Here is a 57671-nt window from a genome sequence, read left to right on the forward strand (position 1 = left end):
TTGCTCTAAGGTTTTTTAGCAAAAAACCTCCAACGATAAATACAGACGCGAGATAACCAATGTATTCTGCCATAATCTTGATTTTAAATAGTTTACAATAAATGTAGCAAAAGCTAATTATAAAATCAAGGTTTTGTTTTGGAAATCAGTATTTTAAAAGAATTGTTTTTGGGATCTTGGGGTTTCAAAAAAACTCCAAGCCACAATTCGACTATTTTTTTGTCCTTGCGACATTTCGATTGTTTGGACAGAAACGGCGTTTATTTTTTTCAATATTTTGTAGATTGAAGAAAGATTTTCTTTTTTAGAAACTAAAGTGGTAAACCATAAAACTTGCGAAGGATATTTAGCGCTTTCATAAATCATTTGCGTGATGAATCCGATTTCGCCACCGTTGCACCACAATTCGGCATTTTGTCCGCCAAAATTTAAAACGGGATTTGTATTTCTTTTTTCTTTCGGATTAAGATTGGAAACTTTTCGGGAAGTACTTTTATTCGCTTCCTCAGCAGATGCATGAAAAGGCGGATTACACATCGTGAATGTAAAACGGTCTTCGGGCGTGATAATATTTTTAAAAATAAATCGAGGTTCAGTCTGTTGTTGCAAACTGATAGAATCGATTAATTCTGGATTGGCCTCTATAATTTTACTGCAATTTTCAATTGCTTTTTGGTCAATATCTGTTCCGACAAAACTCCAGTTATAAATCGAATTTCCTAATATCGGATAGATTAAATTGGAACCCGTCCCGATATCCAATCCTAAAACATGCGAAGTTTCTGGAATTTGATTATTGTTGCTTTCGGCCAACAGATCGGCGATATAATGAATATAATCGGCACGCCCTGGAATTGGCGGGCAAAGATAATTTTTAGGAATATCCCAGTTTTGAATGCCGTAATAGGTTTTCAGTAAAGCCTTGTTTAATGTTTTTACAGCAGACGGATTACTAAAATCAATAGTTTCGATTCCGTATTTATTTATAGAAATAATAGCTTTCAATTCTGAGCAATTTGAAATCAGTTTTTCAAAATCATATCGGTTTCGATGAAGATTTCTTGGGTGTAAATTACTTTTTTCGGAATTGTTTTCTGCTTTCATTTTCTTTGGTTTCGATTGCAAAGATAGGTATTCCTTTTTAGAAAGATTTTGTGAGATTTTGCATTAAAGAAATTGTTCAAATCCATGATACTTCCGGTTGGGAAATAATGTTTTTATTTATATTTTGTTTCAAGTAAGCAATACACAAAAAAACAAATCAAGCAAAGCGTTGTTAGTAGAATTACTATTATAGATTTACATATTCTTCAATACTTTTTTTTGAAGAAATATTTAATATAATATCGCGCCCTAGTTTCTCCTCTACAATTAGACCTTTTTTCAATAACTCATTAATGTCCTTTCTAGCAGTCAACCTAACAATTTCGTGTCGATTTGAATAGGATGCAATATTTACATTTGGATCAGATTTGATATATAAATAAGAAATTAAATCAGCTTGTCTTTTATTTAGACCTTTTGATATTAACTTATAAGCTATTAGATTGGCCCTATCGCTTTCTTCTTTTTTCTTATCCCTATAATTAATTAAATTTTCAAATGCAACTCTTAAGTTTCGAATTGAATAGTTAATAAAATAAGTTAAATCATTACCATCGTATTCAGTCATTAAAAAAGCTTTGTCATATTGAGTTCTAGAATTTAAAATAGCTCTAGAAATAGATATGTTTTTGATTAAAGAATAATCTTTTTTAAGTAAATACCAATAGAATAGTGCTCTTGCAGTTCTACCATTTCCATCCATAAATGGGTGAATATACCCAAACATAAAATGTATAATTGATGCCTTAACGATGGGATGGATGAATGGTTTTTCAGAATTAGCAAAATTGCATAAATCTTGCATGAATTTTTCTATGTTTTTGGACTCTGGCGGCATGTGTGCAATTTCGCCATCTACGTGATCAGTAACAAATACAGAACTTTTTCTAAAACTTCCTGAACAATATTCAGCAGAAGTTTTAGCAGTCATAATTTTATGTATCTCTATTATAAAATTAAAATCTAATGATCTAGTATTTTCTTCTGTTATGAATTGTATACTTCGAAGATTATTAAAAATCATTTGTTCAGATTCATTCCTTGGTTTACGCTCAGATTTTAGCATTTCGAAAGCTACCTTTGTAGTAGTTGCTGCTCCTTCGACTTGCGAACTAGCAATTGCTTCTTCAAGAATAGAGCCTTTTAAATATTCAGCCTTATCATTTTGAGTAATTGGTGTTTTATATAATCCCCCAATTAGTTTTAAATCAAACTCATGTAAATTTTGTTGAATGTTTTCGGTTATGTAGTAATAAAAATCCTTTTCTCCGAAATTAATGCTTTTGTAGTTTATTGAACGATGGAATTTAAGTAAACTCCAAGATTTTACAGTATCCTCAGGATAAGGTAAATTTTTTCGATATTTTAATATATCCCAATATACATACCTGTCGTCAGAAACTCGTAGAAAATTCTCAAATTTTTTATCAATATAATCTTGAAAAACTTCCTTAAATTTGATTTCTATAGGTGGTTGTTCTAATTTCATAGTGTATAAATATGGTAACTTTTATATCAAAGTTACTATATTTTAATATGTGTGCAAATTTTCCCAAACAATATTTATTGGATTAGAATAAGCTTTATTTTCGATTTGTAAAATTTTACAGATAAGAAAATAGATTAATCAAAACACTCCATTAAAAGCAAATCGCCTTCAAGATGTGTAATGGTTACAATGCCATCTTTTTCGACAGAATTACTGCTTCCGGTTCTGTAACCCATTGTTAGTGTATCGTTGTTTAATTCGTACTTTAAATTGGCAGAAGAAATTCCGTTTACAACACCAATTGGAATAAGTGAAATTGGTGTTTTAGCGGTGTACCATTTCTCAAATTTTGTTGGAAGTAAAAATATTTTTGAATGATCGTCGAGAATTACAATTTTGAGTGAATTTCTGTAACGAACAATCTGTGTAAGGTTTGTAATTGTATGGTCGGCACGTTTTCCGGTTGCCCAAACAACATTTACGGCAGGAATTTTTCTTTCGATAAGATAATCAAAAGCCTTTTCCAGATCTGTTTTATCTTGATCTGGCGTATGAACGATTTCGATTGGAAATTGCGAAGTTTTATAAATTTCAGGATCAAAACCGCGATCAAAATCACCCAAAAGCACATCGACTTTTATGCCTAATTCAATCACTCTTTCAATAGCCGAATCTAACACGATAACCAGTGGCGACCATTCTAATAATTGTCCTAATAATTCGGGATCGCAGGCTGCGCCATTTGCAATTATTAAAGCGGGTTCTTGATCGTCGCGAACTATATGGTGTGATGACATAAGCGTTTTTTTGAATGTGGTGTAAAGGTACGGGTTAGAATTTTAGATTTATGATTTTAGATTTTAGATTTTTTTTAAATCGTAGTAAAAATCTACAATCTACAATCTAAAATCTACAATCAGAAATCAAGAAGTCTTCTGTGATAATTTATCTGTCCTAAATGATATGCTAAATGTGTTGAAAGATGAATTAAGAAAAAGCCTGTTGTCATTTCTTTTTCAAAAACAATCTGCGGATAAATCTGTTCTAAATCTTTTTCAGTTAAGGAATCTAAACTTTTATTGATCACTTCAATCGTGTCTTCGATTTTAGAAATCAATTCTGCTTTCGGAATATCTTTTAATGAAAACTCTAACGGACGATTTCGCACATAGCCTGTTTTGCCTATTTCTGCGCCAATGTAAGTATTAAGATTGCCAATTAAATGCAAACATAAGTTTCCAGCTGAATTGGAAATGTTTTTATCTATTACCCAAATTTGTTTTTCGAATTCGTAAGATTCGATCTCAAATTTTAGTTTGTTAAGATCTCTATTAAAAAGAATTTTTAGTGATTCTATAACCATTTTAATTTCTGTTTTTTATCGGTATCCAGATTTCTTCTTCAGAAGTTGGGTCGTCTTTTTTGTATTTATGATCCATTACGGCAAAATGCGGTCTGTCATCTACTGTGTATTCCGAATTTGGGAGCCATTCTGCAAAAATGTAATGATATGTTTTATGAGCTTCTGTTGCTGGGCCTAAATGAAGAAAAACGGCATATAAACCATCTGGAACAATTAAAGTTTTCATTCCTTCTGGAATAGTTTGATAGTCTGAAACTTCTACTGCGGCCCATTTCTGGAAACTGTCATTAGGATCAAAATTATCAAAATGGTTTTCTGCATACACTTCTAAAGAATATAAATTGGCATCAATAGCATTTTTTATTTCTTTTCGATTGGGCATAAAACCACTCCATAATTGAAACGTTTTATTCTCGATAAATGACATTTCGATAGAATGTCCAACGAGTTTTTTCTCGGTTAAGTTTTTAATGATGGGTAGCATAATTACTCAATTTTGTATTTCTGTGTACTGGTTTCGCTTAGAGAGAAATACCCAAGCGGATAATTATTTTTGTCTGTTGTATTGATGATGTTTCCTTTTACGGTTGCTGGTGGCGATTGAAACGGACCTCCAACATTACTTCCCGCTATACTTACCAAGATGTTCATGTAATTATAATATTGCTTAGAAATCCCGTAATGCGTTACCTCGACTTCATCTCCTGCTTTTAAATCTTCATCAATGGCGCTGCTGAAAATTTCATTTCCTTGATAAAATTTATCTTCAGAAACATAATAATTTGAAGTTACTTTATTCGAATAAACATATTTAAATAAATAAAAATTGTCTTCCTCTGCAGGATCTGTAAAATAAGCTTTTATTTCTATATCTTCTCCTGTAAAACCGCTGTTATTTTTTTGTTCGATTCGATTAATTGGCGCTACCGATTTTAAAACTTCAGATGCTGTATAAGTGTTTCCTTTGTCAATAACGGTTAGAGTATATTCTTCATTAATTTCAGGTCTGAAATTAGGGCAGATATAACGCCCTGTATTATTAAATTCAATAAAATTAAATTTCTGATTTTTGCTATTTGTCACATAAACCACAGCGTTTGATACCGCGGGAATTACATCCTCAAAATAGCCTGTTGTCGAGGTTAATCTGATAACTTGTTGTTTTCCAGTCGTGCCCTTTTCCCAAGTTATAGCGGCTTCGATCACCAGTTTTGGAGGAGCGGTATCTAAGTCAACATCAACTACTTCTTCGCAACTAGTGAAAAACAATGATGTAAAAAATACGATTAAAAAAACTAATTTTCTCATAAGCTTATTTTTAGTTTTTGAACTGATTTTTTTAGAATTTGAAATTATAACTTACTGCAGGAACAATTCCGAAAATGGATAATCTCACTGCTTCATTTGCCCCCGTATCAACATTTTGCCTAAAGTTGATTGAAGCGGCATTCATTCGATTATAAAGATTGTAAATACTGAAAACCCATTCGCCTTTCCAGTTTCTATTTTTGTTGTTGCGCGGCGTTAGTGTTGCAGAAATATCCAAATGATTATAAGAAGGAAGTCGATTTTCGTTTCGTAAACCATAACTTGGAACTATAATGCCTAGATATTGGTACTGCCCGTTCGGATATGTTACGGGTTGTCCTGACTGCAATGCAAAGTTAGCACCAAATGACCATTTTTCGTTTAAATTGTATGCAGATGTAATCGCTAAATTATGCGTTTTGTCATAAGCAGATGCGTACCATTTGCCATCGTTAATGCCAATTTCTTCTGGAGTTCTTCCTGGAGTCTGTTGTTCTGATCTTGAGAGCGTGTACGAAATCCAGCCATTAAATCGGCCTTTGTTTTTCTTTATCATCAGTTCTAAACCATATGAGCGCATCTGACCATTTAAAATAACCTGTTCTATGGCATTGTTGGCAATTAAATCGGCTCCGTCAATATAATCCAGTCTGTTTTGTATTTTTTTGTAATAGGTTTCTACTTCTAGCGAATAAGCGTCATTATAAATATTTCTAAAATAACCTAGCGCCACCTGATCTGCAAGTTGAGGTTTAATGTAATTATCGCTCGGCATCCAAACATCTAGCGGAGTAGGAGATGAGGTATTAGAAATTAATTGAAGATATTGCGCCATTCTATTGTAACTCGCTTTTAGAGCTTGTTCTTCGTTTAATTGGTACGAAATAGAAAAACGGGGTTCAAGATTGTTGTAACTCGTAATGACTTTGTTTTTGCCAAAATATTGTGTTGAAGTTGGCGTGCCTTTTTCGTAAATCTGCATGTCGGTATTAAAAACTACGGCTTCATTGTTATCGTAGTAATTAATAGTGGAAGCGCCTAATCTGTAAAATAAGCTGTAACGCAATCCGTAAGCGACAGTAAGTCTTTTAGAAATTTGACTTTCGGCATCTAAATAAATAGAAGGCTCAAAAGCATATTTTCTGTCTAATTGATCTGGATTAATACCAGAATCTTCCCCAGTTGGTTTTATGGTTCCTGGATTAAAGTTGTAATAAATTCCATTAACGCCATAATTCAGTTTTAATTTGTCTGAAAGATAATGTTTGAAATCGTATTTGATGTTATAGTTTTTGATTCCTGAATCCCAATTGAAACCAACAAAATCAAGATCCAATCCGTAATAGTAATCACTGTAAATTAAGGATAGATTGGAGAATAATTTATCAGAATACAGATGATTCCATCTCAGATTTAAAGTTGAATTTCCATAAGTATTGGTAAAACTTTTATTTAATCTGAAAACGTCTCGTCCAAAATATCCAGATAAATACAAACTGTTATTATCGTTGAGTTTATAGTTTAATTTGGTATTTAAATCATAAAAATAAGCAGCATTGTCTTTGTTGTCTTCAGAAAGTTTAAGAAAAAGATGCGCATAAGAAGCCCTTCCGCCAATCAAAAAAGAACCTTTGTCTTTTACAATTGGACCTTCTGCCAGTAAACGGCTCGAAATTAATCCGATTCCGCCATTCATATGAAAATCTTTACTGCTCCCGTCTTTTTGATAAATTTCTAAAACAGAAGAAGCTCTTCCGCCATAGCGTGCAGGAATTCCGCCTTTATACAGTTTTAAATCTTTAATAGCATCTGGATTAAAAACCGAAAAGAATCCGAAAACGTGAGACGAATTAAAAATAGTCGCTTCATCTAAAAGAATAAGGTTTTGGTCTGCACCGCCTCCGCGGACATTAAATCCGGAAGCTCCTTCACCTGCATTGGTAACGCCAGGAAGTAATAAAATAGATTTCAAAACGTCCACTTCTCCTAAAACAACAGGCATTTTTTTTATGGTCGAAATGGAGAGTTTGTTCACGCTCATTTCTGGCGATTTGATATTGGCTTTGCTTTTGTTTTCCGTAATGATGACTTCCTGCAGTTCTTCGCCACCTTCTTTGATCGAGAAATTGCTTTTTATATTCTGATCTAAAACAATATTTTTTTGAATGGTTTGATAGCCCACGTAGCTAATTTCGATTTCATATTCGCCTTTGGGTACAGAAAGAGAATAAAAGCCGTATTCGTTGGTTATGGTTCCAATTTTTAAAGCTGGAATAAAGATATTAACTCCAATTAAAGTTTCGTTGTTTTTACTGTCGCTAATAGTTCCGCTTAAAGTAAATTTTTCCTGCGCAAATGAGGTGAAGATCGTTAAAATGAAAAGAAGAAATGTACAGGTATTTTTTGTAATCATTATATTGATTTTGATTTACATAGATAATGAATTCTTACTAAATATTCTTACGGAACTTTTGTTAAACATAAGTTAAGATAAAAAAAGGACAACCTTTGTGGGTTGTCCTTTTTGTTTATTTCGAAATACAGATGTATTCTGAATTATTTGATTTTAGCAACAATAGCGTTGAAAGTTTCACTAGGACGCATTGCTTTGCTTATTAACTCAGGAGTTGGTTGGTAGTAACCTCCAATGTTCTGAGCTTTTCCTTGAGCACCAATTAATTCTGCATCGATTTTAGCTTCGTTAGCTTCAAATTCAGCAACAATTGGAGTAAAGATAGCTTGCAATTCAGCATCTTTAGTTTGAGCAGCCAAAGCTTGAGCCCAATAGAATGCTAAATAGAAGTGAGAACCACGGTTGTCAATTTGACCCACTTTACGAGCTGGAGATTTATCGTTAGCTAAGAATTTATCGTTAGCTTGATCTAAAGTTTCAGATAAAACAATAGCTTTAGAGTTGTCTAAAGTTTGTCCTAAATGCTCTAAAGAAGCACCAAGAGCTAAAAATTCTCCTAATGAATCCCAACGTAAGTATCCTTCTTCTGTAAATTGCTCAACGTGTTTAGGAGCAGAACCTCCAGCACCCGTTTCAAACAATCCACCACCGTTCATTAACGGAACGATAGAAAGCATTTTAGCAGAAGTTCCTAATTCTAAGATTGGGAATAAATCTGTTAAGTAGTCACGTAAAACGTTTCCTGTTACAGAGATAGTATCTAAACCTTTGATGATTCTGTCTAAAGTAAATTCTGTAGCAGCAATTGGGTTTAAAATACGAATATCTAAGTTTGTAGTATCGTAGTCTTTAAGGTATTTTTGAACTTTTACGATCAATTCTCTATCGTGTGCTCTATTTTCGTCTAACCAGAAAACAGCAGGAGTACTAGATAAACGAGCTCTGTTTACAGCCAATTTAACCCAGTCTTGAATAGGAGCGTCTTTTGCTTGACACATTCTAAAAATGTCATTAGCTTCAACATTTTGCTCCATTAAAACATTTCCGTTTGCATCAACCACACGTACAACACCGTCACCTTTAATTTGGAAAGTTTTGTCGTGAGATCCGTATTCTTCAGCTTTTTGAGCCATTAATCCAACGTTAGGAACACTTCCCATTGTTTTCGGGTCAAAAGCACCATGTTTTTTACAGAAATCGATAGTTGCAGTATAAACTCCAGCATAAGATCTGTCTGGAATAACCGCAAATGTATCTTGTGCTTTACCTTCTTTGTTCCACATTTGTCCAGAAGTACGGATCATTGCTGGCATAGAAGCATCAACAATTACGTCTGAAGGAACGTGTAAGTTTGTAATTCCTTTATCAGAATTCACCATTGCTAAAGCTGGTCCGTTTGCGATTGCCTGATCGATAGCAGCTTCAACTTCTGCTTGCTCAGGTCTTCCAGCGATTTTAGCGTAGATATCGCCTAAACCATTTCTAGTGTCAACGTTTAATTCAGCAAATAAAGAAGCGTATTTTTCGAAAACATCTGCAAAATATACTTCAACGATAGCGCCAAAGATAATTGGATCAGAAACTTTCATCATTGTAGCTTTTAAGTGTACAGAAAGTAACACTCCTGCAGCTTTAGCTTCAGCGATAACATCAGCAGCAAAAGCTTTTAATTTGCTTACGCTTAAAACAGAGCTGTCAATAATTTCTCCAGCTTTTAATGGCGTACTTGCTTTAAGAACAGTTGCAGTTCCGTCTTTAGCAACAAATTCGATTTTTACATCATTAGCTTCATTTACAGTCAATGATTTTTCACTTCCGTAAAAATCACCGCCTGACATAGAAGCCACTTTAGTTTTTGAGTCAGCAGACCAAGCACCCATAGAGTGCGGGTTTGCTTTTGCAAAGTTTTTAACTGCTCTTGGAGCTCTACGGTCAGAGTTTCCTTCACGTAAAACTGGGTTTACGGCAGAACCTAAAACTTTTGCATATTTAGCTTTAATTTCCTTTTCAGCATCGTTTTGTGGATCTTCTGGGAAATTTGGTACGTTATATCCGTGCGATTGTAATTCAGCAATAGCCGCTTTTAATTGTGGTACAGATGCTGAAATGTTTGGTAATTTGATAATGTTAGCTTCTGGCTGAGTTGCTAATTGACCTAATTCTGCCAATGCATCTCCAGTTTTTTGAGCATCTGTCAAAGAATCTGGGAAATTTGATAAAATTCTTCCTGCCAGCGAAATATCTCTGGTTTCGATTTCAATTCCAGCTGTTGCTGTAAAAGCTTGAACAATTGGTAACAAAGAGTAAGTTGCCAATAACGGCGCCTCATCAGTTAAGGTGTAAAAAATTTTTGATTTATTCATTTTCTTTTTTTTTTATAATCGTATCGTCAGGAGTTAACGATGTAAAAGATATATTCGGCTCAAAATGAGCGGAGCAAATATAATAAAATCACAACGAAAACGGTTGAGTTTTGATGAGAAAAGACGAAATTAACAGATTGTTATTTCGAGCTCATTAAATTGCTAAATCGATGATTTTGGTATTAAAAAATTACGGTTTTGTTAGTGGTAGAAATAGAACATAAAAAAAACTCGTTTCAAGCAATATGAAACGAGTTTTTTATAACAGATTGATAAATGATTATCTTCTTTTATCTTTAATCTTAGCTTTTTTACCAGTAAGTTGTCTGAAGTAGAAAATTCTAGCTCTACGTACAGCACCTTTCTTGTTGATTTCGATTTTTTGTAAAGCTGGTAAGTTTACTGGGAAGATACGCTCAACTCCAATAGCTCCAGACATTTTACGAATAGTAAAAGTTTCTGTGTTACCAGAACCTCTTCTTTGAATAACAACTCCTTTAAAAAACTGAGTTCTAGTTTTTTCACCCTCTTTAATTTCGTAGAAAACTGTAATAGTATCTCCAGCTCCAAATACAGGGAAATCTTTTCTAGCAACGAATTCGTCTTGAACGAATTTTAATAAATCTGCCATGATAATTTTTTATTATTGTTTTTAATAGAGTAACATTCACGGATCTCGCCAGAGGTTAGTCTAATTCGGGTGCAAATGTAAAAAATAATTATAAATTATGAATTATAAATTGTAAATTATTTTAACTGTTTGATAAAATGTGTTTTATGGTTCTAATTTATGGTTTTTGTTGTTATTAATGTTTGAACATGAGAATTGTATTTTTGCTATGTTATTTAGGGTGAAATCTTACATTTGTATAGGTTTTGATTAAAATACGATGAATAAAAATTATATGAAAGAATATATCGATTTTTCTAATGAATTTAGAAAATCGAATGGTTCTAAAGAAAGTGTTGAGAAAATGTATGACCTTTTGTATGAGCTAGAAAGCATTGAGAAAAACAAACAGGAAAGTTTAGTTCTTTCAAATGTTTATATTCTTTTGGGTTTTCATAGATCAGCTTTTGAAACTTTTAAAGAAGCTGCAGATTCAAAAAACACAAAGGATACTTCTAAACTGTATGTTTTGGAGCAGAAAGCGAAATCGCATGAAAACAATTTTATTATAAAGGATCTTAGGAAACTTAGAGGGAAAAAAGAAAAAGTGCAATTAGTTCTGAATGATTTCTCACAGTCAAAAAAAGACGAAAAGAAATTTAAAATTAAAAACAAAAATATTGTTGTATTTAATAAGGTTCTTGAAAAAGGTAAATTTTCGATTTACTTACCAAATAATCATATTGAAGCGTATTTTGATAAAATAGTTGAGCACATTAATTGGCTTTCAAATTGTAAAAACGAATTAATTGATTTTTATAACAAAGAACAATATGATTCGCAAATTAGAGCAGATCTTGATTGGTATGATACTTTAGAATTATATCGAGTTTTAATAATTATTAATGATGATGGTACTTTCACATCTGTTACTGCTGGAGATGATTTTTACCGAGATCATTTGCTGGACATAGAACTATCTGGCAATCAAATTACATCTATGAATTATAGCGGATAGATTTTAGTCTCAGTCACAGTTTTCGGTCTCAGTCACTAAAAACTGAACACTAAAAACTGAACACTGAACACTGATTACTATTTATCTTCCAACAAATCTGGTCGTCTATTTTTAGTATGTTCATACGCCATGTCTTCTCGCCATTTGTCGATTTTGGCTGCGTGTCCGCTGGTTAAAACTTCTGGAACTTTCCATCCTTTATAATCTGCAGGTCTTGTATATATTGGTCCTGAAAGCAAATTGTCCTGAAAACTATCTGTTAAGGCTGAAGTTTCGTCACTTAAAACACCAGGAATTAATCGAATTAAAGCATCAGATAAAACTATGGCGCCCAATTCTCCTCCAGATAAAACATAATCGCCAATTGAGATTTCTTTTGTAATAAAATGATCTCTAACTCTTTGGTCTACACCTTTGTAATGTCCGCATAAAATGATAATGTTTTCATACATTGACATCTTATTTGCCATTTTTTGGTCTAAAGTCTCGCCATCGGGTGACATATATATTACTTCGTCGTATTCTCGCTGACTTTTCAAATGCGTAATACAATCATCAATAGGCTGAATTGTCATTACCATTCCCGCACCTCCACCAAAAGGATAATCATCTACACTTTTTTGTCTATTTGTACTGTAATCACGAAGATTGTGAAAATGCACTTCGACCAAACCTTTATCAATGGCGCGTTTCATAATTGAGGCCTCAAACGGACTTCTTAATAATTCAGGTAAAAGTGTAATAATGTCAATTCGCATCTTTATTTGATAGTTTTCTTGCTGGCAAAGATACAAATATTGCAGAGAGTCTTTTGGTAATAATTATATAACATAATTTTTGAATTGTATAAAATTTAAAGTAATAACTTTATTTATTATTACAATGTTGATTATCAGATAATAATATCCAAATGCCGAACATAAATTTAAACTTAGTTATGAAAAAAACAATACTAATTCCCGCTGTATTTGCGCTCTTTATGTCGTGCGCAAGTACCAATACGGCAAGTGTAGCCGTGGGAGAAGAAAAATCGAAAGTCCTCAAGATCCTAGGTAATCCGGTAAGAACCTTAGATAATAATCGAAATGGAGAAATACTAGTCTATGCAGATCAGGTTTTTTCTGAAGACGGAACAACGTCATTGGCCGGATCAAATTATTGGCGTTACAATTATATTTATATAAATACGGTTGGTAAAGTAACGGCAACACGACAAGAGAAACAGAATTATCCGCCTCAAGCAATTGATTCTGTAAAAATGGAAGGACTAAACTTATTGACTTCTAAGTAATTTTTTGGACTATATTTTTATACAATTCGTATTTTTAGATTTATTTAGAAATACGAATTGTTTATTTAATGACTTCACCCAAAATAAAAATCCTTGCCATATCTGGAAGTACGAGAAGTAATTCCAGTAATTTCAAAATTCTGAAATACATTTCAAATTATTTAAAACCTAATTTCGAAATAGAAATTTTCGAAGATTTAGAAAGCCTTCCTCATTTTAATCCCGATTTAGATACTGATAATCCTCCGCAAGAAATCACTTCATTTAGAAACAAAATAAGATATGCTGATGGCATTATTATTTGCACGCCCGAATACGTGTTTAGTCTTCCGGGAAGTTTAAAAAATGCTTTAGAATGGTGTGTTTCAACCACGATTTTTTCAAACAAAAATACAGGTCTTATTACAGCTTCTGCCTCTGGAGAAATGGGACATCAGCAGCTTTTGCTGGTAATGAAAACGCTTGAAGCTAAATTTGATGATGCAACACAGCTTTTAATTCAGGGAGTTCGCGGAAAAGTTAGCGCTGAAGGCGAAATCACATCAGAACAAACCGCAGAAGCACTTCAAAATTTTGCAGAAAACGTTAAGAATCAATTTTTGTAATATATTTACTTTCTGAAATTTATATCATAAAATGATTAGCAGAAGAAATTTTATCGTAACCACAGGTCTTGCTACAACCGCTGTTTTGGCTTCACCATCATTTGCATTTTCTATGAATAAAAAAGAAATAGGCTTACAACTGTATACGCTTCGTGAAGAACTTCCGAAAGATGTAAAAGGAACTTTAGAAAAAGTTGCCCAAGCAGGTTATACCAACGTCGAAACATACGGTTTTTCGACAAAAGATCAGTTTTGGGGATTAACGCCAAAAGAACTTAAAAAAATTTTAGATGATAATGGATTGAAAGCCGTTAGCGGACATTACAATTTAGGAAGTTTTTTGTACGATGGAAACACCGAGGAATTAATTGCGTCAATTGAAGCTGCTAAAATTCTAAAAAGCGAATTTCTCACTGTTCCATGGGTTGACGAACCTTTCAGAAGAAATATTGAAGATTATAAAAAGATAGCCGCTCGTGTAAATGAAGCCGCAAAAATGTGTAAAAGTGCAGGTTTAAAACTGGCCTATCATAATCATGATTTTGAATTTCAAAAGCACGATGGCGTAACGGGTTATGAAATTTTATTAAAGGAAACCGACAAAGATTTGGTCTTTTTTGAATTGGATTTGTATTGGGTAATTCATTCTGGAAATGATCCTTTAAAATTATTTAGAGAAAATCCTAGTCGCTTTAAAATGTGGCACGTAAAAGATAAAGATAAAGACAAAATAAATAATGATCTAAATACCGAAATTGGTTCTGGAACAATCGATTTTAAACCTATTTTTAAAGAAGCAAAACAATCGGGAATGGTTCATTTTTTTGTAGAACAGGAGAATAATTTTGCTACAAGTTCTTTTGAATCGATTAAAACGAGTTGTGATTTTATTTCGAAAAATTTAATCTAATTCATGTTTATGAAGAGACTTCTTTTATTGGTATTTGTAATTCTTTGTTCATGTCAATCTGATAAAAAGGAAAAAGAAAGTTTGTTGCCACAAACTTTACAGCAAATATTACCGCCTGAGCCTTATTTTGTAGATATTAAAGTTAATGATGTTAAGCTTGCTGAGCCAGTTTTTGGCGATTGGCTGTATTCTCGTAAAGAAAAAGGGCAGACTTTTGAGCAGTTTATTAAAACAAAACATGTTGTTCCATCCAAAGAAGAAAATATTATTTATCTGCAACCTATAGGAACATTTAATTCGTTGCAGGTCAAACAAATTGAATTGGTTCGTCAATATTTACAAATATTTTTTCAGCTGGAAACCAAAGTTTTAAAAGATGTTTCAAATGATATTATTCCGAATAATGCTAGAAGAATTGGAGATGTTGGGCAGGAGCAATTTTTAGCAGGCTATATTTTAACCGATGTGTTAAAAAAAGAAAAGCCCGATAAAGGAGTTGCTTTAATGGCGATAACAGAAAAAGATTTGTACCCAAAGCCAGAATGGAATTACGTTTTTGGATTAGCATCTTATAGAGATAAAATTGCGGTAAGTTCGATGTACAGAATGCAAAAAGAAGCAGACTTTAATTTGAGTTTAGATCGATTATTGAAGATTTGTTCGCACGAAATAGGGCATATGTTCGGTTTGCATCATTGCATTGAAGCGAATTGTGTTATGAATGGAACAAATAGCATGGTAGAAACAGATAGACATTCCCTTAGATTGTGTTCTCTTTGTCAAAGAAAACTAAATTCGGGATTTAAATACGATAATAAAAAAAGGTTACTTGAGTTAGAAAAGTACTTCAAGGAGAATAAATTAAATGAAGGTTTAGAATTGATGGAAAAAGACCTTAAAAGCATTCAACAAAAATAAAAAGATCATGAGTTTAGGAACAAGCAAAGAATTTATAAAAGGAGACGAAATCGAGTGGGAAGTAGTCGGAGAAGGAATAAAACGCAAAATTTTAGCTTTTGACGAAAGAGTGATGCTGGTAAATGTGCATTTTGAGAAAGGTGGAATTGGTGTTTTACACGAACATTATCATACACAAGTTACTTACATAGCAAGTGGAAAATTCGATGTTACTATAAACGGTGTGACAGAAACGTTAAAGGAAGGCGATAGTTTTTACATTCCGCCTCATGCAATTCATGGAGTTGTGTGTTTGGAAACAGGAATGCTAACGGATGTTTTTGGCCCTGCGAGAGAAGATTTTTTAAAATCATAACAGGTTTAAAATCAGTTAATTTTTAGCTTTAAAATCCTGATCTAATCTTAAATTTAAAAATTTTATAACTTTTTTAAAGATTCAATTAAGATTAGATCGGTATTTTTGCAGCATGAATTTATCTAAAACAAATGTACTTTTTATGGCAGTTTGCACTGGTCTTATAGTTGCAAATCTTTATTACTGCCAGCCTTTGATTGTTTTAATTGCCAACGAATTTAAAATTCCTGAAGCCAGCGCTGGAACGATAACCTATTTAACTCAAGCAGGTTATGCGATCGGACTGTTTTTTATGGTGCCGCTTGGCGATAAAATAGAACGAAAAAGGCAAATTTTAATGACGACTTTTGCTACTGTAATTGCTTTATTAATTGCAGCAACAGCCAAAAGTTTTCTTGTTTTGCAAATTGCTTCATTGCTAATTGGAATCACGTCGATTGTACCACAGCTTATTCTTCCTCTTGCCGCTTCTTTAAGCGCGCCCGAAGAACGAGGGAAAGTGGTTGGAACTATTATGAGCGGACTTTTAGTTGGGATTTTGCTTTCGCGAACATTAAGCGGATTTATTGGCCAAGTTTTAGGCTGGAGATCGATGTTTTATATCGCTGCCGGAATTTGTCTTTTGATCTTTTTTGTCATTCAAAGTAAATTTCCGCAGAATAAACCACAGTTTCAAGGAACTTATGGTCAATTAATCCAATCTTTGTTTACGCTAATCAAAACACAACCTGTTTTGCGCGAAGCAACGGCAATTAATGTTTTTAGTTTTGCTCAGTTTGGAGCATTCTGGACTACAATGGTTTTATTGCTTTCTGGCGAACCTTTTAATTTTAATAGCGCTACAATTGGTTTGTTCGGAATTGTTGGAGCTTCTGGAGCTTTGGCTGCGCCTTTGGTTGGGAAATTGGGAGATAAAGGAAACTCTAGAATTGCAGTAGGTTATGGCTGTTTATTAGTTTTAATAAGCTTTATGGTTTTCTATTTTGCTATTGAAAGTGTAATCGGAATTGCAATTGGAATTGTGTTTATTGATATCGGAATTCAAGGCGTTCACATTTCAAACCAAACACGAGTTTATTCATTATTGCCAGAAGCTAGAAACAGATTAAATACGGTGTTTATGTCGCTTACTTTTCTAGGTACCGCTGCAGGATCTGCTTATGGTTTAATGCTATGGAAATGGGGCGGATGGCACGCTGTAGCTATTGGATGTATGATTTTATCTACTTTGTCATTAATAGTCTATGGACTTACTTATAAATCAAAATCTAAAAAGGCAAAAGCGCAAATTGATTAAAAAATTAATTTGTAAATTTGCGTTCAAATTAAAAATAACAACATGGAAAACGGAATATACGCTAAATTTAATACTAGCAAAGGTTCAATTTTAGTAAAATTGACGCACGATTTGACACCGGGAACTGTAGGTAACTTTGTTGCTCTTGCAGAAGGAAATATGGAAAATAAAGTGAAGCCTCAAGGACAAAAATTCTATGACGGATTAACTTTTCATAGAGTAATTGCAGATTTCATGATTCAAGGTGGTTGTCCAAAAGGAACTGGAACTGGAGATCCAGGTTATAAATTTGATGATGAATTTCACCCAAGTTTAAAACACGATCGCCCAGGAGTTTTATCTATGGCAAATTCAGGACCTGGAAGTAATGGTTCTCAATTTTTCATTACTCACGTTGCAACTCCTTGGTTAGATAATAAACATACTGTTTTTGGAAACGTTGTTGAAGGACAAGATGTTGTTGATGCTGTTGCTCAAGGAGACAATTTAGAGTCAGTTGAGATTATCAGAGTTGGAGAAGAAGCTCAAAAATGGAATGCAATTGAAGCTTTCATTGGTTTAAAAGGTGCTCGTCTAAAAAGAGAAGCAGCTTTAAAAGCAGAATCTGAAGCAAAAATGGAACAATTAGCTGCTGGTTTTGATAGAACAGAAAGCGGTTTACGTTATAAAATGATTCAAAAAGGAGAAGGAAAAAGAGCTGAAGCAGGAAAAACAGTTTCTGTTCACTACGAAGGATCTCTAGAAAACGGAAAAGTATTTGATTCTTCTTACCCACGCAAAAAACCAATCGAATTCAAATTAGGAATTGGACAAGTTATTGAAGGATGGGACGAAGGTATTGCTTTATTGCAAGTTGGAGACAAAGCTCGTTTTGTTATTCCTTCTGATTTAGGATACGGACCAGCTGGTGCTGGAGGAGTTATTCCGCCAAACGCAACTTTGATTTTCGACGTTGAATTAATGGACGTAAAATAAGACTTTAAAAGCAATTTAGTATTGTGTCTAGTCCTGAAAAAGTGATACAGGATTAATAAAAAATAAAAATACAATTTTAGACAGTAGTAAACTCATGTTTACTGCTGTTTTTTGTTTTATAAGTTCTCATTTTAATTAAATTTTGACTGTGCATCTGATTTGGAGTAAGCATATAGTTTGAATAATGAGGTCTGATTTCATTATAAATGTTAATAGCTTCTTTTACAAGTTTTTTCATGATCTCTACTTTTTGACTGTATTTGTCAATGGTAAACTCCTGTTTTAAAATTCCATTAACCCTTTCTGCAACTGCATTTTCATATGGGTCTGAATTTTGTGTCATACTACATGTGATCTGGTTTTTATTAAGTTGTTTTTGGTATTCTTTAGCACAATATTGAATACCTCTGTCGGAATGATGTATTAGTGGCAAATTTTTGTTGTTTCTATTACAAAGAGCCATTTTTAAAGCCTTCAGAATGCTTTCTGTATTCATGTTATCAGCAACATTATAGCCCATGATCTTTTTAGAATAAGCATCTGTGACTAAACTCAAATAACAGGGATTATCTCTTTTTCCTATATATGTGATATCAGACACCCAAACTTGTTCTGGTCTGCTAATTTCTAAATCTAAAAGCTGATTTTGATATTTCCTAAATCTATGATGTGAGTTAGTTGTTACATGATACTTTCGTTTTGGCTGTATCAATAAATGATTGGCTCTAAGTATATCAAAGAATTTATCTCTTCCTATTTTCATTAATTGAAGCTTATCCAGCAAAAGATAATATAGTTTTCGAGCACCTATTCTGGGCATTATCTCTCTGATAGCATCTACCATCAAAATGACTTGCCTGGCTTTGTTTTCTTTGGATGCTCTTCTTTTGATTTTTCGATAATAAACCTGTCTGTCTATCCCGAACAAATAACAGGTAAATGCTATTGTTTTTTGTTCTTTTGCTCTGAAGTTGTCGATTGTTCGGGTGGAGAGTTTTTTCGTATATCGATATGATATTCTTTCTCCGCTAAATCAATCATCATATCAAACAAGATCGCTTTTTTGTCTGCCACATATGCTTGCTTCTCCAAAAAAGCCTTTTGCTTTTCTAATAACCTGACTTGAGCTTCAAGCTCCATGATTTTCTGTTCTGCTGTCTTTGGCATATTTAAAAGGGATTGGTTCTCCCAATCAAAGTTACCAAATTTACGTAACCATACTACAACAGTTTTTCTGCATTGGATGCCATATTTCTTTGTGGCCTGAGTGGCTGTGAGCTGTCCTTGTTCTATTGCTTGGACAATTTGTAATTTAAAAGACATAGAATAGTCTTTTTGAGTTCGCTTCACATAATTTGAGCTTTCTTCCATAACGATTTTTTTTATGTATCGCTATTTCAGGACGGGACATTGTTTTAAATAATAATCCCATGCGCCGTAGCGTATGGGATTTTTTTATATTTACTTGAATAAAAAAAAGCAAAACCAAGAAATGAAAAAAACGATTTTAAGTTTAATGGCCATAATGTTGTTTGCAGCGGCATGTGGTACTAAAAAAACGGCTGTTGCAGAAACTGCCCCTGTTGAAAAGGAAGTTAAAGCAGAAGAATTAACTCCAGAATTAGCAGAAGGCAAAAGTATTTACGAGAACAGTTGTGCGAGATGTCATAAACTCTATGAACCAAAAGAGTATACAAAAACAGAATGGACGCCTATTTTGGTAAAAATGGGTAAAAAAGCAAAATTAAACGAAACTCAAATGGTTTCAATTACAAATTATATTGATTCGCAATTGTAATTTAGATTTAAGTATTAAGAATAAAAAAAACTGTTCAATCGAACAGTTTTTTTGTTTTCAAATAGATATAAAAAAAACACCGTCACAAAATGAGGTGTTTTTAAATTTAAGAATGATGTACTGCAGAGTTATCTACAGCTATTACTTTTAAAGTTTTGATGCCAGCCGGTAATTCCCAATCAACTTCGTCATTTTCTTTAAACCCAATAATAGCAACACTTAAAGGTGCTAGAATTGATATTTTAGATTGTTTTACGTCTGCTGCTGAAGGTAAAACGATTTGAATTTTCATTTGTTTCTTGGCTTTTACATCTTCTATCGTTACAAATGAATTGATTCGGATTACCGAACTATCCAATTCGCTTTCTTTACTAATTACAGCGCGATCTAATTCTTGCGAAAGCTGATTGGCTTCTTTAGTATTTGTCGAGTTTTTACTTTTTAAAATCAATTCTCTTAAAAATTGATAATCTGATTTACAGAAAGTGGGTGTTGGTTTCATATCTATATTGAATTTATTGTTATAAAATTTTAAATTGATGTTTTCTTCTTAGAATAATCTACAAGTAAAAATTTCTCTGACTTTAACAGAATCGAAAAGTTTAATCTGAAAAACAAAAAAATATCTGATCAAAAATTGATTTTTGTCAAATAATAAAATGTTTAAGCTGATGTAAATCCTCCGTCAAAAAGAAGAAAAGTGAAGTAGACGGAGGCCTAAAAAATAAAGGCCTTATTATGTGAAATAATTACAGCAGGTAGCGGTTTTGCTAAGCAAAACGACTTTATAGAAGCTGTAAATGGTGTTTTATTTCCCATAAGGAGGATTAAATTGATTTGCAAAGATAGTTAATCTTTTTGAATTTAGTGAGGTTTTACTTCCATTTAATGCCACAGCCCAAACTAGGTTTCTGTGGTTCTTTTAAACTTCTGTTGTAAATTAAGGCGTCAATCGCCCCTCTAAGGTCACTTCCGCTAAGAGGAATTCCGTTGCCAGGTCTTGAATCGTCAAGTTGTCCGCGATAGAATAATTTGTCTTGATTATCAAATAAATAGAAGTCTGGGGTGCAAGCCGCTTGATAAGCTTTTGCTGTTTCCTGACTTTCATCGTACAAATAAGGAAAATCAATTTTATTTTCCATGGCAAAGTCCGTCATTAGTTCTTGACTGTCTTCAGGATACTTGACAACATCATTACTAGAAATGGCAATTACTCCAAGTCCTTGAACGCGATAATCATTCGCAATCATTATAATTTCAGTTATTACATGATGCACAAATGGGCAATGGTTGCAAATGAACATTACCAAAGTGCCTTTCGAACCTTTTAAATCTTCAAAGGAAAAAGTATTGTTCGAGTTGGTGTCTTTTAAGTAAAAATCAGGTGCAATTGTTCCTAATGGAAGCATTGTTGATTCAGTTCGTGCCATTTTATTCGAAATTTGATTTTCAAAAGTAGCTTTAAAAATCTGTAAATAAAAGAGCACAATAATAAAAAATACCCAAAGAAAGCAGTTAGCTGATCCAGCTTGCTTCTTTGGATACTTTTTTAAGTTTTTATGAATTCAAAAAAGCCAGTAAATCTTCATTTAGCTTTTCTCTATCGGTATAAAAAAGTCCGTGAGGTGCACCTTCATATTCGATATAAGTATTGTTTGCTATAGATTTTGCTGCTTTTCTGGATGTAAGGTCAATCGGCACAATTTTATCATCGTCTCCGTGAATGATTAAAGTTGGAACTTTGATGAAATCTACTTCATCTCTAAAATCTGTGAATGAAAAAGATTCAGCGCATTTTAAAGTAGCGCGTGGAGAAGCCGCTGAACATAAAGCTCTGTAGTATTCTAATAAAGGCGTACTTAAAGGTTTGTTGATAATATTGACACCGAAAAATGTTTTTCCGAAATTATCAATAAAAGCAATTCTATCTTCTTTTATTGCTGCTGCCGTATTTTCGCTTTTCTCTTTTGGATGTCCGTCTGGATTATCATGCGTTTTTAGCAGAAACGGAATGATTGACGAAATCAAAGCTGCTTTTGTAACTCCTTTTCCGCCATGACGGCTGAAATAACGAACCACTTCGCCACCGCCCATTGAGAAACCAACAAGAGTTACGTTTTCTAATTCTAGTTGCTCAATAATTTCCTTTAGATCATCAGTCAAAGTATCGTAATCGTAACCATCCCACGGTTGAGAAGATTTTCCAAATCCGCGTCGGTCGTAGGCAATTACACGATAATTATTTTGTACTAAATGATCAATTTGATATTCCCACATTTCATTAGAAAGAGGCCAGCCATGAATTAGGATAACAGGTTTTCCTTGACCGTAATCCTTTACATAAAGTCTTACATTTTGAGCAGTTTCTATATATTTATCGGTATGAATCTGTTTTAAATTAGATTCAAAATCCTTAATTGACATGCATGCATTTGGTTCAGTATGTTCCATGTTATATCTTTTTACGTGAGTATTTTCGTTTTTCTTCAAGTAAAATTAGCTCGTAAGCAGAAGAAATAGGTTATAGAATTAGGCGCATTAATTACAAAATTTATAGGTTTGTAAATAATACAATTTAAAAATGGATTTAACCTGGAATGAATTTGAGCGCACAGATATGCGCGTAGGAACTATTATTGAAGTCAATGATTTTCCTGAAGCAAGAAAGCCTGCCTACCAATTAACGATCGATTTTGGTTCGGAAATCGGAATTAGGAAATCATCTGCACAAATTACCAAACGATATCAAAAGGAAGATTTAGTAAATCGTCAGATTGTGGCGGTTGTCAATTTTCCAAGAAAACAAATCGGAAAGTTTATGAGTGAATGTCTTGTTCTTGGTGCCGTAGGCGAGGAGGGAGATGTTATTTTACTAGCTCCCGATTTTAAGATTCCTAATGGATTACGTATTGGGTAAGTGTTCAGTGGTCAGTTTATTAGTGATCAGTTTAGTGAAAGTTATCAGTGTTCAGTTTCTTAGTGATCAGTTTTAAAAGAGCGAAAAGAAATCAGTGTTGAGCTTTCTTTAAAAATGAATACTGAATACTAAAAAAAAACTGAACACTGACCACTAAAATACTGACCACTATTCAATCCTTTCAATCAACTTCTGCAAAATAACCTGTCCTTCTTCCCAATATTTTAAATCGGAATCAGAATTAATGTGACCTTGTTGGCCAACATTTACAAAATCACTTCCCCATTTTTCAGCGAAATATTTTTTTCTTTCAAAAGAAGCATAAGGGTCATTTTCGCTTGCCACGACTACCGAAGGAAAAGGTAAGCGATAAAGCGGAATCGGCGAAAAATTTCTTGTGCATTCTGGCGTGTGTTCTGGCGAATCGACATCTGCAGGAGCGACTAAAAAAGCACCGATAATATTCTGATTATTGTATTTTTCTGCCCAATGCAAAACCAATGATACGGCTAAACTATGCGCCACTAAAATAGTTGGGTTATTAAGTTTAGAGATATTCTCGTTTAATCGGTCAAGCCATTTTTCTAGAATAGGTTCGTCCCAATTGTCTTGTACAACGCGAATTGAGTTTTCGAATTTTTGATGCCAAAAGGTTTGCCAATGTTTTTCTCCAGAATCTCCAAGTCCTGGTATAATTAATAGTTGTGTCTCCATTGCCGTGGAATTTTATTTAGTGATTTATTTTTTGCGTTCTTTTAAAATTCGGTTTACTTCTTTTACCAAAAGAGGAAAACCAGGTTCGGTCATTCCGTGGTCGTAACCGTCCAATTCATACAATTTAGTTTGCGTGTGGCCAATCAATTTCATCATTCTTGCCAAGTAGGCGTTTTCTTCATAGCGGCCAAGCATTTCTAATTCACAATCTCCAGTAATTAATAATAATGGTGGAGCATCGGCGCGAACGTGGTATAAAGGGGCAAATTGGTCAATTGTAGGCTGTTTTTCAGGAATTCCGTTTTCTCTTCTAATTTCAAAATGTGTAATACATTGTCCGCTAAACGGAATAAGTCCAGCAATTTGATTGGCATCAATGTTTTCTTTTTGGAGATATTTTTTATCCAGACCAATCATCATTCCTAAATATCCTCCAGCCGAATGTCCAGAAACAAAAATCTGAGATTTATCACCTCCATAATTTGCAATGTTGTTAAAAGTCCATGCAACAGCTGCTGCTGCATCTTCTATCGCTTTTTCAGCTTTTGCTTTTGGTGACAATCTATAATTTACGCCAATAATGGCAAAACCTTTATTTTTTAAAGCTTCAGGAATTTCTTTATTTCCGCCAGTTAATCCGCCGCCGTGAAACCAAACGATTGTAGCAAATCCGGTTTTATTTTTTGGATAGTAAATATCTAGCACACATCTTTCGTTAATGTATTTATCTGATTTATTTACGGATGCATTATAATATTGAATATTATTTTTCGTTTCATATTCTGTATTCTGCGCAGAAAGTGAAATTCCGAAGAAGATGAAACTTAAAAGAAGAATTAATTTTTTCATTTTTATGGAAGTTGAATGTTATGAGTTATGAGGTGTAAGTTATGACGTTTAACTCTTAACCTAATAACTTTTAACTTTATACGAAAACTAAATATATAAAAAAAGTCCAAAATGCGGAACAAATTGGACTTCTACTTTATGTAGATGATTTTGATTAAATATCGTCAAAATCGATATCTGTAAAACTAGATCTTTGACTTTCAGCTTTTTCAGAACTGTATTCTTTTTTAAAGTCTTTTTGGTGTCTTTCAGAAATTACTTCTTCGCCTTTGTGGTTCAAAACATAAGAAGTCATTTCCTCTAATATTTCGGCAAAAGCACTAAAATCTTCTTTGTATAAGTAAATTTTGTGTTTTTTGAAGTGAAAAGAACCATCTTCCTCAGTAAATTTTTTGCTTTCGGTAATAGTAATGTAATAATCATCAGCTTTGGTAGCTCTCACATCAAAGAAATAAGTTCTTCTTCCTGCTCGTAATACTTTAGAAAAAATCTCTTCTTTTTCTAACATGTCATTTTCTCTCATAATACGTTCTATCATTTTTGGAATTAATAGTACTCAAAAATCATAAAAAATTATCTATTACGCAACAATTAAAGTAATTCTTTTTCCGAAAGTTGTTTTAAATATAACGCCGAATAATATCCTTCTTGATTTATTAATTGATTATGAGAGCCTTGTTGAATTATCTTACCATCTTCTAATATGATAATTTTGTCTGCATTCTTTGCAGATGAAACTCGATGACTTACAATTATGGTTGTTTTGTCTTTAGAAATCTCAAATAAATTATTCAAAATCATTTCTTCGGTTTCGGTATCGACAGCCGACAAACAATCGTCAAAAAGTAAGATTGCAGGGTTTTTAATAATCGCTCTAGCAATAGAAACACGCTGTTTTTGTCCGCCCGAAAGCGTAATTCCTCTTTCTCCTAAAACGGTGTCGTACTGTTTGTTAAAGGCGATAATGTTATCATGAACCACCGCGTTTTTAGCAGCTTCGATTACTTCATCATCAGTTGCATTTTGGTTTCCGAATTTGATATTGTTTTTAATCGTATCCGAAAATAAGAAAGCATCTTGAGGCACGATTCCGATATTATTACGAAGATCATTTAAGTTTAAAGTGCTGATTTCGTTTCCGTCAATTTTAACTTCGCCTTCGGTTACATCATATAGTCTCGAAATCAAAGAAAGAATAGTCGATTTTCCAGAACCTGTTTTTCCGAGGATTGCCAATGTTTCTCCTTTTTTTACTGTAAAAGAAACATTTTTTAAAGCTTCAATGTTGGTGTCATCATAAGTAAAAGAAACATTTTCGAAAGAGATATTTCCTTGGATATCAGATGAGTTTTCGTTCTTGTTTTTGATTTCTGGTTCGATTTTCAAAAATTCATTCAAACGTTTTTGAGATGCTTCTGCTTCTTGAACCATAGAAGAAACCCATCCTAAAGAAGCAACTGGCCACGTCAGCATATTTACGTATAAAATAAATTCTGCGATGGTTCCGATATTAGGAATGCTTCCATTAATGTACATTACACCTCCAAAATAGATTACAACCAAATTACTGATTCCGATAAGCGCAATCATTAAAGGTCCAAATAAAGATTGAACTCTTGCAAGACTTAAGCTTTTACGTTTGCTTTCTTCAGCCAAATCAACCATATTGTTTTGATGTTGATTTTCTAACGAATAGGCTTTTATTACGCGAATTCCTGAAAAAATTTCCTGAGTAAAACTGGAAACTTTAGAAAGGTATTGTTGGAAAGTGGTACTTCTTTTATTGATTTCGGAACTTAACTTGAAAATGCAATATGAAAGAATTGGCAAAGGTAATATAGTATATAAAGTAAGAAGTGGCGATACATTATACATATATATTATAACGATCGCAAAACGAATAAATGTATTAATAGTATACATTACTGCAGGCCCAACATACATACGAACTTTGGAAACGTCTTCGCTAATACGGTTCATTAAATCTCCCGTTCTATTTTGTTTGTAGAAATTCTGTGAAAGATTCTCGTATTGTCTGAAAACTTCATTTTTTAAATCAAATTCAATATGACGTGACATTACGATCAAAGTCTGGCGCATTAGGAAAGTCAGAAAACCTGCGACAATCGTAGTTCCGATGATAAGTAGCACATTATGAATGAGATCCTGACGAAAACTGGCGATTACAGCTTCGGAGTTTTGCTCTGCAACAGAAAGTTTATCAAAATTTTCAATAGCATTTAAAGACTTACTGATAAGTTTTGGTGTAAATAAAGAAAATATTTGTGCGATTATGGTTATTAAAATACCTGCAGAGAAACTGTATTTATATTTAATGAAATATTTATTTAAATAGCTTAATTCTTTCATTTTTTTAAGAAATCTAATATTGAATTGATTTGTTTTTAAGAATTATTATTAAAGAAAATTATAATAATTTGCGATTTAATCAAAACAATTATATTGTAATATTGTTATTTTAAAGATAAAAAATTAGCACATGTGTATTTTTTAATTATGTTTGAGAAGTCTTTTTGACGAATTCATAATTTTAACTAATTTATACTAGCGCTATGGATGCAACTTTCGCAACTGGAAAGGAACTTCAAAAAATGGATCCTGTTTTTGGACAGTTATCTTTTGACGATCACGAACAAATTGTATTTTGCAATGACAAAGATACAGGATTAAAAGCAATTATTGGTATTCATAATTCGGTTATGGGACCAGCTTTGGGAGGAACCAGAATGTGGAATTACAACACAGAATGGGAAGCTTTAAATGACGTTTTACGCCTTTCGAGAGGTATGACTTTTAAATCGGCTATTACTGGACTGAATATTGGTGGTGGTAAAGCAGTTATTATTGGTGATGCTAAAACGCAAAAAACTCCTGAGTTAATGCGTAAGTTTGGAGAGTTTGTTGACTCATTAAGCGGAAGATATATTACAGCAGAAGATGTCGGAATGGAAACTAAAGACATGGATACTGTAAGAGATGTAACGCCTTATGTTACTGGTATTTCTGAAGAAAGAGGTGGTTCTGGAAATCCTTCTCCAATTACAGCTTATGGTGTTTATTTGGGTATGAAAGCGGCCGCTAAAAGCCAGTTTGGAACTGATGTTTTAGAGGGTAAAAAAGTTTTGGTACAAGGAATTGGACACGTTGGTGAAACTTTGGTTGAGTATTTAACTAAAGAAGGAGCGCAGGTAACTATTTCTGATATCAACGAAGAGAAATTATTCCAAGTTGCTTCAAAATACAATGCAACGATTTATACTGGTGAAGATTTATATACTGCCGATGTTGATATCTATGCGCCATGTGCGATGGGAGCAACAATCAATGATAATACAGTAGATAAAATTAAAGCAAAAGTGATTGCTGGTGCTGCCAACAACCAATTAGCTGATGAGAATGTTCACGGTGCAAGATTACAAGAAAGAGGAATTTTATATGCTCCAGATTTCTTAATCAATGCGGGTGGAATTATCAATGTTTATGCTGAATTAGCTAACTACGGTAAAGCTGAAATCATGACTAAAACAGAGAATATCTACAATACAACTTTAGAAATTATTGATTTCGCTGCTAAAAACGGAATCACAACACATAAAGCGGCTCTTACTATTGCTCAAAATCGTATCGATCAAAGAAGAATCGAGAACGCTAAGAAGTAATGTAAGTATTCAGTGTTCACTTTTTAAGTGTTCAGTCTTAAAGTCTCAGTTTACAGTTTAATCTGTAACTGAGATTTTTTTTGTGCATGTTTGGTACTGCCCACTAAAAACTGCTCACTGACCACTATAAATAGAGACTAACCGCTAAATTCTGAAAACTAACCGCTAAAACAACTACTTTTTTACGAATTAATTTTAAAATACGTATCAAAAGTTATACTTTTGCAGACTAATTTTTAAATGTTCTTACAAGGTGGTAAATAGAAGACACATACGCGTTAAAGTAATGCAATCCATTTATGCAATGCACCAAAGCGGTTCTGATAACATGGAAAAAGAAGAGAAATTTCTTTTCTACAGCATTGACAATATTCAGGACTTATATCTTATAATGCTTTCTTCATTGATAGAAATTTGCAAAAAAGAAGCTGTCTATTTGCATCTGTCAAGCAAAAAACACCTGGCAACTGCCGCAGAACGTAATCCGAATGAAAAATTTGTAAAGAATAAAATTTTTCAACTTCTTGCTGAAAGCAATTCTCTTAGTATCGCTTTAGAAAATCGTAAAATCAATAACTGGTCATTAAACGATGATTATATTATTTTGCTTTTAAATGATGTTAAAGCAAGCGATATCTACCAAAAATATATGAGCAATAACGTAAATACGTTTGAAGAAGACAGACAATTTATTATTGATTTGTTTGAAAATGTTATTGTTCCAAATGAAAAATTATACGAGTACTTAGAAGACGATAAATTGACTTGGGTTGATGATATTCCTGTTGTAAATACTCATATTGTGAAACAATTGAAAGCAATTAAAACAGAAGATCCAGACGATTTTAGAGTGCCAAAATTGTATAAAGATGTTGAGGATAAAGATTTTGCAAAAGATTTATTTAGAAGAACAATTCTAAACGAAACGGCATTTGCAAAAGAATATGAAGATAAAACACCAAATTGGGACAGTGATCGTATTGCAGAAATTGATACTATTATCTTGAAAATGGCAATTTGCGAGTTTATTAAATTTCCGTCAATTCCAGTAAAAGTAACTCTTAACGAATATTTAGAAATTGCGAAAGAGTATTCTACACCAAAAAGTAGTATTTTTATCAACGGAATTTTAGATAATCTTGTTAAAGAGCTTACTGCCAATAAAAAGATGGTAAAAGCTGGAAGAGGATTAATGTAAGATTTAAAATAATCAATTTTTTAAATCCAAATTCCAACTGCTTTGTCTCTCTGAGCGAAGTCGAAGAGCTAAAAAAAATATTAAATATAAATCAAAAACAAATTTAAATTATGGGACAATTAACTCAATTTGCGCCATTCCTTTTGATGTTCGTGGTAATCTATTTCTTCATGATTAGACCACAACAAAAAAGAGCTAAAAACGAAAAAGAATTTGAAAGCAGCCTAAAAGTAGGTGACAAAATAGTAACAAAAAGTGGTTTCCACGGTAAAATCGCTGAATTAGCAGAAACTACTGTTGTAATCGAAACTATGTCAGGAAAATTAAAATTAGAGCGTTCTGCAATTTCTCTTGAATTGAGTGCTGCTTTGAATAAAAAAGCATAATTTTTTTTTAAAAATTACAATATTTAAAATCCCAAATTCCAAATAAGGAGTTTGGGATTTTTTTTGTTTTATTCACGGTAATCTTGTGATCCTTCCTTCATCAGGATGACAAAGGTTTAGTCTTGTATAGTTTTGGAATTTGGATTTTAAATATTGGAATTTAAACTATCTGTATTTATCATTCAATCCAACATTTGCTAAAATCATCGGAATCACTTTCTCTATTCTCGAAAGCTTTGTTTTTTCCTGTTTTGCAGTTTCAATATATTCTAAAAACTCATATTGTTTGTAAGGAGCAAATTTTTCAAAAGCTTCTTTTAAAGCTGGATTTTTCACCATTTCTTCGTTTAAAAGCTCAGAAATAATGGCTTCTTTTTTAGAAGGTTTTATTACTTTTCCCTGTTTTTCGTTTTCAATGGCTTCGTGTATATATTCTAAAATATCCTTCTCGTTTATTTCTTCTTTTGATTTAAAACGCCATTGACGTAATGACTTTGTTACTTCTTCCTGAGCGTTGATTAATTTCTTCTTTTCATCCTTCAGGAAAACGCCATTATAAAACCAAATGGTAAAATAATCTTTAAAACCGCCTAGGCCAACAATGTTTTTTTTATTGAAAACATAAACAGGCGCTCCCCATTTTACAGTTTCAATCAGCTCAGTTTTATCAATAATTGATTTGAGAATAAGAATTTCTTCTTCCCACTGATTCATTTTGTCCCAAACGTGTTTTTTGTCAGGCATTTTGTGGATTATTTTCTTTTTTTAGATTTTTCTGTCGCATCAAAAATACCTGGAATAGCTGTTAATTCAGCAATTTTTACAATAACATCAGTTGCTTTCTGAATGCTTTCTGCTGGAACATATTCGTATTTTCCGTGGAAATTATGCCCACCAGCAAAAATGTTCGGACAAGGTAGTCCCATAAAAGACAATTGAGAACCGTCTGTTCCGCCACGAATTGGTTTAATGATCGGCTTGATGTTTAATTCTCTCATTGCCTTTTCAGCAATATCTACAATATGTTTTACAGGAAGCACCTTTTCTTTCATATTATAATATTGATCTTTTACTTCGGCAATTACAATATCTTCGCCAAATTTCTTCGCGAATTTTTTATTGAATTGTTTCGTCAATTTATGAATCAATTCTTTTCTTTTTTCGAATTTCTTTCTGTTGTGATCACGAATAATCAATTCTAAAACTGTCTCTTCAATGTTTCCTTTGATGTGATGAACGTGGAAAAAACCTTCATAACCTCTAGTTTCCTGCGGCGTTTCACCTTTCGGAAGTTCGTTAATGAAATCATTTGCCAGAAGCATAGAATTGATCATTTTTCCTTTAGCATAACCTGGATGAACGCTTTTTCCTTTAAAAGTGATTTTAGCTCCAGCAGCGTTGAAATTTTCGTATTCTAATTCGCCAATCTGACTTCCGTCCATTGTGTAAGCCCATTGTGCTCCGAATTTTTCTACATCAAAATGATGCGCACCGCGACCGATTTCTTCATCTGGAGTAAAACCGATTCTGATTTTTCCGTGTTTAATTTCTGGATGCTGAATAAGATATTCCATTGCCGAAACGATTTCTGTAATTCCAGCTTTATCATCAGCTCCTAATAAAGTTGTTCCGTCAGTCGTAATGATCGTTTGTCCTTTATATAATAATAGATCTTTAAAGTAGTCTGGAGATAAAATAATGTTTTTCTCAGCATTCAATACGATATCTTTTCCATCGTAATTTTCAACAATCTGAGGTTTTACATTTGCTCCGCTAAAATCTGGAGAAGTGTCAAAATGAGAAACAAAACCAATGGTTGGTACTTCATGATCAACATTACTTGGAAGCGTCGCCATGATATATGCTTTGTCATCAATCGTTACATCTTCAAGGCCAATTGCTTTTAGTTCGTCAACTAATTTATTGGCAAGATTCCATTGTTTTTGCGTACTTGGTGTTGTTTGTGAATTTGGATCCGATTCCGTATCAATCGTTACATAACTGATAAAGCGATCTATGATATGTTGCATTTTTTTGAATTTTTAGCAAATATAGAAAAATTTTTCTCCGCGAAAATCTAGCTTTCAATATCTGAATTAATAAAAAAGGGATTCAATTTAGAATCCCTTTTTGGTATTTTGAGTTTGTTATTTGCTTTTTGCGCATCTAAAACCAACGTGGTTTGCAGCAGATCTGATTTCTCCTTTTCCTCTTGTTCCAACCATGTATCGCGTGCAATATTGATCTGTACATAAGAACGAACCGCCACGGTGAACGCGTTTTATTTCAGTAGGATCGTTTGGATCAAAATAAGCGTCTGGACCTTGCGGATTTTTTGTTACTTTCCCTCTTTCTGCTAATGATTTGTAATAATCTACACTATACCAATCGTGTACCCATTCCCAAACATTTCCAGCAATATCATATAAACCATATGCATTTGGAGCGTATTGTTTTGTTGGAGCAATTCCTTTGAAACCATCTTCTCCTGTATCGCCATCTTTTATTGGAAAATGTCCTTGGTAAATATTAGCTTGAAATTTTCCTTTAGGTTTTAAATCATTTCCCCAAGCATATAGATTTCCAGTTTTACCGCCTCTTGCTGCAAATTCCCATTCTGCTTCTGTTGGAAGTCTTTTTCCAGCCCATTTTGCGTAAGCTTGAGCATCTTCATAAACCACATGAACAACAGGATATTTTTCTTTTCCTATAATGTTGCTTTGCGGGCCTTCAGGATGTCTCCAATCTGCACCTGGTTCATAACGCCACCATTGCAAGAAATTATTCAAATTAACTGCAGATGGTGTAGGAGTGAAGACCACAGAACCTGTCACTAAATCTTCTTCGCTTGCTGATGGAAATTCTTCTTTTGTTGGTTTTTGTTCGGCAACAGTTACATATCCTGTGGCTTTTACAAATTTTTCGAATTCTTCATTAGTTACTTCAGTTTCATCCATATAATAGCCATCAAGATACACTCTATGAATTGGAGCTGCATCTTTCGTTACGCCTTTAATGCTGCACAGACTTTCGTCTTCAACATTAGTTCCCATAGAAAATTCGCCACCAGGAATCCAAACCATACCTTTTGGTGCTTTTTCTGCAGGTTTAAATTTATTTTCAACAGTTGGTTTAAATTCAGATTCAACAGTACTTGGAATTTCATGACATTCTACAGCTGTTGTTTCAGCTTTAGTTGTAAATCTGGTATAACTGTAAGCGATTGAAATAATGGATAATGTTAGTAACGCAAAAATCCAAAAGGTTTTGTTTTTCATGGTTTATGTGTTTGAGCTTATAATGGTTATCAATAGTGGGCATAAAATTAGGTAAAATTACTTTTATAGTATATTAATTTTATAGAATTAATAAAATTAACTATCTTTTTCAACTTGAACCACTTCGTATTTGTCTTTACCATCAACTTGTACGGGTTGATAGTAGGTTTCTCCAAATTTTACATATTTTACATCACCTATAGTGACTTCTTCTCCACCTTCGGGCAGTTTTTCTACTATTGTTCCTGCTGTAGGAGCAACGACAGTATATTTTTCTCCATCTTTTTCATAATACGTTCCACCGTAATAGTAATTGTTTACTGTTCCGGTATTGACTGTTTCTGCACCACTTGGAATGTTGTTTACAGTTCCTCCAACTGGTGCAGGTACGGCAGTGTAACCACCGTTGGTCGAAGTATACCAAACGCCTTGATCGTAATGGTATTTATTGTTTTCAACACTAACAATAATAGCAGTAGTTGCCAGAGTTGCAACAAAAAATCCCCAAGGATGCCAAACTGGTCCCCAATAAAAAGGCACATAGGGACGCGGATAATACGGATGATAGCAGTTGTATCTATAACCGCCATACACATAAGGCGGGCGTGTATATGGTCTATATCCTGGACGAACTACTGTATTTCGATTATTGCGAACATGAACGCTATTGTTAACATTAATATTGACGTTATTTCTGTTTCTGTTAACCGTATTGCCGCTAATGTTTGTATTTCTGTTACCGACATTATTTCTGTTTACGGTATTGTTTCTATTTACAGTATTGTTTCTGTTGGAATTGTTTGTAGGTCTGTTTATTTTAGTTCCAGAATTGTTTGCTCCAGGTCTAACCGTTGCTGGTCTAGTTGTTGCCGCTGGCCTTGTTGTGCTAGGTCTTGTCACATTTGGCCTAGACTGCGTAGCAGGTCTTGCCGGACGACTTTGGACTGCACCGCCGCCTCTATTGAATCCGCCACCGCCACCGCCACCACGGTGACGCTGTGCTAAACTGTCAATTGAAATAAAGAAAAATGCTCCAGTTAAACACATTACAAGTGCCAGTTTTTTTACTGTTTTCGATATACTTTTCATATTCAGTAATTTATGTGATTTAAAGTTATGAAAAAAAAATGTCCGTTTTGAATTAATAGATTAAAAGTTTGATTTATAATGAGATATCCCATTGTATTCTAAATCGCCATCCTTGCTGTAAGGAAAGCGTTTTGTCTTGAAAAGTAAAATAACTCACCTCTGAGGTCAGTTTGTTTTTGTGTCCTTTAAAAAACCAGTTAAAAGCCAATGTAGATTCGTCTTGTCTATTTTCTCTTATCGAATTATCGGGTCTGTAAGCAGCATGACGACCAGCCATTTCTAAGTGTTTTGGCCACCATTCGAAAACATTATGAAAAAAATATCCTGCCTGAACGTAATATCCTTTCATTATGGTTGTGTCATCATTGTTTATTTTATCAATAATTTCTTTGGTATGTAATTCGCTTTGCCAAGAAAAACCACGATACATAAAAGCAGTTTCAAAATTCCATTGATTGACTCTGTATTGTCCCGGTAGACCATTTTCAAATCCGTCTAGAGAACCTCCTCCCGCTTGAGAGAAACGGGTATAAGGGCTTCGGTTGGTTATGGCTGAAAAGGCTATAATCGGAGTGAGTTTTTCGTGAAATTCTAAATCACAGCCTTCAAAATCAAGAAATCTTCCGAGAAAATTCCATTGTGCTCTTCCAAAATACATTAAATGATTATCGTCATTAGAGGTGCTTCCGCGTCCTGTTCCTGTCAAAGCTGCGGCCCAATAATTAAAATCGGCAATTCCAGCTCCTTTTAAGTGTCCGTAGACTTCAACTCCCAATTGTCTGTCTACCGTAAAGGGACGATTAATTAAAGATCGCTCAACCATTTGCTGCTCGCCACTGCTTATGAAACGTTCACGCGTAAATTCAGTTTTCCATTGTCCAACTTTAAAACTCAGCCAATCCCACTTTTCAATCATAATTCTGAAATCAAGTAAGTTGGACTGACTCAATTCATATTCCCAATAATATTTCAGCCAAGGTTCAAAAGCATGGCCGCCAATTTTTAGCCTCGCACGATTTATTTTAAAAGTCGTTTTAGCATCTTGACTGTAATCGTCATAAGTTAAAGGATCTGTATCGTAAGGAGTGGAGAAACGAAATTGGAATCGGCTTTGTAGTTGAAAAAGGAACTTTTTGTCACGGGTTTCCAATTCAATTCCTTTACTGCCATACCGAACATTCATCAGCTTTGTAGTATCTTTTTCTTGTTGCGAAAGTCCTTTATAGCTAATTGCTAATAGCAGAGCTAAAAGGACGTTTTTAAATTTTAGATTTACGATTTTTTCTTTATACATAAGTGTGATGGTTTGTATAAAAGATTTTGTTAAGTGTCTCAAAATTAAATAATAAATGAACGAGAGTTGGTTGTTGATAAGCTTGAACTGGTTTCAAATTATAACTTGCAACATGAAAAAGCAGAACGATTAATTTGTAAATAGAAGAATTGAAACAAAAAGGAAATTATTTGTTTTTATAAAAAGACACCTTTTTAAACTATAATATCTAAATTTGCAGCCAAAATAACAACAACACAACTCTTATGTATAAATTGATAATTCGTCCGATACTTTTTTGTTTTGATCCTGAAAAAGTGCATTATTTTACTTTTTCTTTTGTAAAATTCATTTCAAAAATCCCAGGTGTTTCGGCGATTATAAGATCAATTTATGAGGTAAAAGATGCTCGATTAGAAAGAGAAGTTTTCGGAATTAAATTCAAAAATCCGGTTGGACTTGCGGCAGGTTTTGATAAAGACGCAAAACTATACAAAGAACTTGGTGATTTTGGTTTTGGTTTTATCGAAATCGGAACTGTAACACCAGTTGGACAAGAAGGGAATCCTAAAAAACGTTTGTTCCGTTTAAAAGAAGACCAAGCGATTATTAACCGAATGGGATTTAATAATGGCGGTGTTCTAGAAGCGGTAGAACGCTTGAAAAAGAATACTGGTGTTTTAATTGGTGGAAATATTGGAAAAAATAAAGTAACCGATAACGAAGATGCCGTTAAAGATTATATCATCTGTTTTGATGCGCTTTTTAATCACGTAGATTATTTTGTAGTAAATGTAAGTTCGCCAAATACACCAAATCTAAGAGCTTTACAAGACAAAGAGCCTTTGACAGCTTTATTGCAGACTTTGCAAAATAGAAACGTTGAAAAGCAAAAAACAAGTACTCAAAAAGTAAAACCAATTCTTTTAAAAATAGCTCCAGACTTAACAGATGAGCAATTATTAGATATTATTGATATTGTAAAAACAACGCAAATTGCAGGTGTTATTGCAACAAACACTACAATTTCTAGAGAAGGTTTACAATCTGGAAACCAAACAGAAACGGGAGGTTTATCTGGAAAACCATTAACGAAACGTTCTACAGAAGTGATTCGTTTTCTATCTGAAAAAAGCAATAAAGCATTCCCAATTATTGGAGTAGGAGGAATTCATTCTGCAGATGATGCAATCGAAAAACTAAATGCAGGTGCAAGTTTAGTACAGTTGTACACTGGCTTTATTTACGAAGGTCCAGCTTTGATAAAAGCAATCAACAAAAAGGTTTTAGGACAGTTGTAAAAGTAGCGCTTGAACTAAAAGGCCAGCTATTATTGCAATACCAAAACTGATTAAAGTTCCGATCATTACGTATTCTGTAAGTTTTCGGTCTTTGGCTTCTTTTAAATCACCGAATCTAAAAATAGATTTAGCAGCAAGTAGAAAACCGATTGCTTCAAAATGTCCGGTTAAAATAAAACCGAAAACAAATAAGCGTTCTAAAATACCAATATAATTTCCGGCAGCTATCAGAGAATTATCCTGATGGCTGTTTCTGCTTTCTGGAGCCCATATTGAAATTATAGTTTTTATAAAAATAGAGGAGGGTTTGGTTAGCAATAAAATTCCTGTAAGCAGAATCCAGAATTCATTATTCTGCCAAAAATGGATTATCGTTTTGTTTTCATACAAAAGAGCAACACCAATTAAAATGAGAATATGCGCAATTTGATCAACCACAAACCAAGTTCGTTTGGTTTTCTTTTTCTGAAAATTTAATTTGATTAAATCTACAATCCCGTGCGTCACAGCAATTAAAACAGCATAAGGTATAAAACTTATTTCGCCCACTAAAACCGCTGCTAAAACTCCGTGCAGTAAAATATGAATATACAAATAAACACTTTTATGTTTTTTTATTTCTTTGTCGGCTACCCAAGAATTGGGCTGCCAAATAAAATCTCCTAATAAATGAGCAAGAAACAGTTTTATAAATAAAATCATGAGGCTGAAATTTGTTTTATTTGTTTTCTAAAATAGCGATCTAAATTCATAACCAAATCAAACTGAGCTCTTTTTTGTCTACGGCTCACAGCAGCTTGGTTGATGCCTAATTTTTGTCCTAATTCTTCTTGCGATAAAGTTGGGTTTTCAATAGCAGCGGCAACAAATTCTGCCGATTGTACCAGCCAGCTGTCCATAAAAGTCAAAGTCAGTTGCAACATTAAATTCAGTTTTTCATCAAAATCTAAATCTCCTGTTCGCAGGGCTAGATTTACTTTCTGTTTTTTTAAGGTTTCAAAAAGTTCTCCAGAATTAATAAACGCAGAACCGTTGCTTTCAGATATTCTTTCGGCATTGTGTGTTTTATCTCCAAAACCAATACTCATTCGGGCATCAGACTTTATGGCTCTTAAATGCGCTTTTACCAAAATAGCGGTTAACAAAGCGTCTTCGGGATTACTGACTTCAATTTGAAATTCGTCGCCTCGATATACTTCCCACTCATTTGGAGTTTTGCCAAATGGAGCCAAGATCTTCTTTAAATCCTCAACCCAATGCTGAGATTCTTGTTGTCTTGAACCAATTATGTCGCCTGTAATTACACTAGTCATAACTCAAATATAAGTAAAAAATTATAAATTTTCTATTACAAATATACGTAATAAGATTTATTATTACGTTTTTCGGTAATAATTTAAATTATTACGTTTTTTGGTAATATTTAACAGTATGATGCTATTTTGTAATAATAGACTTCAAATAAAAATCTCTTTTATATCATCAAAAAAGAAACTAACTTAGCCTTTACAAAAGAATACGCTTTGAGCAAAGAAATCAAAATTATCGAATGCCCTAGAGATGCCATGCAAGGCATTAAGGCTTTTATTCCGACAAAAAATAAAGTTACTTACATACAAGCTTTGTTACGAGTTGGCTTTGATACAATCGATTTTGGGAGTTTTGTTTCTCCAAAAGCTATTCCGCAAATGCAAGATACTGCTGAGGTTCTAGAGCAGTTAGATTTGTCTCAAACAACAAGTAAATTGCTTTCTATTATTGCCAATACACAAGGCGCTATAACAGCTGCCAATTATGAGCAGATTCAATATTTGGGCTTTCCTTTTTCTATTTCTGAGAACTTTCAGATGCGTAATACGCATAAAACTATTGCAGAATCTTTAGTTACCTTAGAAGAAATTCTGGAAGTTGCCGATAAGAAAAATAAAGAAGTAGTGACCTATCTTTCCATGGGCTTCGGAAATCCATATGGAGATCCGTGGAATGTTGAAATTGTAGCAGAATGGACCGAAAAACTGGCAGCAATGGGTGTGAAAATTTTATCACTTTCTGATACCGTTGGAACTTCTACGCCAGAAGTAATTACGTATTTGTTTTCAGATTTAATTCCGAAATATCCTGAAATTGAGTTTGGAGCGCATCTTCATACCACGCCAGAAAGCTGGTTCGAAAAAATAGACGCTGCGGCAAAAGCAGGCTGTATTCGTTTTGATGGAGCTATTCAAGGTTTCGGAGGCTGCCCAATGGCAACCGATAAACTAACAGGAAATATGCCAACAGAAAAACTCGTTTCCTATTTTACTGCCAATAAAAAAATAACCGGACTCAATTCTCTTAGTTTTGAAAGCGCATACAATGAAGCTTCAAAATTGTTTGGAAAGTTTCATTAAAAAATAGTTATTTTTCTTACCTTAGATAATGATTGTTTGCATAATGCGTTACATTTATTATAGCTATAACTATTGTCATGAGGTCAAGCCCGATAAATAAAATTTCAAGCCTACTATTTTGTGTCTTTTTATTATTTTCCTGTTCAAGCGATTTGAATTTTGATCAGGTAAACGATTTTAAGATAGAGCCTGTTTTTGTAGCCAATCTTGCGTATTTTAATATTCCAGCCAATAGACTTATAGACGATGGAGGAACTAATGTATATCCAGATGTACGAGATTTTGATGTTTTTAAAGAGAAATTCTTTACCGAACGTCTTAAAAAAGCAGAGTTTGATTTTGAAGTCGAAAACAACATCAATCGTGCTTTCGTTCTAAATATGCTTTTGCTTAACGATCAAAATGAGGTTTTGCAAACCATATCTTTTACCGTTCCATCTTATAAAGGAACGCCAAATGTTATAAAATATCCGACAGAAGTTTTTGAAAATGCTCGATTGGATCTTTTAAAACAAACTCAAAAAATTGGTTTTGTAGTAGTAATTGCCTCAGGGCCTCCATTAAATAGCCAGAGTGAAGGAAATTTAAAATTAAGATCAAGTGCAACGGCTTATTTAGTAATCGAATGAGAAAGGCGATACTACTTTGCTTGTTTTTTCCTATTTTCTGTTTTGCCCAAAACAGAGAATTGTTGTATAATTTTACTTCAATTCCGCAGTCTTCGCTTGTAAATCCAGGAGCAGATGTTTCGTATAAATATTATTTTGGATTTCCCGTTTTGTCTGGAATTTCAGCCAATATTGGATCTAGCAGTTTCTCAGCCTATGATCTGTTTTCAGACGATGGAGTCGATTTTAATCAAAAGGTTAGAAATGTTGTAAATAAATCTTCCAGCAGAGATAAAGTAGTAACCAATCAGCAATTGGAAATATTTTCTGGCGGATTTAGAATTGGAGGCAGAGAAAGCCGTTCTTATATTTCGTTCGGATTGTATCAGGAATTCGATTTTTTTATGTTTGTTCCCAAAGATCTTGCTTTACTGGCTTTAAATGGAAATCGAGATTATATCGGAAAATCGTTTAATCTAGGCGATTTAAGCATGAAAGCCGAAGTTCTTTCTGTTTTTCATGTTGGTTTTCATAAAAAACTCAATGACAAATTTGTTTACGGAGGTCGCGCTAAAATCTATTCAAGCGGTGCAAATGCAACTTCTACAAAAAACTCAGGTTACATTTATACAGGCGAGGAGCCAGGAACACCAAATTTATACAGTCAGGTTATTTCTTCCAATTTAGAATTAAAAACATCTGGTCTTTCTCGTTTTACAAAAGATGAATACGAAGGAAATGTAGTTCGTGATATTGCTAATAATACCTTTTTTAACGGAAGTCTAGGTTTTGGAATAGATGCCGGAATTACCTATTATATAAAAGACAATTTACAATTTACCGCAAGTGTTATAGATTTGGGTTTTGTGAGACAGACCAAAGATATCGAAACACTTACCTATAAAGGAATTTACCGTTACAATGGTGCAAATCCAGATTTTATGGGTACAGATGACCCTGAAAATGTTTTTGACGAATTTGACAAAGCAATTCCTAGAGACACACTTTATAATAAATACACCACTTGGCGTCCGACAAAACTTTATTCTTCAATCGAATATTCATTTGGAGAAGCGCGTCCAGATGACGAATGCAATTGTCATGGAAAAGTCAATAAATATTATAAAAATGCGGCAGGAGTACAAGTTTTTGCAATGTCTGCCCCTCGAACACCTTTGTTTGCGATAACCGCTTTTTATAGAAGAAATATTTTTAAAAAATTAGATTTTAAAGCAACCTACACCCTAGATACTTTTTCAAATAAAAACGTCGGATTAGGACTTGCTGGAACAATTGGTCCAGTAAATATTTATGCTTTGGTCAATAATGTTTTAGAATATAAAGACATTTCCAAAGCCAGCAGTGCCGCTTTTCAACTCGGAATCAATTTTGTTTTTCAAGACAAAGAATAGAAATTTTCAATTTTTTAAATTCCAAAATACAAACTATGGAGTATTAGAATTTAGGTTAAGTTTTGGAATTTGGAATTTAATTATTGAAATTTTAAAACCGTAAGGTTTTTCGTGTAAAGACAATTTTATGAATAAGTTAGTATTCAAGTTTCCAATTTATTCACTATATTTGCACGCAATTCAACTAGAAATTGCAACATGATAGCACACAACTCCAAGATTATCGGCGAAGGTTTAACTTACGACGATGTATTATTAGTACCTAACTACTCGAATGTGCTTCCTCGCGAAGTGAGCATTAAATCAAAATTCTCAAGAAACATTACATTAAACGTTCCAATTGTATCTGCTGCTATGGATACAGTAACTGAAAGCGCAATGGCAATTGCTATGGCACAAGAAGGCGGAATAGGTGTTTTACATAAAAATATGACTATCGAACAACAAGCAGGAAAAGTTCGAAAAGTAAAACGTGCAGAAGCAGGTATGATTATCGATCCGGTAACATTACCAACCAACTCTACAATTGCTGATGCAAAAAATGCTATGAAAGAATTTGGAATCGGTGGTATTCCAATCGTTGACGAAAATAGAATCTTAAAAGGGATTGTTACAAATCGTGATTTACGTTTTGAGAAAAACGGTGCGAGGCCAATCGCTGAGGTTATGACAAGCCAAAACTTAGTAACTGTAGCAGAAGGAACTTCACTTGAGCAAGCTGAAGTAGTTTTGCAAGGCCATAAAATCGAAAAATTACCAGTTGTAAATGCTCAAAACGAATTAGTTGGTTTAATTACTTTTAGAGATATTACAAAACTGACTCAAAAACCAATTGCTAATAAAGATAGCTTTGGTCGTTTAAGAGTTGCTGCTGCAATTGGAGTTACTGGAGATGCTGTTTTAAGAGCAGAAGCTTTGGTCGCTGCAGGTGTAGATGCAATCATTATCGATACAGCTCACGGACATACAGAAGGTGTGGTGAATGTATTAAAAGAAGTAAAATCAAAATTCCCTCAAATAGATGTAATTGTTGGAAACATTGCAACTCCAGAAGCGGCTAAATATTTAGTAGAAAATGGTGCTGATGGAGTAAAAGTTGGAATCGGACCTGGTTCTATCTGTACAACTCGTATCGTTGCAGGTGTTGGTTTTCCTCAATTCTCAGCAGTTTTAGAAGTAGCTGCGGCAATTAAAGGAACTGGAGTTCCAGTTATTGCTGATGGTGGAATTCGTTATACAGGAGATATTCCTAAAGCAATCGCTGCGGGTGCCGACTGTGTAATGTTGGGTTCATTACTTGCAGGAACAAAAGAATCTCCAGGAGAAACTATCATTTTTGAAGGAAGAAAATTCAAATCTTACCGCGGAATGGGTTCTGTTGAAGCAATGCAAACAGGATCTAAAGATCGTTATTTCCAAGATGTTGAAGACGACGTTAAAAAATTAGTTCCGGAAGGAATCGTAGGACGTGTTCCTTACAAAGGAGAATTAAACGAAAGCATGCTTCAGTTTATTGGAGGTCTTCGTGCAGGTATGGGATACTGTGGTTCAAAAGATATTCCAACTTTACAAGAATCTGGACGTTTTGTTAGAATCACTTCTAGCGGAATCACTGAAAGCCATCCACATAACGTGACGATTACAAAAGAAGCTCCAAATTATTCTAGATAATTTTAAGTTTTGATATAAAACAAAAGGCGTAAGATTTTTTTCTTACGCCTTTTTTTATTTGCCTTTTGATATGGTAGATGTTTGTTTGAAATCACTTTTAGATTTTAAATCTAAGGCAAAATCAGTGTGTTTTAAGCCGAGAGTAAAATCCATTTCCAAATTGTTCTCATTTATAAAATGATTGGATATATCATAAATCAAATTGCCTTTTCCAATCCCAGATCCGTTGGTTTCAAATCTGTTGTCAGACATTTTCATTGTGTAAGTCTGCGTAATATCAAAGAAAGCATTTTTAGAATTTATGCTTTTTAAATTGTACACAGTAGTAATTTGCATTTCAATATTTATGCCTGCGATAGGCAATGTCAAGGGGCTTTCTTGAGTAAAAGATTCTCCTATTTTTAGCTTTTTATGCGGAAGAGCCAATTGTGAAAATGTATTTTTAACCATTTGAAAAACAGTGTTTTTAAAATCCTCTTCCATGTCTTTTGAAACAATAGAATCTATTTCTGGCATGGTAGACAATGAAGCTTTTCCATAAATGAGGGTACCGTTTGGAATTATAGTTTTTCCATCTAAATCTATCGATTTCAGGTATTCGATTGTTATTGGGAAATTGCCGCTTTTATCACTTTTACCAGTTTTAGAAACCGTTTCTAAATTAAAGACAGTCTTTATTTTGGAAGGGTTTTGTACTTTATTGTTCTTTAAGGTCTCTAAAAACGTTTCGCTACCGGAATACAAAACTTCATAATCGGATGAATTAATCGTGGTTTGAAGATAGTTGGTTTCCGGAGCATACCCAGCTTTAAAATCTAAAATTTGATTAGATTGACCATAGTTTAAAGTCGTTGTGCAAATAAAAAGAAGGAAGAATAGTTGTTTCATAATTGTTTTTAATGTGGATTTTCCACTTGTCTAAAACGAAAGTAAGAATTTAAAACAACTTATCATTTTTATTCTTTTGCTCCGTACTTACTAAATTTAGCATTCCATCCATTTTCTGAATAAGATTCTCCATGAATACCATCGCTAAGTTCAACAATATTTTTGCCATTTACGGATATTTGAATATTGTTTTCAAAATCAGCCAATTCTTGTAATGAAAAAAGAAAGTCATGAATTGCCACATCTATGCTTTTAATTACGATTTCTTTGATTAAATCTTTTTGTGGTTCATTAAATTGACCAATTTCAGTTTGTATTTTTAAGTTTGATGGTGATTTAGATTTATTGCTTAAAAGAGTTTCAGCATTTCCAATTCCTTTATCTCTTAGATTTTTAACTAAAAATTCTCCAAAAATATCAAGCGATTGTTTTGACTCCATAATCTTATTTGTAGTTTTAATTTTTTAAAGATATTGAAAAAACTCATTTTTTTTAAAACCTACTATTCAAAATATCTTCAGCCACAATATCCGAATGCAGTAAATCTTCCATTTTCTTTGTCATGCGCTGTGCTTCTAATGCATAACCGAACATTTTTTTCTCGTAATCAGCGATTGCATCATCAATTGTTTTAAATTTTCCGTTGGTTAAATTTTGGGTTAAATGGAAAGCATCAAACAAGCCCATATTTACACCTTCGCCTGCAAATGGAGGCATTAAATGTGCTGCGTCGCCAACAAGTGTAATGTTTGAATGTTCTTTCCAAGATTCTTCCAAAGAAAACATTCTCAAAGGCAAGCCAGAAAACTCCGTAGAAGTGGCAAAGAATTTTTTGTAATCATCTCCCCAATTTTCAAAAGTTTCATTCAAAAAAGAAATAACAGATTGATCATCTTCAAAATTGATTCCGTGGTTCGAAACCCAATCTTCATCGGCTTTAAAAGAAACTCCAAAATGAACAGAACCGTCGCGCATGGTATGGGTGTAAAACATTTTGTGTTCTCCCATTGCCATCACATTTCCGTTTCCGTATTTTGGTTTAAATTCTGGATAATCTTGATCAGGATTCACAATTTCTCCTTGAATAATATAAGTTCCAGAAAGCTGAGGTTCTTGATCGCTCACAAATTTTCTAGCATTCGATCTTCCGCCATTTGCAACGATTACAAAATCGGCAGTTGCTGTTGTGCCATTTTTGAATTCTAAAACATATTGGTCTTCAAGTTTTTCAATATTAATTAGTTGGCTATCCCAAACTACTGTATTTTCGGTTAGATTCTCCAGCATAATTTTTCGAAGATCGTTACGGTCAATTTCTGGGCGTGAAAAAGCATTAGTCTCATCAGGCATTTCGTCAGAAGTAATATTTCCGTTCATATCAGCCATTTTCTCTCCAGTTGGTCGTGCGTATTTTTTAAATTCCTCCATTAAACCCGCTTTCTGAATCGCAAATTGACCAGAATCAGAATGAATGTCCAAAGTTCCTCCAGATGTTCGCGCTTGTGCATTAATGTCTCTTTCATAAACCGTAACATCTGCACCATTAATTTGTAAAATTCTTGCAGTGGTTAGTCCAACAGGCCCACCGCCAATAATGGCAATTTTTTTATTTTCTATAATTGAAGTTTCCATTTTATTGAAATTATATTGTATTTAAATCTGTTATTGATATTGCTATTGAAATTGCTATTGCTATTGCTATTGCTATTGAAATTGCTATTGTTATTGAAATTGCTATTGCTGTTGAATTTTAATCAGGGAGTTAATGCTTTTAAAACAAGGTTAAAAGCTTCATTTTTAATTTTGTCATTAAGAACGAAAGATTTTCCAGACATTGATTTTCCATCTCTATGAAATTCTAAAAGAGAATAAAGTGAGCCGTAAGCAATACTCCAAAATACTTCATAAGGGACAGAAATGAGCTCTTTTCGCTCAATTGCCAAAACCATAAATTCAGTCATCATTTGCTTGTACTTTCCTGTTACTTCTTGTAGGATTGCATCGCCGTGAGTAGAATGCCTTAAAAGTTCAAAACAGGTAGTTTGTAGTGGAAAATTTAGATTGAAATAAATACGATTTTCCCATTGATTTCGTAATCCTTCTCTAAAAGACATATTGGTAGCGAAACCATCAAACATCTTTTCAAAGAAATTTTGACCGATTTCAATTCCAATTTTGCGAATCAGATCTTCTTTATCCGAATAATAAATGTAAAGTGTTGCTACAGAAACGCCGCATTCTTTAGCCAGACGATTCATTCCAAAGCCTTCTATACCTTGTGCAACGATCATTTCTATTGCTTTTTGCTTTACAATTTCTTCTTTATTTGTATCTCTAGTTCTCATAATTTTAACTAATTATGATGCAAAGATATAAATAATAAATGAACGATCGCTTATTTATGACTTTTTTTTGAGATGCTAAAGATCTAAGGTGCTGAGGTTCTGAGTTTTTTTATTTAGGTTCAAAGGTGCAAAGAGGCAGAGGCTAAAGACTTGAAAGTATGAATTGCCTCCAGCTTTAGCAGGAGGTTTAAGAAAGGACAAAAGAGAAGGGCTTTAGTCAAATTTTACATTTAAAAGCAAAAAAGAATCAGCTGAAACGATAGTATATCATTTCAGCTGATTTTTTTATTTATAGTATATTTTATAAAGTTTTTGTGGGATCGGCTTCTCTTAGGTTTTGATTTTCTAAGATTTCTTTTAAATAGGGTTTTACAGTATTTTCAATATCGCTTTGAGAGATATTTAAAACTTCTGGATCTGAAGCCAATTGAAGCCACGGTTTTGGTCCATCAAAATTATAGCTTCCAAAAACGATTACAGGCGTACCTTTTACTTTTACATTTTCTTTATCCTTCAGAATCCATTCGTCGGCAAATTTGTAAAGGTATTTAGCATCTTTTTCTAATAATCTCAAACAAGAATGAGAAGCAGGATATCCAGGCAAATCATATTCGTGAAAGCCAACCCCTAATTTATTTTCGATATTAAAATTCCATTTTAAATCCCATTCGTCATTAAAAGTACTGGTTGTTTTTTCTGCTTTCCAATTCGTGAAAAATAATCCTGTTGGAGTCGGATCTTTTTTTCTTCCCATATTTGTTGGCCCTGTTCTAACTAATTCACCATTTTCATAAGCCGCAAAAGTTTGGGTTGGATAAGAAAAAAGAATAATTTTTGAAACCTCCTCTAAAGCCGAAACATGAATTGGGAACGGAAGATAATAAACTAAATCCCCGCTAAAATCTGCCGGAATAACAACAGAATCCAGTTTTTTGAAATTAGCCTTATCAGTTCGGTTTAAAGCATAAACAATATCCATTTTTGAGCTATCAGCTTCATTGAGTTTCAGCCATTCTTTTGTTTTTTCAACTTGGTAAGAAACGGTTTCTGGTTTTTTATATTCAATTACTTTCTTTTTCTCTTTTTTGTTTTCAGTCAATGTTATCGTATCGGTTTTTTTGCAAGAACCTAATAAGACTAACATTAATAAAAGTAGGGCGTTTGCTGTGTAATATAACTTTTTCATAGGTCGTATTTTTATGAATATAAAGTTATGATTATGATAGCTGAAAAGGGTTACATAATTTTTGGAATAGGTTTCGGGATTTTCATTTTAAATTGATGAAAGAAAAGAACTCGTATAAAACAAAATTGTTTTTTAGATTCTGTTATTGAAGAGATTATACTTCTAATCTTAAAGTTTGCCCTTCCACAAAAAATCCTTTCGAGGCTGTAATTTTTATTTTCTGGTCTTCAGTATATCCTAAAGTTTCTCCGTTTCTCAATGTAACATCACTATTAATAACATATGAAATAATGCTAGTAAAGAAATTAAAGAGTTCTGGCAGCTCCAAAGGCGATTGTAAGACTTCCATTTCTTGTTTTTCAAATTCAGGCAATCCATAAGTATATATGTAGTTTCCTTGCTCAGAGGTTTTGATGCCAATATAAATCCATACTTGGACAGGAGATTTTCCTTGCTGTAAATCAGGAATGTTTTCCAAATATTGATCTCTAGGTATCAAAAGGGTTTGTTTTGCTTGATAAATGCCTATTGAATTTGAAGTGGCAAGAATAGAGCATAATAATTTGCTTAAAAGGGTATATCGTTCTACTTGACTTCCCTGTGAAGACATAACAGAAACGATTGCATGTCCCGTGTAGTTTTTTAAATCTTCTCCTGCAGTATGCCAATTGTATGCATATTGAATGGTTGTTGAAAGTTCTTCGCCAGGAATTTGTGCCGGCACGTAAGCTATAGCTACTAATGCATTATCCAATTTAAAAACAGCCGAAGTATCATTTCCTGAAAAATTGACAATAGATAATCCCCAGAAATTTTTCAGGTTATCGATTACGCGGTCTATACTGTAACTTTCGTTATTATTAAACAAAGGCATTGCAAGTAATACCCCTTTTTCATCTTTTTGAGGAGTTTCGTTTTTCTGAGAAGTTTCGTTTTTCTGCGGAGTTTCTTTTTTCTTAATAAAGTCAAATAATCCCATAAATAATTTGATATTGGTTTAAATTAAATAGGATTCTAAAATACTCAAAAAACTTTTATATCAAACCTTTTATTTTAGCATGCTGCAATAACATAATAGTTTTAGCATCTGAAATTTCCCCAGATTCGATCATGGCATAAGCTTCATCAAAAGTAAATTCTAAAACTTCTATGTTTTCCTGTTCGGCATCCAATCCGCCGCCTTCGCTTACTTTCATGTTTTCGTTGTATTCGCCCACAAAAAGATATAAAATTTCGGTTACAGAACCCGGAGACATATACGTTTCGATTACTTTTTGGACTTTGCTTAAACGATAGCCAGTTTCTTCTTCTGTTTCGCGAATAATAGCTTGTTCAGCATTGTCTTTGTCTAAAAGTCCTGCGCAAACCTCAATCATCATTCCGGTTTTATTTCCGTTAAGATAAGTCGGAAGACGAAATTGTCTCGTTAAGATGACTGTTTTTTTTGCGGTATTGTATAATAATATCCCAGCGCCATTTCCGCGATCATAAACTTCACGAATATGTGATTCTATTTTTTCGTTTTCCTTTTTGTAGTTAAAAGTTACTTTGTTCAATATATACCAATTATCTGATAATAATTTGGTGTCTGTTATTTCGATTTCTGGATTCTTTCTCATTTGGAAAATTATTTCATAAAAAAAACGCCCTGATTATCAGAGCGTTTAAATGTATTATTTTGTTATTGTTTGCTTTCTATCTGGACCAACCGATACAATTTTGATTGGCACTTCGATTTCTTTCTCAATAAACTCAATATATTCTTTTAGCTCAATTGGCAATTGATCATAAGTTGTCAATCCAGTTAAATCTTGTTTCCATCCTTTAAACTCTTTGTAAACCGGAGTAACATTTTCTGGCTCAATGTTGTAAGGAAAGTGAGAAATGTTTTGTCCTTTGTAGTTGTATTCCGTACAAACTTTTAAAGTTTCGAAACCAGAAAGTACATCACCTTTCATCATCATTAACTGAGTAACTCCGTTAACTTGAACGGCATATTTTAAAGCAACAAGGTCTAACCATCCGCAACGTCTTTGTCTTCCTGTTACAGAACCAAATTCGTTACCCACTTTTGCCATCGTAGCACCAACTTCGTCAAAAAGTTCAGTTGGGAAAGGTCCGCTACCTACACGTGTAACATAAGCTTTGAAAATTCCGTATACTTCTTTGATTTTGTTAGGGGCAATTCCTAAACCAGTACAAGCTCCAGCTGCAGTAGTATTTGATGAAGTTACGAAAGGATAAGTTCCGAAATCAACATCTAATAAAGATCCTTGAGCACCTTCGCAAAGAATAGATTTTCCAGCTTTTTGAGCTTGGTGCATGTATTCTTCACTATCAATGAAATCTAATTTTTTTAATTCTTCAATAGCTTCAAAGAATTCTTTTTCTAATTCAGCTAAATTATATTGAATAGCAACATCATAAAAAGCAATCATTGCTTCATGTTTATCAGCCAAAGCTCTGTAACGCTCTTTGAAATCTTCTAATTCAATATCTCCAACACGTAAACCATTTCTACCAGTCTTGTCCATATAAGTTGGTCCAATTCCTTTAAGAGTAGAACCAATTTTCGCCTTTCCTTTAGAAGCTTCAGAAGCAGCGTCAAGCAAACGGTGAGTTGGTAAAATTAAGTGTGCTTTTCTAGAAATGATTAATTTCTTCTTGATGTCAAGGTTGAATTTTTCTAAACCTTCAATTTCTTTTTGAAAAACTACTGGATCAATTACAACACCATTTCCGATGATATTTACCGAGTTTTTATGAAAAATTCCAGAAGGAATTGTTCTTAGTACGTGTTTAATTCCGTCAAATTCTAGAGTATGTCCTGCATTTGGTCCTCCTTGGAAACGTGCAATAATATCGTAATTTGAGGTAAGTACATCAACAATTTTTCCTTTACCTTCATCTCCCCATTGTAATCCTAGTAATAAATCTACGGTCATTCTGTTTTAATTTGCGTTGAGACAATCTAAGTTGCCCTACTGATTATGTAGTTAATTTTATTTTTTTTTATTTTTTTTCGAAAAGTCTAATTTGAAAAGACTATGAATTTGAGTTTTGCTTTTTGTTTCCGTAGAAATAAAGCGAGTGATTTGTAATTTCAATATCAAAAATTTCTTCGATAGTTTTTTTGATGGTTTGAATTCTTGGATCACAAAATTCGATTACCTCACCAGAATCTGTCATAATGATATGATCGTGCTGTTTATCAAAATATGATTTTTCGTAGTAAGCCTGATTTTGTCCAAATTGATGTTTTCTAACCAAAGCGCAGTCCAACAATAACTCGATCGTGTTGTATAAAGTAGCTCTACTTACACGATAGTTTTTGTTTTTCATTTTGATATAAAGGTTCTCTATATCAAAATGCTCCTCGCTATCGTAAATTTCCTGAAGTATAGCATAACGCTCAGGAGTTTTGCGATGCCCTTTTTGTTCAAGATATAGTGTAAAAACATTTTTTACAATTTCTTGATTCTTAGTGTTGTCAGTTGAAATAAGTGTCATATCCGGCAAAGATAATTTTTTATTTTTAATGAATAAAAGTTTCGGGTTTAAAGTTTAACGTTTAAACTTGTTTTTGATTAGTTATAATGTACTAAATACAGGCTTTTACGTTAAAAATATTTTCAAAGGTTAATTTAGCTTAATTAACATAATTTTTTTAATTTATGAAAAAACTAACAATGGTTAACTTGATTTCGACATATACATATACCAGTTCCATTCCCAAGTTTTTCCTTTATCATCAGACATTGCTTGGCTCCAGACAGGATTCTTTTCGTCTCGAGCATCCCATCGGAATACTTGAACAACTGGTTTTTCATCAAAAACATCTTTAGAAAAAAAATGCCCAACTTTATTTTCAAAAGAACCAACTACAGGTTTGTCTAATGTTCCCGTAGTAGAATCTGACCAGTATATGCTCCACAATTTTGTTGTCGGATTAAATAATCTTACTGTCATACCTTCAAAAGGCTCTCCATCAAAAGTGGCTAGAAAATTATCAATGTTTCCAATTCCATTTAAAATCTTGTACATCTCCTGTGTTGAAGGAAATTCAATCCACTCATCGCAATTCGTCAATCTGGATTTTAATTTTCTGTTGCGAATAATAGATTTTCCTTGAAAAAAATCAAAATCGTCTTTTGATGAAGATTCAGAAGCCGTAATTAAAAGCTCTCCATTTTCATCAAATGCTACTTTAGGAATTTCTAAGGATTTATTTTCCATGATTAATATTCATTAGTTTAAGTTCTATACTCTCTAGTAACCTTATCAACTCCATCAATTTTCTTGATGGCGCTAATCATTTTTTTCAAAATCGTATTGTTTTTAACAATTACGGCAACTTGTCCGTGGAAAATTCCAGCATCGGTACTAAGCGAAATACTTTGAATATTTACGCTCATATTGTTCGAAATTACTTTTGTCAATTGGTTGGTAAGTCCTAAAACATCCATTCCTGTAATATTGATAATGGCCTTGAATTCCTCTTGCGAAGAATCAATCCATTTGGCGCTCATAATTCTGTACGCGTAATTCGACTGCATTCCGATCGCATTCGGACAGTCTTTTTTATGCACTTTTATCCCCTCGTTAATGGTAACAAAACCAAAAACATCATCACCAGGAATTGGATTACAGCATTGCGAAAGTTTATAGTCTAATTTATCATGTTCGGTTCCAAAAACCAGCATGTCATAGTTACTGCTAATGACTGGTTTGTGAATATCCTCATCTGCGGTATCTTTTGTTCGTTTAATTTTATTTTTAAAGAAATTGATAAACGAATTGCTTTTCTGCGCCGCAAAATCTTTTAATTGCTGATTTTCGATTGCACCAATTCCAACTCTATAAAATAAATCTAAACTTGTTTTTAGTTTAAAGAAGTTAACTAACTCATTTGTTACCTGTTCGTTAAATGTAACTTTTAGATGTTTTAATTTTCTAACAAGTAATTCTTTTCCTTCTTCCGCAATTTTTTTAGTGTTCTCGTTAAGAACGTTTTTAATTTTATTTTTAGCTCTCGAAGTTGTAACGTATTCTAACCAGTTTACCGTGGGTTTTTGGTTTGGAGAAGTAATTACTTCAACTTGGTCACCACTTTTTAGTTCGTAGTTTAATGGAACTAGTCTTCCGTTTACACGAGTTCCGCGAGTTTTAATTCCGATTTCAGAGTGAATGCTGAAAGCAAAATCAAGAGAAGTCGCGCCTTTTGGCAACGATTTGATTTCTCCTTTTGGAGTAAAGATGAAGATTTCTTTTGAATATAAATTCATTTTAAAATCTTCCACAAAATCTACTGCATTAGTTTCCGGATTTTCTAAAGCTTCACGAAGTAAATTTAACCACACGTCCAGACCGCTTTCTTCTGTTGCGCCGTTTTTGTATTTGTAATGCGCTGCATAACCTTTTTCAGCGATTTCGTCCATACGTTCGCTTCGAACTTGAACTTCAACCCAGCGTCCTTTTGGCCCCATTACAGTAATGTGAAGCGCTTCATAACCAGTTGATTTTGGCGATGAAATCCAGTCGCGCAAACGGCTAGGGCTAGGGCGATAATGATCTGTTACGATAGAATATATTTTCCAGGCAATGAATTTTTCTTCATGCGGATCGGCTTTGTATACAATTCTAAGGGCGAATTTGTCATAAACTTCGTCAAAAGTTACGTTTTGCGCACGCATTTTTCGACGAATAGAATAAATAGATTTTGGTCTTCCTTTGATGATATAGTCTACACCTTCGCTATCTAAAGATTTCTTTAAAACATCTGAAATATCTTTGATATAAGCATCTTGTTCTTCTTTTGTTTCACGAATTTTGCTTACAATGTCATTGTAAACTGCCGGTTCTGTGTATTTTAATCCTAAATCTTCGAGTTTGGTTTTAATGTTGTAAAGTCCCAAACGGTGGGCTAGAGGAGCATAAATATATAGAGTTTCAGAAGCAATTTTGGTTTGTTTGTATTCCGCCATCGAATCCATGGTTTGCATATTATGCAAACGATCGGCCAATTTGATCAAAATTACACGAACATCATCGTTTAAGGTCAGAATCATTTTTCTGAAATTCTCAGCCTGCATTGAAGCATTCAAATCTTTTTGGACTAATGAAATCTTTGTTAAACCTTCAACAAGCTGTGCTACTTTCGGATTAAATAGGCGTTCTATTTCATCAACAGTTACAGGAGTGTCTTCAACAACATCGTGCAATAAGGCCGCGGCGATAGAGGTCGCTCCCAGACCAATTTCTGAGGCAACAATTTTTGCAACTGCAATAGGATGAAAGATATACGCTTCGCCCGATTTACGTCTCTGTTCTTTGTGGGCATCAACGGCAACATCAAAAGCTTTTCGAATTAATTTTTTGTCTGTTGGGCTTAAAGTTTGGTAACTTATTCGGAGTAATTCTTTGTATTCCTGCGCAATAGCTTTGTTTTCTTTTTCAATATCTATTTCTGTCATAACGGCATAGTTCAAGTACTAAAAATAAGAATTAGTTTGAACATACGCAAGGCTTTGCAAATTGTAGATTTTAGAGTGACGATTTTAGGTAAAATTCCAAATTTTTTAAATCCCAAATTCCAAAAAAGAGCGAAGCGACTTTTAGAAAATCTAAAATCTAAAATCTAAAATCTAAAATCTAAAATCTAAAATCTAAAATCTAAAATCTAAAATCTAAAATCTAAAATCAAAACCCTCTTTGTCTTTTAGCTTCGAAAATTAAGATTGCAGCTGCGACAGAAACATTCATGCTGTCGATTTCTCCTTGCATTGGGATAATAATGTTTTGAGTTGCTTCGTCACGCCATTGCTGAGTTAAACCAGTTGCTTCTGTACCAACGACCAAAGCGGTTGGTGTAGTGAAGTTTTGAGTATGATAAGAAGTCGAATTTTGTAAAGTTGCGCTGTAGAAATTAATCTTTTTTTCTTTCAAAAAAGCAATAATTTCCTCAGATGTTCCTGTTGCGATTTGGTTGGTAAAAAGACATCCAACGCTCGAACGTACAATATTCGGATTGTATAAATCGCTTTTCGGATTGGCGATTAAAACAGCGTCTAAATTGGCTGCATCTGCAGTTCGTAAAACGGCACCAATATTTCCTGGTTTTTCTAAAGATTCTACCACTAAAATCAATGGATTATCTGATAATTTTAAATCTGATAATTTTAATGATTTGGTTCTCGCAACAGCTAAAATTCCTTCTGTAGTATCACGATACGCCAATTTTTGGTAAACCTCTTTATTGATTTCTATAATTTGAAAAGAATTTTGAATTAGTTTATTGATTTCCGATTCAGAAACTAATTCTGGTAAAAACAAAACCGTTTCGATTTCGTAACCGCCTTTTATGGCTAATGAAATTTCGCGTTGCCCTTCAATTAAAAATGTTCCGGTTTGTTTTCTGGCTTTGGATTTTTCTTGAAGTAAAACCAAAGATTTGATAAACGGATTTTGAATTGAAGTGATTTGTTTCATTTTTTTAAGGCTCAAAGTTGCAGAGGGGCAAAGGTACAGAGTTTTTTTCTTCCTGCAAGGTTTTTAAAACCTTGTAGGTATAGCAATAAAGTTTCTTTCGTGGCAGAAAAAAATTATTTCTCAAAAACTTCTTTTACTTCTTCATCAACAGGATGATCTGTTTTGAAATTATATCCCATAATTTTTGCTAAAGTTTGAGCAAACTGTTTTTGATAAAATTGAGAATTGGTTTTGATTTCGCCTTTTGGAGTAATTTCAGGTCCCATTGCGGCGAACCAAATTTCTGAAGCACCTGGAACGTCAGAACCGTGATCGGTCCATTGCGCTTTTACTTTGTCTCCGCGTCCGTGATCTACCGTTATAAACAAGGTTGTTTTGTTTTTGTATTGCGGATCATTTTGAACAAAATTCCAGATTTCCTGAATCCATTTATCGACTTGATTGGCTGCATCCAGATACGAACGATATTGTGCGTGATGTGCCCATTCATCGGTTTCGCCGTATGCAATATAAAGTACTTTTGGTTTTTTAGTTTTCAATTCATCTAAAGCTTGATAGTGCGTAAAGACATCTAGGCATTCATCCATGTGAAATGGTTTATATGAATTGTCACGCATTTCATTTAACAAATGCTGAGCTGCTGTTGGTTTGTTTCCGCCCACTTTGTCAAAGGCTGAAATTACAGGAAATCCGCTTCTTTCTTCATTTAAAATTCGGTCAAAAGCATCCCATGCACCAAAAGCGGCAACTTTTCCTTTCAATTTAGACTGCTGATTTAAAAATTCCAAAACATTCACATTAGGATTGGCTTTATAGCTGTTTGAATTGACTTTTAAATCTACATTTCCAGTCATAATTTCGCTATAACCAGGATAACTAAACCAGTACGGATTGGCTACATCAACTTTATTTCCTAAATCTCGATTTCCGTAAATTTGACCTTTTGTAGCAATTTCAGACCAGAAAAAAGGCATTAGCTTTTTACGAGCTTCTTTGACATTGGCATCACTATATTTTTTATAAATGTAAGCGCTGTCTCCTTGATTGAATTTTTTGTCATTGGCAATTGAAGGATCAATCCCTTTAAAAACTTCTTGCCATCTAAAACCATCTGTAGTGATAATAATGATGTTTTCTGTTTTTTGAGCTTGAGATTGAATGCTTAATAAAAGGAACAGAACTAGGATTGCTTTTTTCATTTTCTATCTGTTTTATGTTGTTATATTCAGATTATTTTCTTTCAAAACTAATTTAATAAAAGAAATAATAGTAAAGCCAATCTTTAAAATAACCATAAGTTAACAGATTAAAGACGGCTATAAAATCCCTCTCGATTTAATTTCTAAATATTTATTGATAGCATCTAAAGTCAGGTTTTCAGGCTGCGTGAGAACCGAATGTATCCCGTATTTTTTCAATTCGTTTACAATTAATCGTTTTTCGAACATGAATTTTTCGGCAATTACTTTGTCGTAAACTTCCTGAATTGTAGTTGTTTTTTTATTGATGATGGAATTCAATTCTGTATTTTGAAAGAAAACCACAACCAGTAAATGGCTTTTAGCAATTCCTTTTAAATAAGGCAATTGACGATTTAAACCATCCATTGTTTCAAAGTTGGTATACAGAATAATTAAACTTCTCTGATTGATGTTTTTTTTAATGTCTACATACAATCGGCTGTAATCGCTTTCAAAGAAATCCGTTTTTACATTGTATAGCGTTTCAAGAATTTTCTGCATTTGCGAGCCTCTTCTTTCAGCAAAAACTCGATTTTCTACTTTTTTAGAAAAAGAAAAAAGACCTGCTTTATCTTGTTTTTTCAGAATCACATTCGATAAAACCAAGGAAGAATTAATTGCGTAATCCAATAAACTTAATCCGTCAAAAGGCATTTGCATGACGCGGCCTTTATCGATTGCCATATAAACCGATTGCGATTTTTCATCTTGAAACTGATTGACCATCAGCGAATTTCTTTTTGCAGTCGCTTTCCAGTTCAGGGTTCTTAAATCGTCGCCTTGAACATATTCTTTAATCTGCTCAAACTCCATTGTGTGGCCAATTCGGCGTATTTTTTTGATTCCGTATTGAAATAAATTGTTTGAAAAAGCAATTAGATCATATTTTCTTAATTGAATATAAGAAGGATAGGTCGGAACCATTTGATTATTATCAAAAGAAAATCTTCTAGAAATAAGTCTTAAAGGCGAAGAAACGTAAATGTTTAAAGAACCGAAATGGTATTCTCCGCGTTCTGTTGGACGAAGATCGTAACCAATTTCTTTTTGTGTGGCCGCTTTTATTGTTTTTTTTATTTTGAAGTCGCGAATCTGAAATTGAAACGGAATTTCATCAATAATCTTCACCGAAATAGGAAAAGTATAATGATTTTTAAGATTTATTGTAATTGGATTTAAATCTCCGTTTGATAATTTTTCGGGTGTAATTCTTTCTGCTTCAAGTCCTGTTCGGGATAAATATAAAAGTAAAATATCAAGCCCTAAAAAAGTAACCAAACCTAAAACCAACAACCAAACTGCATTGTACATATTTGGAAAAATAAAGGCACAGATAAACAATCCTATAATGCCTATTAGCACATAGAAAAAGAAATTATTTAGATATAGGCTTTTTATGAATTTCATCTTTTTGTTGTTTCAGGTTTCAAGTTTCGCTTTGTCAGGCTGAGCGAAGTCGAAGCCTTATGCGCCCTTTGACTTTGCTCAGGGAGACGAATAATTAATAATTGACAATTGATAATTATCTCGGAATTTCTACTGTTTCGATAATCTGTTTAATGATTTCAGAGCTTGTAATTCCTTCCATTTCACGTTCTGGCGCAACAATTACACGGTGTTGTAAAACTGGAATAGCCGCTTCTTTAATATCCTCAGGCGTAACGAAATCCCGTCCGCGGATTGCAGCAAAACCTTTTGAGGCATTCAAAATAGCAATTGAAGCACGAGGCGAAGCTCCTAAATATAAAAAGGCATTTTCGCGCGTATTTACTACAATTCGGGCAATGTATTCCAGTAAATTTTGTTCTACTCTAATTTGTTTTACCAAAGTTTGATATCCTTTGATTTCCTCTCCAGAAAGAATTGTTTTAATAGCATCTAGTTTTCCGTGATCTTGTAAAGAATGTTCTCTTTGGATAATTAAAATCTCCTCATTCAAT

At 33.5% G+C, this 57671-nt stretch carries 60 protein-coding genes (2 of these 60 cut by a window edge); 18 read left to right on the forward strand and 42 right to left on the reverse strand.

The window, feature by feature from the left end; translation table 11 throughout:
* From SOM12_RS14285 to rplS, 10 genes are all read right to left on the reverse strand, one after another.
* A protein-coding gene (locus tag SOM12_RS14285; protein WP_111365373.1) for a uroporphyrinogen decarboxylase crosses the window boundary here: on the reverse strand, positions 1 to 73 show its beginning. It extends 164 nt beyond the left edge of the window; 73 of the gene's 237 nt are visible here — the first part of the coding sequence; the start codon lies at positions 71 to 73; its stop codon lies off the left edge, out of view.
* 80 nt (positions 74 to 153) lie between these two features.
* Positions 154 to 1104, reverse strand: coding sequence for a 23S rRNA (adenine(1618)-N(6))-methyltransferase RlmF (gene rlmF, locus SOM12_RS14290; RefSeq protein ID WP_320493919.1), 951 nt, complete (start codon positions 1102 to 1104; stop codon positions 154 to 156).
* Positions 1105 to 1291: 187 nt separating this feature from the next.
* Positions 1292 to 2593, reverse strand: a complete 1302-nt coding sequence (locus SOM12_RS14295) for a Fic family protein (RefSeq protein WP_320493920.1) — start codon at positions 2591 to 2593, stop codon at positions 1292 to 1294.
* Between the two features lie 134 nt (positions 2594 to 2727).
* Positions 2728 to 3390, reverse strand: a complete 663-nt coding sequence (locus SOM12_RS14300) for a thiamine diphosphokinase (RefSeq protein WP_320493921.1) — start codon at positions 3388 to 3390, stop codon at positions 2728 to 2730.
* A 119-nt stretch (positions 3391 to 3509) separates the two neighbouring features.
* On the reverse strand, positions 3510 to 3956 hold the full coding sequence (locus tag SOM12_RS14305; protein WP_320493922.1) for a DinB family protein: 447 nt from the start codon (positions 3954 to 3956) through the stop codon (positions 3510 to 3512).
* A gap of 1 nt (position 3957) precedes the next feature.
* A complete protein-coding gene (locus SOM12_RS14310; protein ID WP_095931365.1) occupies positions 3958 to 4440 on the reverse strand; it encodes a GyrI-like domain-containing protein in 483 nt (160 codons plus the stop codon).
* 2 nt (positions 4441 to 4442) lie between these two features.
* Complete coding sequence (locus tag SOM12_RS14315; RefSeq protein ID WP_320493923.1) at positions 4443 to 5264, reverse strand: DUF4249 domain-containing protein; 822 nt, start codon at positions 5262 to 5264, stop codon at positions 4443 to 4445.
* 31 nt (positions 5265 to 5295) lie between these two features.
* The gene (locus SOM12_RS14320) at positions 5296 to 7677 is read right to left on the reverse strand and encodes a TonB-dependent receptor (RefSeq protein WP_320493924.1); all 2382 of its coding nucleotides are present in this window, start codon (positions 7675 to 7677) and stop codon (positions 5296 to 5298) included.
* Positions 7678 to 7820: 143 nt separating this feature from the next.
* A complete protein-coding gene (locus tag SOM12_RS14325) occupies positions 7821 to 10040 on the reverse strand; it encodes an NADP-dependent isocitrate dehydrogenase (protein WP_320493925.1) in 2220 nt (739 codons plus the stop codon).
* A 280-nt stretch (positions 10041 to 10320) separates the two neighbouring features.
* Positions 10321 to 10671, reverse strand: coding sequence for a 50S ribosomal protein L19 (rplS, locus tag SOM12_RS14330; RefSeq protein ID WP_095931369.1), 351 nt, complete (start codon positions 10669 to 10671; stop codon positions 10321 to 10323).
* Positions 10672 to 10930: 259 nt separating this feature from the next.
* On the opposite strand from rplS, the gene SOM12_RS14335 reads away from it, so the two are divergent.
* Positions 10931 to 11668, forward strand: a complete 738-nt coding sequence (locus tag SOM12_RS14335; RefSeq protein ID WP_320493926.1) for a hypothetical protein — start codon at positions 10931 to 10933, stop codon at positions 11666 to 11668.
* Between the two features lie 77 nt (positions 11669 to 11745).
* Here SOM12_RS14335 and trmD read toward each other — a convergent pair whose 3' ends face one another.
* Positions 11746 to 12426 carry a tRNA (guanosine(37)-N1)-methyltransferase TrmD gene (gene trmD / locus SOM12_RS14340; protein WP_095931371.1) on the reverse strand — a complete coding sequence of 227 codons (681 nt, stop codon included), beginning with the start codon at positions 12424 to 12426 and terminating at the stop codon, positions 11746 to 11748.
* A gap of 179 nt (positions 12427 to 12605) precedes the next feature.
* Between trmD and SOM12_RS14345 the strand changes: the two genes are divergently transcribed.
* The 7 genes from SOM12_RS14345 to SOM12_RS14375 all read left to right on the forward strand — a co-directional run bounded on the left by SOM12_RS14345 (position 12606) and on the right by SOM12_RS14375 (position 18019).
* Positions 12606 to 12959: a hypothetical protein gene (locus tag SOM12_RS14345; protein WP_095931442.1), complete on the forward strand. Its 354-nt coding sequence runs from the start codon at positions 12606 to 12608 to the stop codon at positions 12957 to 12959.
* A gap of 68 nt (positions 12960 to 13027) precedes the next feature.
* Positions 13028 to 13564 carry an NADPH-dependent FMN reductase gene (locus SOM12_RS14350; RefSeq protein ID WP_320493927.1) on the forward strand — a complete coding sequence of 179 codons (537 nt, stop codon included), beginning with the start codon at positions 13028 to 13030 and terminating at the stop codon, positions 13562 to 13564.
* 31 nt (positions 13565 to 13595) lie between these two features.
* Entirely contained in the window at positions 13596 to 14474 is an 879-nt protein-coding gene (locus SOM12_RS14355; protein ID WP_320493928.1) for a sugar phosphate isomerase/epimerase, read from the forward strand.
* Between the two features lie 9 nt (positions 14475 to 14483).
* Positions 14484 to 15392, forward strand: coding sequence for a reprolysin-like metallopeptidase (locus SOM12_RS14360; RefSeq protein WP_320493929.1), 909 nt, complete (start codon positions 14484 to 14486; stop codon positions 15390 to 15392).
* 4 nt (positions 15393 to 15396) lie between these two features.
* The gene (locus SOM12_RS14365; RefSeq protein WP_320494071.1) at positions 15397 to 15747 is read left to right on the forward strand and encodes a cupin domain-containing protein; all 351 of its coding nucleotides are present in this window, start codon (positions 15397 to 15399) and stop codon (positions 15745 to 15747) included.
* 142 nt (positions 15748 to 15889) lie between these two features.
* Positions 15890 to 17044, forward strand: coding sequence for an MFS transporter (locus SOM12_RS14370; protein ID WP_320493930.1), 1155 nt, complete (start codon positions 15890 to 15892; stop codon positions 17042 to 17044).
* A 42-nt stretch (positions 17045 to 17086) separates the two neighbouring features.
* On the forward strand, positions 17087 to 18019 hold the full coding sequence (locus tag SOM12_RS14375; RefSeq protein ID WP_250835211.1) for a peptidylprolyl isomerase: 933 nt from the start codon (positions 17087 to 17089) through the stop codon (positions 18017 to 18019).
* A 76-nt stretch (positions 18020 to 18095) separates the two neighbouring features.
* Here SOM12_RS14375 and SOM12_RS14380 read toward each other — a convergent pair whose 3' ends face one another.
* Entirely contained in the window at positions 18096 to 18947 is an 852-nt protein-coding gene (locus SOM12_RS14380) for an IS3 family transposase (protein ID WP_320493931.1), read from the reverse strand.
* A 14-nt stretch (positions 18948 to 18961) separates the two neighbouring features.
* The gene (locus tag SOM12_RS14385) at positions 18962 to 19390 is read right to left on the reverse strand and encodes a helix-turn-helix domain-containing protein (protein ID WP_320493932.1); all 429 of its coding nucleotides are present in this window, start codon (positions 19388 to 19390) and stop codon (positions 18962 to 18964) included.
* A gap of 121 nt (positions 19391 to 19511) precedes the next feature.
* On the opposite strand from SOM12_RS14385, the gene SOM12_RS14390 reads away from it, so the two are divergent.
* On the forward strand, positions 19512 to 19817 hold the full coding sequence (locus SOM12_RS14390; protein ID WP_320493933.1) for a cytochrome c: 306 nt from the start codon (positions 19512 to 19514) through the stop codon (positions 19815 to 19817).
* Positions 19818 to 19923: 106 nt separating this feature from the next.
* Here SOM12_RS14390 and SOM12_RS14395 read toward each other — a convergent pair whose 3' ends face one another.
* The 3 genes from SOM12_RS14395 to SOM12_RS14405 form a co-directional block, all read right to left on the reverse strand.
* Entirely contained in the window at positions 19924 to 20319 is a 396-nt protein-coding gene (locus SOM12_RS14395; RefSeq protein ID WP_095931379.1) for a GreA/GreB family elongation factor, read from the reverse strand.
* 373 nt (positions 20320 to 20692) lie between these two features.
* Positions 20693 to 21247, reverse strand: a complete 555-nt coding sequence (locus tag SOM12_RS14400) for a thioredoxin family protein (RefSeq protein WP_320493934.1) — start codon at positions 21245 to 21247, stop codon at positions 20693 to 20695.
* Positions 21248 to 21374: 127 nt separating this feature from the next.
* Positions 21375 to 22268 (reverse strand): alpha/beta hydrolase, encoded by an 894-nt coding sequence (locus SOM12_RS14405; protein WP_320493935.1) that lies wholly within the window; start codon positions 22266 to 22268, stop codon positions 21375 to 21377.
* A gap of 130 nt (positions 22269 to 22398) precedes the next feature.
* Here SOM12_RS14405 and SOM12_RS14410 point away from each other — a divergent pair, with 130 nt between their 5' ends.
* A complete protein-coding gene (locus tag SOM12_RS14410) occupies positions 22399 to 22734 on the forward strand; it encodes a tRNA-binding protein (protein ID WP_095931381.1) in 336 nt (111 codons plus the stop codon).
* A 168-nt stretch (positions 22735 to 22902) separates the two neighbouring features.
* On the opposite strand, the gene SOM12_RS14415 is transcribed toward SOM12_RS14410, so the two are convergent.
* From SOM12_RS14415 to SOM12_RS14430, 4 genes are all read right to left on the reverse strand, one after another.
* A complete protein-coding gene (locus SOM12_RS14415) occupies positions 22903 to 23448 on the reverse strand; it encodes an alpha/beta hydrolase (protein ID WP_320493936.1) in 546 nt (181 codons plus the stop codon).
* 24 nt (positions 23449 to 23472) lie between these two features.
* The gene (locus SOM12_RS14420) at positions 23473 to 24297 is read right to left on the reverse strand and encodes an alpha/beta hydrolase (protein ID WP_320493937.1); all 825 of its coding nucleotides are present in this window, start codon (positions 24295 to 24297) and stop codon (positions 23473 to 23475) included.
* A 154-nt stretch (positions 24298 to 24451) separates the two neighbouring features.
* Positions 24452 to 24820: a PUR family DNA/RNA-binding protein gene (locus SOM12_RS14425; RefSeq protein ID WP_306157030.1), complete on the reverse strand. Its 369-nt coding sequence runs from the start codon at positions 24818 to 24820 to the stop codon at positions 24452 to 24454.
* A 68-nt stretch (positions 24821 to 24888) separates the two neighbouring features.
* Positions 24889 to 26667, reverse strand: coding sequence for an ABC transporter ATP-binding protein (locus SOM12_RS14430; protein WP_320493938.1), 1779 nt, complete (start codon positions 26665 to 26667; stop codon positions 24889 to 24891).
* 203 nt (positions 26668 to 26870) lie between these two features.
* On the opposite strand from SOM12_RS14430, the gene SOM12_RS14435 reads away from it, so the two are divergent.
* From SOM12_RS14435 to yajC, 3 genes are all read left to right on the forward strand, one after another.
* The gene (locus SOM12_RS14435; RefSeq protein WP_320493939.1) at positions 26871 to 27977 is read left to right on the forward strand and encodes a Glu/Leu/Phe/Val dehydrogenase; all 1107 of its coding nucleotides are present in this window, start codon (positions 26871 to 26873) and stop codon (positions 27975 to 27977) included.
* Positions 27978 to 28263: 286 nt separating this feature from the next.
* The gene (gene nusB / locus SOM12_RS14440) at positions 28264 to 29175 is read left to right on the forward strand and encodes a transcription antitermination factor NusB (RefSeq protein ID WP_095931444.1); all 912 of its coding nucleotides are present in this window, start codon (positions 28264 to 28266) and stop codon (positions 29173 to 29175) included.
* A 110-nt stretch (positions 29176 to 29285) separates the two neighbouring features.
* Positions 29286 to 29561 (forward strand): preprotein translocase subunit YajC, encoded by a 276-nt coding sequence (gene yajC / locus SOM12_RS14445; protein WP_053471036.1) that lies wholly within the window; start codon positions 29286 to 29288, stop codon positions 29559 to 29561.
* Positions 29562 to 29726: 165 nt separating this feature from the next.
* On the opposite strand, the gene SOM12_RS14450 is transcribed toward yajC, so the two are convergent.
* From SOM12_RS14450 to SOM12_RS14470, 5 genes are all read right to left on the reverse strand, one after another.
* Positions 29727 to 30305, reverse strand: coding sequence for a YdeI/OmpD-associated family protein (locus SOM12_RS14450; RefSeq protein ID WP_320493940.1), 579 nt, complete (start codon positions 30303 to 30305; stop codon positions 29727 to 29729).
* Between the two features lie 8 nt (positions 30306 to 30313).
* On the reverse strand, positions 30314 to 31591 hold the full coding sequence (gene pepT / locus SOM12_RS14455) for a peptidase T (protein WP_320493941.1): 1278 nt from the start codon (positions 31589 to 31591) through the stop codon (positions 30314 to 30316).
* 117 nt (positions 31592 to 31708) lie between these two features.
* On the reverse strand, positions 31709 to 32839 hold the full coding sequence (locus tag SOM12_RS14460; RefSeq protein WP_320493942.1) for a formylglycine-generating enzyme family protein: 1131 nt from the start codon (positions 32837 to 32839) through the stop codon (positions 31709 to 31711).
* 96 nt (positions 32840 to 32935) lie between these two features.
* The gene (locus tag SOM12_RS14465) at positions 32936 to 33928 is read right to left on the reverse strand and encodes a DUF6515 family protein (RefSeq protein ID WP_320493943.1); all 993 of its coding nucleotides are present in this window, start codon (positions 33926 to 33928) and stop codon (positions 32936 to 32938) included.
* Between the two features lie 73 nt (positions 33929 to 34001).
* Positions 34002 to 35222 (reverse strand): OprO/OprP family phosphate-selective porin, encoded by a 1221-nt coding sequence (locus SOM12_RS14470; RefSeq protein ID WP_095931391.1) that lies wholly within the window; start codon positions 35220 to 35222, stop codon positions 34002 to 34004.
* Between the two features lie 245 nt (positions 35223 to 35467).
* Here SOM12_RS14470 and SOM12_RS14475 point away from each other — a divergent pair, with 245 nt between their 5' ends.
* Positions 35468 to 36502 carry a quinone-dependent dihydroorotate dehydrogenase gene (locus SOM12_RS14475; RefSeq protein WP_320493944.1) on the forward strand — a complete coding sequence of 345 codons (1035 nt, stop codon included), beginning with the start codon at positions 35468 to 35470 and terminating at the stop codon, positions 36500 to 36502.
* Here SOM12_RS14475 and SOM12_RS14480 read toward each other — a convergent pair.
* Positions 36488 to 37204, reverse strand: a complete 717-nt coding sequence (locus SOM12_RS14480; protein ID WP_320493945.1) for a DUF3307 domain-containing protein — start codon at positions 37202 to 37204, stop codon at positions 36488 to 36490. The two genes, SOM12_RS14475 and SOM12_RS14480, sit on opposite strands and share 15 nt — an antisense overlap.
* Entirely contained in the window at positions 37201 to 37815 is a 615-nt protein-coding gene (locus SOM12_RS14485) for a hypothetical protein (RefSeq protein ID WP_320493946.1), read from the reverse strand. The genes SOM12_RS14480 and SOM12_RS14485 overlap by 4 nt, the downstream gene beginning before the upstream one ends.
* A 210-nt stretch (positions 37816 to 38025) precedes the next feature.
* Here SOM12_RS14485 and SOM12_RS14490 point away from each other — a divergent pair, with 210 nt between their 5' ends.
* From SOM12_RS14490 to guaB, 4 genes are all read left to right on the forward strand, one after another.
* Positions 38026 to 38892 carry a hydroxymethylglutaryl-CoA lyase gene (locus SOM12_RS14490; protein WP_095931395.1) on the forward strand — a complete coding sequence of 289 codons (867 nt, stop codon included), beginning with the start codon at positions 38026 to 38028 and terminating at the stop codon, positions 38890 to 38892.
* Between the two features lie 77 nt (positions 38893 to 38969).
* The gene (locus SOM12_RS14495; RefSeq protein WP_095931396.1) at positions 38970 to 39521 is read left to right on the forward strand and encodes a hypothetical protein; all 552 of its coding nucleotides are present in this window, start codon (positions 38970 to 38972) and stop codon (positions 39519 to 39521) included.
* Positions 39518 to 40912 (forward strand): DUF5723 family protein, encoded by a 1395-nt coding sequence (locus SOM12_RS14500; protein ID WP_320493947.1) that lies wholly within the window; start codon positions 39518 to 39520, stop codon positions 40910 to 40912. The genes SOM12_RS14495 and SOM12_RS14500 overlap by 4 nt, the downstream gene beginning before the upstream one ends.
* A 198-nt stretch (positions 40913 to 41110) precedes the next feature.
* Positions 41111 to 42583 carry an IMP dehydrogenase gene (gene guaB, locus SOM12_RS14505; protein ID WP_095931398.1) on the forward strand — a complete coding sequence of 491 codons (1473 nt, stop codon included), beginning with the start codon at positions 41111 to 41113 and terminating at the stop codon, positions 42581 to 42583.
* Between the two features lie 54 nt (positions 42584 to 42637).
* Here the strand turns inward: guaB and SOM12_RS14510 are convergent, their stop codons facing one another.
* From SOM12_RS14510 to SOM12_RS14580, 15 genes are all read right to left on the reverse strand, one after another.
* On the reverse strand, positions 42638 to 43471 hold the full coding sequence (locus SOM12_RS14510) for a hypothetical protein (RefSeq protein WP_320493948.1): 834 nt from the start codon (positions 43469 to 43471) through the stop codon (positions 42638 to 42640).
* Between the two features lie 68 nt (positions 43472 to 43539).
* A complete protein-coding gene (locus tag SOM12_RS14515; protein ID WP_320493949.1) occupies positions 43540 to 43911 on the reverse strand; it encodes a hypothetical protein in 372 nt (123 codons plus the stop codon).
* A 52-nt stretch (positions 43912 to 43963) separates the two neighbouring features.
* On the reverse strand, positions 43964 to 45103 hold the full coding sequence (locus SOM12_RS14520) for an NAD(P)/FAD-dependent oxidoreductase (protein ID WP_320493950.1): 1140 nt from the start codon (positions 45101 to 45103) through the stop codon (positions 43964 to 43966).
* Positions 45104 to 45225: 122 nt separating this feature from the next.
* Positions 45226 to 45816 (reverse strand): TetR/AcrR family transcriptional regulator, encoded by a 591-nt coding sequence (locus SOM12_RS14525; RefSeq protein WP_320493951.1) that lies wholly within the window; start codon positions 45814 to 45816, stop codon positions 45226 to 45228.
* Positions 45817 to 46117: 301 nt separating this feature from the next.
* Positions 46118 to 47002 (reverse strand): L,D-transpeptidase, encoded by an 885-nt coding sequence (locus SOM12_RS14530; RefSeq protein WP_095931403.1) that lies wholly within the window; start codon positions 47000 to 47002, stop codon positions 46118 to 46120.
* Positions 47003 to 47156: 154 nt separating this feature from the next.
* Positions 47157 to 47981 carry a DUF4261 domain-containing protein gene (locus SOM12_RS14535; RefSeq protein ID WP_320493952.1) on the reverse strand — a complete coding sequence of 275 codons (825 nt, stop codon included), beginning with the start codon at positions 47979 to 47981 and terminating at the stop codon, positions 47157 to 47159.
* Positions 47982 to 48036: 55 nt separating this feature from the next.
* Positions 48037 to 48621 (reverse strand): NUDIX domain-containing protein, encoded by a 585-nt coding sequence (locus SOM12_RS14540; protein WP_320493953.1) that lies wholly within the window; start codon positions 48619 to 48621, stop codon positions 48037 to 48039.
* Between the two features lie 54 nt (positions 48622 to 48675).
* On the reverse strand, positions 48676 to 49947 hold the full coding sequence (locus SOM12_RS14545; protein ID WP_095931407.1) for an adenylosuccinate synthase: 1272 nt from the start codon (positions 49945 to 49947) through the stop codon (positions 48676 to 48678).
* A gap of 100 nt (positions 49948 to 50047) precedes the next feature.
* Positions 50048 to 50512, reverse strand: a complete 465-nt coding sequence (locus SOM12_RS14550) for a Fur family transcriptional regulator (RefSeq protein ID WP_008462215.1) — start codon at positions 50510 to 50512, stop codon at positions 50048 to 50050.
* A gap of 183 nt (positions 50513 to 50695) precedes the next feature.
* Complete coding sequence (locus SOM12_RS14555; protein ID WP_320493954.1) at positions 50696 to 51238, reverse strand: hypothetical protein; 543 nt, start codon at positions 51236 to 51238, stop codon at positions 50696 to 50698.
* 17 nt (positions 51239 to 51255) lie between these two features.
* A complete protein-coding gene (locus tag SOM12_RS14560; RefSeq protein ID WP_095931408.1) occupies positions 51256 to 53475 on the reverse strand; it encodes a RelA/SpoT family protein in 2220 nt (739 codons plus the stop codon).
* A 226-nt stretch (positions 53476 to 53701) separates the two neighbouring features.
* Positions 53702 to 54490 (reverse strand): RNA methyltransferase, encoded by a 789-nt coding sequence (locus SOM12_RS14565; RefSeq protein WP_320493955.1) that lies wholly within the window; start codon positions 54488 to 54490, stop codon positions 53702 to 53704.
* Between the two features lie 113 nt (positions 54491 to 54603).
* Entirely contained in the window at positions 54604 to 55689 is a 1086-nt protein-coding gene (locus tag SOM12_RS14570) for a phosphoglyceromutase (protein WP_320493956.1), read from the reverse strand.
* 117 nt (positions 55690 to 55806) lie between these two features.
* Positions 55807 to 57138: a DUF58 domain-containing protein gene (locus SOM12_RS14575; RefSeq protein ID WP_320493957.1), complete on the reverse strand. Its 1332-nt coding sequence runs from the start codon at positions 57136 to 57138 to the stop codon at positions 55807 to 55809.
* Positions 57139 to 57253: 115 nt separating this feature from the next.
* Positions 57254 to 57671, reverse strand: partial view of a MoxR family ATPase gene (locus SOM12_RS14580; protein WP_320493958.1) — the final stretch only. The gene runs 596 nt beyond the window's last position; only the last 418 of its 1014 coding nucleotides appear in the window; its start codon lies beyond the right edge, outside the window — the gene reads right to left on this strand; the stop codon is at positions 57254 to 57256.

The organism is Flavobacterium sp. CFBP9031 (assembly GCF_034044945.1).
GTDB lineage: Bacteria > Bacteroidota > Bacteroidia > Flavobacteriales > Flavobacteriaceae > Flavobacterium.

Bases quoted from the DNA above. Each gene is read 5' to 3' on its own strand.
- SOM12_RS14530 (WP_095931403.1), bottom strand. From the start codon at position 47,002: ATGAAAAAGTTATATTACACAGCAAACGCCCTACTTTTATTAATGTTA.
- SOM12_RS14395 (WP_095931379.1), bottom strand. From the start codon at position 20,319: ATGAAACCAACACCCACTTTCTGTAAATCAGATTATCAATTTTTAAGA.
- SOM12_RS14570 (WP_320493956.1), bottom strand. From the start codon at position 55,689: ATGAAAAAAGCAATCCTAGTTCTGTTCCTTTTATTAAGCATTCAATCT.
- SOM12_RS14320 (WP_320493924.1), bottom strand. From the start codon at position 7,677: ATGATTACAAAAAATACCTGTACATTTCTTCTTTTCATTTTAACGATC.
- SOM12_RS14420 (WP_320493937.1), bottom strand. From the start codon at position 24,297: ATGAAAAAATTAATTCTTCTTTTAAGTTTCATCTTCTTCGGAATTTCA.
- SOM12_RS14550 (WP_008462215.1), bottom strand. From the start codon at position 50,512: ATGACACTTATTTCAACTGACAACACTAAGAATCAAGAAATTGTAAAA.
- SOM12_RS14370 (WP_320493930.1), top strand. From the start codon at position 15,890: ATGGCAGTTTGCACTGGTCTTATAGTTGCAAATCTTTATTACTGCCAG.
- SOM12_RS14310 (WP_095931365.1), bottom strand. From the start codon at position 4,440: ATGCTACCCATCATTAAAAACTTAACCGAGAAAAAACTCGTTGGACAT.
- SOM12_RS14475 (WP_320493944.1), top strand. From the start codon at position 35,468: ATGTATAAATTGATAATTCGTCCGATACTTTTTTGTTTTGATCCTGAA.
- guaB (WP_095931398.1), top strand. From the start codon at position 41,111: ATGATAGCACACAACTCCAAGATTATCGGCGAAGGTTTAACTTACGAC.
- SOM12_RS14390 (WP_320493933.1), top strand. From the start codon at position 19,512: ATGAAAAAAACGATTTTAAGTTTAATGGCCATAATGTTGTTTGCAGCG.
- SOM12_RS14465 (WP_320493943.1), bottom strand. From the start codon at position 33,928: ATGAAAAGTATATCGAAAACAGTAAAAAAACTGGCACTTGTAATGTGT.
- trmD (WP_095931371.1), bottom strand. From the start codon at position 12,426: ATGCGAATTGACATTATTACACTTTTACCTGAATTATTAAGAAGTCCG.
- SOM12_RS14565 (WP_320493955.1), bottom strand. From the start codon at position 54,490: ATGAAACAAATCACTTCAATTCAAAATCCGTTTATCAAATCTTTGGTT.
- SOM12_RS14510 (WP_320493948.1), bottom strand. From the start codon at position 43,471: ATGAAACAACTATTCTTCCTTCTTTTTATTTGCACAACGACTTTAAAC.
- SOM12_RS14410 (WP_095931381.1), top strand. From the start codon at position 22,399: ATGGATTTAACCTGGAATGAATTTGAGCGCACAGATATGCGCGTAGGA.
- SOM12_RS14525 (WP_320493951.1), bottom strand. From the start codon at position 45,816: ATGAGAACTAGAGATACAAATAAAGAAGAAATTGTAAAGCAAAAAGCA.
- SOM12_RS14355 (WP_320493928.1), top strand. From the start codon at position 13,596: ATGATTAGCAGAAGAAATTTTATCGTAACCACAGGTCTTGCTACAACC.
- SOM12_RS14535 (WP_320493952.1), bottom strand. From the start codon at position 47,981: ATGGGATTATTTGACTTTATTAAGAAAAAAGAAACTCCGCAGAAAAAC.
- SOM12_RS14350 (WP_320493927.1), top strand. From the start codon at position 13,028: ATGACTTCACCCAAAATAAAAATCCTTGCCATATCTGGAAGTACGAGA.
- SOM12_RS14500 (WP_320493947.1), top strand. From the start codon at position 39,518: ATGAGAAAGGCGATACTACTTTGCTTGTTTTTTCCTATTTTCTGTTTT.
- nusB (WP_095931444.1), top strand. From the start codon at position 28,264: ATGCAATCCATTTATGCAATGCACCAAAGCGGTTCTGATAACATGGAA.
- SOM12_RS14425 (WP_306157030.1), bottom strand. From the start codon at position 24,820: ATGAGAGAAAATGACATGTTAGAAAAAGAAGAGATTTTTTCTAAAGTA.
- SOM12_RS14495 (WP_095931396.1), top strand. From the start codon at position 38,970: ATGAGGTCAAGCCCGATAAATAAAATTTCAAGCCTACTATTTTGTGTC.
- SOM12_RS14385 (WP_320493932.1), bottom strand. From the start codon at position 19,390: ATGGAAGAAAGCTCAAATTATGTGAAGCGAACTCAAAAAGACTATTCT.
- SOM12_RS14575 (WP_320493957.1), bottom strand. From the start codon at position 57,138: ATGAAATTCATAAAAAGCCTATATCTAAATAATTTCTTTTTCTATGTG.
- SOM12_RS14300 (WP_320493921.1), bottom strand. From the start codon at position 3,390: ATGTCATCACACCATATAGTTCGCGACGATCAAGAACCCGCTTTAATA.
- SOM12_RS14485 (WP_320493946.1), bottom strand. From the start codon at position 37,815: ATGACTAGTGTAATTACAGGCGACATAATTGGTTCAAGACAACAAGAA.
- SOM12_RS14515 (WP_320493949.1), bottom strand. From the start codon at position 43,911: ATGGAGTCAAAACAATCGCTTGATATTTTTGGAGAATTTTTAGTTAAA.
- SOM12_RS14375 (WP_250835211.1), top strand. From the start codon at position 17,087: ATGGAAAACGGAATATACGCTAAATTTAATACTAGCAAAGGTTCAATT.
- yajC (WP_053471036.1), top strand. From the start codon at position 29,286: ATGGGACAATTAACTCAATTTGCGCCATTCCTTTTGATGTTCGTGGTA.
- pepT (WP_320493941.1), bottom strand. From the start codon at position 31,591: ATGCAACATATCATAGATCGCTTTATCAGTTATGTAACGATTGATACG.
- SOM12_RS14555 (WP_320493954.1), bottom strand. From the start codon at position 51,238: ATGGAAAATAAATCCTTAGAAATTCCTAAAGTAGCATTTGATGAAAAT.
- SOM12_RS14405 (WP_320493935.1), bottom strand. From the start codon at position 22,268: ATGGAACATACTGAACCAAATGCATGCATGTCAATTAAGGATTTTGAA.
- SOM12_RS14305 (WP_320493922.1), bottom strand. From the start codon at position 3,956: ATGGTTATAGAATCACTAAAAATTCTTTTTAATAGAGATCTTAACAAA.
- SOM12_RS14480 (WP_320493945.1), bottom strand. From the start codon at position 37,204: ATGATTTTATTTATAAAACTGTTTCTTGCTCATTTATTAGGAGATTTT.
- SOM12_RS14325 (WP_320493925.1), bottom strand. From the start codon at position 10,040: ATGAATAAATCAAAAATTTTTTACACCTTAACTGATGAGGCGCCGTTA.
- SOM12_RS14315 (WP_320493923.1), bottom strand. From the start codon at position 5,264: ATGAGAAAATTAGTTTTTTTAATCGTATTTTTTACATCATTGTTTTTC.
- SOM12_RS14345 (WP_095931442.1), top strand. From the start codon at position 12,606: ATGAAAAAAACAATACTAATTCCCGCTGTATTTGCGCTCTTTATGTCG.
- SOM12_RS14360 (WP_320493929.1), top strand. From the start codon at position 14,484: ATGAAGAGACTTCTTTTATTGGTATTTGTAATTCTTTGTTCATGTCAA.
- SOM12_RS14295 (WP_320493920.1), bottom strand. From the start codon at position 2,593: ATGAAATTAGAACAACCACCTATAGAAATCAAATTTAAGGAAGTTTTT.
- SOM12_RS14430 (WP_320493938.1), bottom strand. From the start codon at position 26,667: ATGAAAGAATTAAGCTATTTAAATAAATATTTCATTAAATATAAATAC.
- rplS (WP_095931369.1), bottom strand. From the start codon at position 10,671: ATGGCAGATTTATTAAAATTCGTTCAAGACGAATTCGTTGCTAGAAAA.
- SOM12_RS14520 (WP_320493950.1), bottom strand. From the start codon at position 45,103: ATGGAAACTTCAATTATAGAAAATAAAAAAATTGCCATTATTGGCGGT.
- SOM12_RS14450 (WP_320493940.1), bottom strand. From the start codon at position 30,305: ATGCCTGACAAAAAACACGTTTGGGACAAAATGAATCAGTGGGAAGAA.
- SOM12_RS14560 (WP_095931408.1), bottom strand. From the start codon at position 53,475: ATGACAGAAATAGATATTGAAAAAGAAAACAAAGCTATTGCGCAGGAA.
- SOM12_RS14545 (WP_095931407.1), bottom strand. From the start codon at position 49,947: ATGACCGTAGATTTATTACTAGGATTACAATGGGGAGATGAAGGTAAA.
- SOM12_RS14540 (WP_320493953.1), bottom strand. From the start codon at position 48,621: ATGAGAAAGAATCCAGAAATCGAAATAACAGACACCAAATTATTATCA.
- SOM12_RS14400 (WP_320493934.1), bottom strand. From the start codon at position 21,247: ATGGCACGAACTGAATCAACAATGCTTCCATTAGGAACAATTGCACCT.
- SOM12_RS14470 (WP_095931391.1), bottom strand. From the start codon at position 35,222: ATGTATAAAGAAAAAATCGTAAATCTAAAATTTAAAAACGTCCTTTTA.
- SOM12_RS14335 (WP_320493926.1), top strand. From the start codon at position 10,931: ATGAATAAAAATTATATGAAAGAATATATCGATTTTTCTAATGAATTT.
- rlmF (WP_320493919.1), bottom strand. From the start codon at position 1,104: ATGAAAGCAGAAAACAATTCCGAAAAAAGTAATTTACACCCAAGAAAT.
- SOM12_RS14435 (WP_320493939.1), top strand. From the start codon at position 26,871: ATGGATGCAACTTTCGCAACTGGAAAGGAACTTCAAAAAATGGATCCT.
- SOM12_RS14415 (WP_320493936.1), bottom strand. From the start codon at position 23,448: ATGGAGACACAACTATTAATTATACCAGGACTTGGAGATTCTGGAGAA.
- SOM12_RS14460 (WP_320493942.1), bottom strand. From the start codon at position 32,839: ATGAAAAACAAAACCTTTTGGATTTTTGCGTTACTAACATTATCCATT.